Source organism: Pseudanabaena sp. FACHB-2040, from assembly GCF_014696715.1.
Taxonomy (GTDB): domain Bacteria; phylum Cyanobacteriota; class Cyanobacteriia; order Phormidesmidales; family Phormidesmidaceae; genus JACVSF01.
Window position 1 is genome coordinate 1 of record NZ_JACJQO010000011.1, and the last position, 57,000, is coordinate 57,000.

Genomic DNA, 57,000 nt, shown 5'->3' on the forward strand with positions numbered 1-57,000 from the left:
AATGGCGCTGTGGACCCACACCGACTCCATCTCGAACTCGGAACGTGAAACGCAGCAGCGGCGAAAATAGTGAGGGGGTTGCCCCTTGTCAAAATAGCTCGATGCCTGGTCTACATTCCAAAAGCCCTCTTCCTTCAATGGATGAGGGCTTTTGCTTTGAACAGCTTCTGTAGATGAGTGTTGTGTATACCGAATACAAGTTGCCAGGCGAGTTAGAGTAGCTGTAAGCAACCTATCGATCTTGGTGTCTGGCTTGTGATCCTGTCTTCCCAACCGGCTATCCGACGCAGTAAATCTCTTTATGAGCAGGTCTACAAGGCTCTGCGAACCAGTATCTTGAGTGGTGAGTTGTCCCCTGGGGGTCGTTTAGTAGAGACCCAACTGGCAGACTGGCTGCAGGTGAGCCGAACGCCTTTAAGAGAAGCTTTGCGGCAGCTACAGCAGGATGGGTTAGTGAAGGCAGATACTAATGGTGGGCTGCGGGTAACCACAATATCTGCGGAGGATGCAGCCGAGTTATACGATTGTCGTCTCGCACTGGAGCAGGTTGCTGTTGTAGGGGCCTGTCAACATGCGACGCTTTCTCAGATTAAGCAGTTGGAGTCTTTTGTGACTCAAGCTGAGGACATTGGGCAGAAGCGCTCTGTGGAGCTAGATTTTCTGCAGCTACTGGATTTAGACTACCAATTTCATCACTTGATTGCTGAGAGTTCTAGTAACCGGCGGCTGGTTTCTTTATTAGATCAGCTGTTTGATGCAATGGCACTGCTGCGAATTCAAACACTGCGTCTTAATCCAGGGGTGCTTGATATTCGTTTAGAGCATCGACAGATTTTCGAGGCTATTGCAAGCCGCAATTCCACAGGAGTTATTACAGCAATCAAGAGTCATCTTGTTGCTAGTAAGGAAAGAGTTACTCGGGAAATTGAAGCCTCTCAGCGCGAGATTTGAGATGTGAAGTAGCTTTTTTCCCAACCGTGCTCTCTAAAACAATCTTGGCTTATTCACCTTTATAGACTGCATACGAAATACATAGTGTTTAGTAGGAACTGTAAAACTATGGCGGCAACCCTGACAAAGTTAGCCATCAATGGGGATCGCTTGAATGAACGCATTGCTCGCCTTGCAAAAATTGGGCGAACTGCCTCTGGAAGTATTCGACGGTTGGCGTTTACCCCTGAGGATTTGCAGGCGCGCTATCAGGTGCAGCAGTGGATGGTAGCAGCTGGCATGACTGTGCGGGCAGACGCTGCAGGTAACTTGATTGGTCGCTATGAAGGGACGCTAGGCCAAGTACCTGCATTGGCGACGGGTTCTCATATTGATACTGTTCCCTCTGGCGGCTGTTTTGACGGGGTACTAGGAGTGTTAGCTGGCATTGAAGTGGTAGAAACGCTGCAGCAGAATCAGGTGCGGCTGCAGCATCCTATTGAGGTGATTGTGTTCACGGATGAGGAGAACACGATGATCGGCTGTCAGGCGATCGCTGGAACCCTTGATTTGAGCGACCCAAAACAGTTTAAAACGACGGTAGATGTGCCTATTGAAGACTGTTTGGAGCGGATTGGAGGAAATTGGGATGAGCTGAAGACGGCTCGCCGCTCCCGGATGGATATGGCTGCTTTTGTTGAACTGCACGTGGAGCAGGGGGCTGTGCTGGAGCGTCAACGGAGCAATGTTGGGGTGGTACAGGGGGTGGTAGGGATTCGCCGCCTGGCAATTACGCTTTTGGGTGAAGCTAACCACGCGGGTACGACGCCGATGGATATGCGTCAGGATGCTTTGGTGGCGGCGGCAGAGATTGTGTTGGCGGTTCGGGCGCTGGCAGAGCGAATGCCGGGTGAACCGGTGGCGACTGTGGGTCGCCTGGAGGTACTGCCTAATGCGGTTAATATCGTGCCGGGGCGGGTAACTCTATCAGTAGATATGCGGGACTTGTCGAAGGACTGTTTGGACCAGATGGTTGCTCAGTTGGATCAGGAGGTAAGGGCGATCGCATCTGCTCATCGTGTTCAGGCTGAAACGGCTTCTTTGCTGTGGGTTGAGCCTTCCCCGTCGGCCTCCAGTATTCAGTCGACGATCGAGGAGGTTTGTCGAGATTTAGGCCTGAGCTGCTGCTGTTTGCCGAGCAGAGCCGGACATGATGCTTTGGAGATGGGGCGCATTACTGACATGGGCATGATTTTTGTGCCTAGCCAGGCTGGTATCAGTCATTCTGAGGCGGAGTATACTTCGCCGGAGCAGTGTGCTCAAGGTGCTAATGTTTTGCTGCATACCTTGCTTAAGCTAGACAGTGTCTATCCGGTTTAGGTTAACAGCAGAACTCAGAGAGTGCTATGAGCCATCAGTGGTTAAAGTGGGCACAGCAGCTTCAAGCTATCTCCCAAAACGGGCTGACTTACCAAAATCATCCTTATGACGTGGAGCGCTATGAGCAGCTACAGCAGATTGCTGCAGAAATTATGGCAACCTACACTGACTTAGATATGGCCGCCATTTTGGACCTGTTTCAAAGGGAGAAATGGCATGCTACGCCTAAGGTCGATGTTCGTGGGGCAGTCTTTAGGGATGGGCAAATTTTGCTGGTGCAGCAGCGAACAGATGGGTTTTGGACGCTGCCAGGGGGGTGGGCAGATGTGGGCGAATCTCCAAGTCAGGCGGTGGTGCGGGAAATTTTAGAAGAGTCAGGTTTTGAAACAAAAGCGGTGAAGGTTGCTGCTGTTTACGACCGGGACCACCCTCGTCACGGCCACTTACCGGAGCCGTATCACGTCTATAAGCTGATCTTTCTTTGTGAGCTCCTCAGCGGTGCTCCTACAGAGAGCTACGAGATTCAGCAGATTGGATTTTTTAGGGAAGATGAAATTCCTGATCTTTCTTTGTACCGGGTTGTGCCTAGTCAGATTTCACGGTTATTTGACTATTACCGGGATCCCAATTTACCGACAGATTTTGATTAGTCTTTGGAAGTTGCTATGACTCAGAATCAGCAGCGGACAGTTGGGATGGAGACTCACTCAGAAAAGCCGTTGCTTTCTTCTGCATGGCTTTAAAGATGTTGTAGAAGCCGTTGGCGCGTGAGGGGGTGAGGCTGACGTCTAGCTGAGTATCTTTAATGAAATCGGGGGAGAGGCTGATAATTTCGCTTGGGGTGAGCCCGCTTAGCCCCTGAATGAGCAGGGCAACTAAACCCTTGGTAATCTGAGCGTCGGAGTCGCCTTGATAGTGAATTTTGCCATCTTCTAGACTGGCAATTACATAGACTTGGGACACACAACCTGGCACTTTGTTTTCAGGCGTTTTTTCGGCTTCAGGAAATCTTTCTAACTTTTTGGCAAACCAGAGGAGCTGTTCGTATCGACGTTTAGGGTCGGAGACCCGCTGAAAGCGATCGACTAGCTTATCAATAGATGCAGGACGGGGCGCAGGCATTGCGATCGCAACCTTCCAAGTTCAACAGCGGAGCTACATTTATTGTAGACGGTGGATTAGCGCTGATTTAAACCAGCAGGCTTTAGACTTTGGCATCGACTTCTTTATTAGAAACGAATCGGTGGGCGACCGTTTCAGGCTGAATGGCAGACAAAATGACGTGGCCAGAGTCAGTAATAATGACGGCACGGGTGCGGCGACCATAGGTTGCGTCTACCAGCTGTCCTCGTTCGCGAGCATCGGAGATGATGCGTTTAATAGGAGCAGATTCCGGGCTGACGATGGCAATCACCCGGTTCGCTGAAACGATGTTGCCAAAGCCAATGTTGATTAGCTTAATGTCCATAATGAAAAGAGAGAATGTTGAACCGAGTTGACGCTTATGCACATACGCGTAGAACAATGGTAACGAAAAAAAAAATACCTGATCTCTGTTTTCGGGCATAAATCATCTTAGTAAGCTTTTAAATCGCCTCGGCTAAAGGTTAGCGGGCATTAATGCAAACAGTCTTTGATTTAGACGCTGTAGCGCCCGATTAAACCGGAAATAACTCTTATGGGGGATGACCTGTGCAACCAGTCGACTTCACTACTCTGGCCGCAGTCTGTTGTGACTTGCGCAAACATTGGATACCGGCTCGGTGTGAGCAGGTATACCAACGAGATCGCAACACCCTCTGCCTAGCGCTAAGAACTTTGGACAAACGGGGTTGGCTAACCCTTTCTTGGCACCCCCAGGCCGCTCGAATTCACATGGGAGAAGCGCCGCCGCGCACGCCCGATACTTTCACGCTCAGCCAACAGTTGAAGCATCAAATTAATGGCTTGGCTTTAGTGTCGATTGAGACAATTGCACCGTGGGAGCGAGCTCTGGATTTTCAGTTTGCCCGCCGCCCTGGGGATGAGCCGGAGTGGCATTTGTACATGGAGGTGATGGGCAAGTACAGCAATTTGTTTCTCACCAACGCGCGTAACCAGATTGTGACAGTGGCTCACCAAGTGAGCGAACAGCAGTCGAGCGTGCGCCCTGTCGCGACAGGAGATGCTTACGAGCGGCCTCCCGCCATCGCTGGCCCGTTGCCTAGCCTAAAGGAATCTCAGGAACGCTGGCAGGAGCGGGTTAGCCTGATTCCTGGGCCGCTGCAGAAAATGCTGCTGAAGTCGTATGGCGGATTGAGCACTGCCCTAGTGCGATCGCTCCTGGTAGCAGCTCACCTAGATCCAGATGCGTCCACCACATCGCTGTCTCAAGCTGAGTGGAACCGGCTCTTTGCCCTTTGGCAGACGTGGTTGACCCGGCTAGAGGCAGATCAGTTTGAGCCCGGCTGGACGGAGACTGGCTATACGGTGATGGGCTGGGGCGCGACGGCAGCAGCGGATGATGTACAGACCCTGCTGAACGACTACTACACGCATGAACTGAACCTGCAGGTTTTTGGTCAGGTCTCGAATCAGCTCAACCAAAGACTGCGTAACCTGCTGAAAAAGCTGCGACAAAAAGAGGCTACCTTTCAGACACGTCTAGACCAGTCCGATCAGGCAGACCACTACCGGCAACAAGCAGATTTGCTGATGGCCTACTCTTATCAGTGGCAGCCAGGCATGCAGGCAATGGCGCTGGAGGATTTTGATACTGGCGAACCCGTCAGTATTCCCTTGGACCCAGAAAAGAATGCGGTGCAAAACGCCCAGGCGCTCTACAAAAAACACCAGAAGCTCAAGCGAGCGCGAGATGCAGTAGAACCCTTGATTGCCGAAGTTCGCTCTGAGATTGCTTACTTAGAGCAGGTGGAGGCGGCCCTAACCCAAATTCCGCAATACGAGAAAGCGGTAGATTTGGATGCGATCGCAGATATTCGTGAAGAACTGATTCAACAGGGCTATCTCGAAGCCCCTGACTACCGGCCCGCAGCGCGTCAAACCGACGACAGCAGTTTCTATCGCGTGCGTACGCCCAGTGATTTGGAGGTGCTGGTGGGCCGCAACAACCGCCAAAACGACCTGCTAATCTCTCGGGTGGCAGGCGACTATGACCTCTGGTTTCACACTCAGGAAATTCCAGGGAGCCATGTGCTGCTGCGGCTGGATGCAGGCCAAGCCGTGAGCGACGAGGACTTGCAGTATGTGGCCGATTTGGCCGCCTTTTACAGCCGGGCTCGACAGGCCGATCAGGTCTCCGTCATCTATACTCAACCCCGGCATGTCTATAAGCCCAAAGGAGCCCGACCTGGCATGGTGATTTACAAGCATGAGACTGTGCTTTGGGGCCAGCCGCAGCGAATTCAGGTTCAGCAAGATCTGCAAAGCAGTCGTGAACCCGCTTCCGTGTAAAATAGCTTAAGGCAGAGTGATTAAGTACATTTGCTCATCAGCTTGAATTATCAAATTCAAGTGACAATTCTGCGAACTTATATCACAGAATTTCTGTACTAGAAGATACAATGAGAGCTGGAGAAAAGATGGGCCTGAGAAACCCGTCACCGTATCAGAATTTGGTGCGGTTTCCTCCAGCTTGAGAGAACAACGTGAATATTTAATTTATCGAAATCGGCTTCTGTAGAGGCCGATTTTTTTTAATTCTTTACTTGCTGTACGTCCCTGTTCTGTAGCGTCTTAGGGAGAATGCGCCCCAATCGTTAATTTCATTTTGACTGGGCTATTTGGGGTTGGCATCTCTCTAATGGATTCTTTTTACGGTGAAGCGCAGAAGACGGAGGGTAGGAACGGAGGGCAAAGGGCATCCCTTCTGCCCTCTACCTTCTGCCTTCCTAATGCCATTTACAATGTTCTAAGCGGCAAAATTTTGGATGAACTACCGTGGCAGCGAAGGTTTCTGAAGCAGACAAACCCACTCTGATGCTTGTGGATGGTCATTCTCTGGCCTTTCGGTCGCACTTTGCCTTTGCCAAGGGACCTGATGGTGGGCTACGGACTTCTACCGGCATTCCGACCAGTGTTAGCTACGGCTTTCTTAAGTCGCTGTTGGACATGATGGAGGTGGAAAAGCCTCAGTACGCTGCGGTGGCTTTTGACCTGGATGTGCCTACATTTCGGCATCAGGCTGATGTGACCTACAAAGAGGGCCGACCGGATGCGCCAGAGGGCTTTGTAGAGGATATTCGTAATCTGAAGCAGCTGCTGCGGGACTTTGGCCTCAAAATTTTCACAGCTGAGGGGTTTGAAGCCGATGATGTGATTGGTACCTTAGCAACCCAGGCTCGGGCTCAAGGGATGCGGGTGAAGATCCTCAGCGGTGATCAGGATCTGTTTCAGCTAGTTGACCCAGCTGGAGAGGTAACGATCCTGCATTTGGGCAGCGCCTTTGCTAAAGGGCCAACTAACACCTTGACTAAGGAATTTAATTCCCAGGCGGTTCAGGACAAGTTGGGCATTGCTCCAGAGCAGGTGGTGGACTACAAGGCTCTGTGCGGCGACTCCTCGGACAATATTCCTGGAGTGAAGGGCATTGGGGCAAAGACGGCTTGCAAGCTGCTGCACGACTACGGTTCTCTTGACGGGATCTACGCTGCCCTCGAGGAGATTAAGGGCGCAGTGAAGAAAAAGCTGGAGGAAGGTAAGGAGATTGCTTACCATTCCCAGTTCATGGCCCGGATTGTGACGGATGTGCCGCTGTCAGTACCGCTAGAAGACTGCAGGCTCAAGGGCTTTGATCCGGAGGTGGTCATTCCGGCCCTGAAGCGGTTGGAATTTCAAAGGTTTGTCAGTCGCTTGAACAAGCTGCAGCTAGCCTTTGGGGGGGAAGTATCGGAAGAGCTCAATCGGCAGGTCACAGCGGTAGCGGCTGAAAATCCCAGAGCCCCAAGCCTAACCACTTTTGCGGGGGATGATCTGGATTTCTTTTCGGCGGAGGACACTGATCAGGCTCAGGCGGTGCAGTCGGTTGCGATCGCACCCAAAATCATCACGACAGAACCCCAACTCTACGAACTGCTAGACATTCTCTCGGCCCAAACTGACCTAGATCGACCTGTTTCTTGGGATACCGAAACTACTGCCTTAGACCCTCTAGACGCCAAGCTGGTCGGTATCGGCTGCTGTTGGGGCATGGGGCCTGAGGACCTAGCCTACATTCCAGTCGGTCATGCTTCGGGCACCATGCTGCCGCTAGACACTGTTTTAGAAGCTCTGCGTCCCATCTTAGAGAGCGCAGATTATCCCAAAGCGCTGCAAAATGCCAAGTACGATCGGCTGGTGCTGAGGGTTCATGGCATTCATCTCAAAGGCGTGGTCTTTGATACGATGCTGGCTAGCTACGTGCTCAACCCTGACGGCAGCCACAACCTGACCGATTTGACTTTGCGCTACCTCAATATGGCGGCCCAGTCCTACGAAGACCTGGTGCCCAAAGGCAAAAACATTGCCGATATTGCGATTGAAAAGGTTGCTCACTACTGCGGTGGCGATGTTCACGTTACCTATCATCTGGTGCCCAAGCTCAAAGCAGACTTGGTCGAAATTGAAGGGTTGGAGCCACTTTTTCGGGAGATTGAGCTGCCGCTAGAGCCGGTGCTGGCAGAGATGGAGTACCACGGAGTCCGGATTGATCCGGCTTATCTGGCGAATTTTTCCCAGCAGTTAGAAAAAGATCTGGCTAGCCTTGAGACTCAGGCCTACGCTGCCGCAGGCGAGAAATTTAACCTAGGCTCACCCAAGCAGCTCAGTGAACTGCTGTTTGACAAGCTCAAGCTAGACCGGCGCAAGTCTCGCAAGACCAAGACCGGCTACTCCACAGATGCCGCAGTGCTAGAGAAGCTCCAGGGCGATCACCCAGTCGTAGATCTGGTCGTGGAGCACCGCACCTTATCCAAGCTCAAATCGACCTATGTTGATGCCCTGCCCGCTCTAATACGAGATGACTCCCAGCGCATTCACACCGACTTTAACCAGGCGGTTACGGCGACCGGGCGGCTGTCTTCCTCCAATCCCAACCTGCAGAATATTCCTATTCGCACAGCCTTTAGCCGCAAGATCCGGGCCGGTTTTGTACCCGAACCAGGCTGGCTGCTGGTTTCTGCTGACTATTCTCAGATTGAGCTGCGGATTTTGGCCCACCTGACGGGGGAGCCGGTGCTGGTTGAAACTTACAACAACAACGAAGATGTCCACGCCCTAACGGCTCGCCTCTTGTTCGAGAAGGAGAATATTTCATCAGAAGAACGCCGTATGGGTAAGGTAATCAACTTCGGCGTGATCTATGGCATGGGCGCGTCTCGGTTCGCCCGAGAAGCTGGGGTCAGCCGCACCGATGCCAAGACCTTTATCGATCGCTACTACGAGCGCTATCCCAAAGTATTTGAGTATTTGCAGCAGATGCAGCGAGAAGCGATCGCAAATGGCTTCGTCAAAACTATCAAAGGCCGCCGCCGCTACTTCAACTTCACCAGTAATTCCCTGCGCGATCTGAAGGGCCAAAATCCCAAAGAGATTGACCTCGAGCGAATCAGTCCCAACGGTTTCGATGCGGGATCTTTACGAGCAGCGGCGAATGCTCCCATTCAAGGATCTAGTGCCGACATTATCAAGATTGCCATGATTCGGCTGCATGATTTGTTGCAGGGCTACCAAACCCGTCTGCTGCTGCAGGTGCACGACGAACTGGTATTTGAAGTGCCCCCCGAGGAATGGGACGATCTGCGAACCCAGATTGCCTCGACGATGGAGTCAGCAGTTGACCTAAAGGTGCCACTGAAGGTGGAAGCCCACGCTGGGCCAAACTGGATGGAAGCGAAATAGCTGCCCTTTGAGGAGCGACATAGAAGTATATTAAGTGCCTAAATGGGGCAATGTTGCAAACGCCTAAAGAAGTGGCTAAGACTGAACAGCAGCGGACAGAGCGTTTAGCCGCAGTGCGGAACCTGGAAATTAATCCTGAGGACGTCTAGGCTACTGTCTCTCCTTGGGAAAAGTGAGGTGGCTGAAGTGTTACCTGAGACAGTGACAAGTTGCACGAGCGGTTAGTAAGGTTGAAGGGCTCAAGGCCCAGCTATCAGGCGTAGGTGGGCTTGGAATAGTGATCAAGAGGCTTGAAATGCGCTTTTTGCTAATGCTCGTGGTGGTGATTTGCATGTTCCTGTCGGGCTGTGAGGTGCTAACGCCGCATACTAGCAACGCCATCTCTGAGAGCGGCCAGCTAGAGGAACTGCATCAGCAGACCCAACAGATCGAGAGACAGACGCAAGCGATCGAGCGGCTGACCAATGCGGTTGAACAACTTGCCAAGCCTCAAGTGAACCCTCAAAATTAATTCCTGCTTAGTTTTCTGACGCTGATTTGTGAAGTGAATTTCAAGAGCTAAAATTTTTCTTTGCTGCATTTGGGCAGGAACTCTCCCAGCGTTAGAAGGGCCAGATGGGTGGCGCTTTATTACCTGTTCGCGGCTGTTCACTGATGAGGAGTGGGCGGTGCTGGAGCGGGAATTAGGGCTTTGATAGGTGAAGGTTGTAGGGTATACGGTTTTTGGGTGTTTATAGGCGCTCTAGGCTCAGGATTAGCCCTTGGCAGACGCGGGTGAGGAAGTCTAGGTCGAGGGTTTCGATGCGATCGCTACTCTGGTGGTAGTGCGGGCTTCTCAGATCTGCTGTGTCGGTCACCATTACTGCTGGGTAGCCCAAATCCCAAAAGGGGGCATGGTCGCTGCGGCGAGTATCGGGCAAAATTTTGCCTTGGCGAATCATCGGCAGCCATTGACACGGTGCTCCTGCTTTGCGAAAAGAGCGCTGTAGCCGCATTAGGTCGGGCACTATCTGCCAAGGGCCAATTAAGGCAATAAAGTCGCCCCGGTTGGGGTAGATAGCTTCTAGAAACTTTGCTGGGTACTTTTGGCTGCCGGGAAGAGGGTTGCAGTAGCCCAGCATTTCCAGCGAGAGCATCAGCCGCAGGCGAGTGCCCTGCTGCTTTAGGCTGGCAGCATAGGCCCGGCTTCCGACCAGTCCATACTCTTCCAGATCAAAGGCGACTAGATGTAGGGGAGACCGGGGTGCATGGGCTGAGAAGTGGCGAGCCAGTTCTAATAAAACGGCTAGCCCGCTGGCATTGTCGTCGGCACCAGGGGAACCGGGCACCGTGTCGTAGTGGGCACCAACGACGATTGGGGGACGGCTGTTGTGGCGGCCAGGAATATTGAGTACCCAATTGTTGTGGGACTGATTTCGCACAGTGAAGACCTGAGCCTCAACCGGGCCAAACTCAGACAGGACTTCGCGGATGTACTGCTGGGCATAGAAGTGGCCCTCGCTAGCGAAATAGGGGTTGCGATCGCGCACTAGCTGCTGCAGGTGCTCAGTCAGTCGGGCTTGGAGGGCGTCAAACATCCCTTGTAGAGCTACAGATCACAAAGCTCGTGAATAAGTTCTGCAAACAGTCCCGTATTGCCTAGGAATTCCATCTGAGGGAAAACAATGCAGTGAAGAGCCTCTAATAAATCTGAGGATCGGTTAAAAACCCCTTTTCCTGTGGGCTTTTGACCAAATTTGAAGCAGGGAGCTTAAGCGGCAAGAAGATGGATGCAGCTAAAAATATCCACAAAAGCTCCTCTTTGTCAACTAACGCGCTGCTGATCACAAATCTGTAACGAAGCCGTATATTAGAAATTCTGCTTTTGTCTGCTAACAAAGATACAAAGCTATGGCTTATGCATTCTACCTGATTGAGCTATTTGCAAAACATCGGGCTTACCGAATTTCTGCAAATAGTTTCGAAGACAGGCATTTTCCGAAAATGGGTCGATTCTTTCTAAACTCTTTCAATCACCTGCTGGCATGAGGATCTACTTGCGGCCAATCTTTTAGGGTTCGTTTTGGCCACAGTTCCTGTATGCGTTGCTTTCAACATAAGGTCTATGGATTTTCTTGGGCTTTTTTGGGTTGCATCCTTTCTAAATAACGACTTCGCTGCACTTTCTACTGCTGCACTTTCTACCATCGTTTGGCCAGAGGCTCGGTTAGATTACCCGGCTAATACACTTTCTTCAACTGGTTCGGTTGCCTACATCGCTACAGCTCAGGCAATGACTAGCGGCTCTCTTCTAGAAATTCAGCGCTCACGGTTTCAACCGGGCGCACAAGCTTTTATCCCACCCGAATCACTAGGGTTTTTAGCAGCTCCTAACTACGCACCCTTTTTTCTGTCACTGCCGCTGCAGCAGTCTGGGGCGTTGCCGTTTGGGCAAGGGATTTTCACAGCCCTACCCCGACTACTAGAAGACATTGCAAGTTGGCTGAGTCCTGAGTTTTCAGATGAGCTGTGGGCACCCTCTTTGCTTGAGCAGAGAGAACTGGCGATGGGCCTATTGCCCAGTTCCGACACCTCCGATCCGCGAGAAATTGCGCTGAACTCTCAGCTGCCTCTGCTTTCGGAAGATGTGCTCGACTGGAGTATTTGGAACTCAGTGGCCAACGTCTCAGTCATCAAAGTTAGCTCTAAAGCAGAGGCTGAATCTGAAATTGCCTTTCTCAAAACAGGCAATCAGTGTTTAGCCCTCTCTTCAACGCTGGAGCGTGAAATTGGTGAAGCTACCGCGACCGCTCAAAAACCGCGCTATCAGATTTGGATCCACGACACCCCAGTAGGGGAAGTAAAGTCGGCTGAAACGGCGTACCAGATAGCCACTAAGCTCAGACGGCTGCTGCAGGTAGAAAGCCTGCAACCTTCCCGTCTCAAGCCTCTTTTAGGGAACTCTTTTGCGGCGGGTGGGCACGACAGCGAAATTTTGTTCGTGGTGGATCAGTCAATGCTGCTAGATACTGCAGCAAACCCGGCCTTAGTTGCCTCTCAGTGGATCAACAATCTGCGGGTTGCCTTTGGGGAAGCCCCATTAGAGCTTGTAGATGTGCAGATGATTGCCTATGGTCTGCGAGAAACCAACCGCCGCATTCAAGGTACGGCGTCCTGGTATGGCCCTTACTTTCATGGTCGCCAAACCGCCACAGGTGAGATCTTCAACCAGCATGAGCTGACCGCAGCACATCCGTCTCTGCCGTTTGGGACGTACCTGAAGGTGCACAACCGGGCGAACGGCAGAAGTATTGTGGTGCGGGTTAATGACCGAGGCCCTTACGTGGGAGAGCGGTCTCTGGATCTGTCCTATGCTGCTGCCCAGTGTTTGGGTAGTGAACGAGTTGGTGTTATTCCCTACGAGGCAACCATCTTGAAACCTGGGATACCCGCTCGGTGGGACAGCGCTTTAATCGCTGGGCTCAACCCGTAGGGGGGGCTGGAGGCAACGAATGGCCTCCAGCATTCCCTTGGCTTTGTTGAGGGTTTCCTGGTACTCCTTTTCGGGAACAGAGTCGGCCACAAGTCCGGCTCCGGCCTGAACGCTGACCTGATAGCTGCCATCGGCCTGCTGCCGAACGACCATGGTGCGAATTGCGATCGCAGTATTCAGCTGCCCTTCAAAGTCGTAGTAGCCGTAGACGCCAGAGTAAGGCCCCCGGCGACAGGGCTCTAGATCGTGAATAATCTGCATGGCCCGAATTTTGGGGGCACCGCTGACGGTTCCTGCTGGGAAACAGGCTTTGAGCAGCTCCCAGGCAGTTTTTTCGGGGTCCAGTTCGCCAACCACGTTACTGACAATGTGCATAACGTGGGAGTAGCGCTCAATCACCATCAGCTCATTAACCTTAACCGAACCGCTGAGGCAAACCCGGCCCAAGTCATTGCGGCCCAAGTCTACCAGCATGACGTGTTCGGCGATTTCCTTGGGGTCTTGCAGCAAGTCTTGTTCATAGGCCCGATCTTCCTGGGAAGTTTTGCCCCGAGGTCGGGTGCCTGCGATCGGGCGCACCGTTGCTAGCTTAGGTGAATCGGGCATTGCCCCGTGGGTAGCCTTGACCATGACCTCTGGACTGGAGCCAATAATCTGCCAGTCTTGGAAGTGGAAGTAGGCCATGTAGGGCGAAGGGTTGATCAGCCGCAGGGAGCGGTACAGATCAAAAGGATCGCCGCTATAGGAAGTAGACAGGCGCTGGGAAATGACGACCTGAAAAATGTCTCCTGCCCGAATGTGGTCTTTAGCTTTTTCTACGCTGGCACAAAACTCTTCTGGGCTGCGGTTGCTAGTGTACTGCAGCGGAGCCGTTTGAGTATTGCCTGGCGATGCCCAGGATAGCAGCGCATTTTTCTCTGGCAGAGGTGAACCCAGCTTGGCAACCAGTTGACGAACGCGATCGCACGCCTCCTCGTAAGCTGCCCTCAGGTCTAGCCCTGGCTGTCGTAGGTCGGCGTAAGCAACCGCCCAGACCTTTCGCTGCACCTGGTCAAAAATTAGCAGACTGTCCACCTGCATCCAGATGCCGTCCGGCAAATCTCCAGCAACCGGTGGGTGAACTGTTACTGTGGGCTCAATCCAGCGGATTAGCTCATACCCCCAAAAGCCAAACAATCCACCAATGCCTGCTGGCAGTTCTGGCAGCTTGACCGGGCGGTAAGGAGCCAGGCACTGGCACAGAATATCAAACGGATTGCCGCAAAACAGCTCAACCGACCCATCCCGGTGAGTTTGGGTAGTTTTATCACCGCAGCTTTCCAACACCCAAAGCGGGTCACAGCCCAGCAGGCTATAGCGCCCTAGCGTTTCTCCCCCCTCGATTGACTCCAGCAAAAAGCTGTAGGGCTGCCCAGCACAGACCTTATACCAGGCAGAAACGGGCGTATCGAGATCGGCTACCCACTCCTGATAAACCGGCACAAAGTTTCCCTGCTGGGCACAGGCTTGAAATTGGTCAAAGGCTGGAAAAATCATGATTCCTATTTTAAGGGGAGAGATGACAGAAGGGGCGCGGCATGGCCGTGCCCCTTCTAGTCAAGGGAATGAATCTATGAGTCTATCAAGCCGCCAGCATTAGACCTCGTAAGGGGTCTTGCCGCTGAACTTGACAATCGCGGGGTCGGGATTGGAGCCGATGTTGCGACCGATGCTGTTGACAGCGCTCCGGCCCTCGTTCACCTTTTCGGGGAAAACGCCGTCAGCCGGGTGCAGATACTGGATCTCGCCGCTAGGGAAAATGCGGTAGATCTTATAGTTCTCCATTCTGGGCTTGTACTTGGTGCGCAGCTGCCGGGTCAGGGCAATGCACTGCTCTTTACGAGCCAAGTACAGCAGGTTATCGCCTTCATGCATGATGGCGGAACCACCGGTAGGCATTTCAAACACTTGCTCTTTGGGGCTAGTCCAGGTGATGGCGTATTTTTCTTCGACGGCAGCTTTGGTAAGCAGACCGCCAGTATTACCACCAAAAAAAGGAGTTTGTCCAGTTAGAGTTTCAGGCATGGATTTGCTATCTCTCAACCTTTTGTTCGGCATCCTATCATCGCGAGATAGCGTGTTTATCGGGATTGTGAGGAAGTGTAACAGTTCTTCAGACTCGCTAGCTGGGAAAGGGGTGGATGGGTAGGCGAGTGGATAAGTAAGGGAGATAAGGCGGATAGGGGAGATGGGGAAGCTTCTGCTCTTTATACAGGCTGGGAACGTTCAGTTTTTTGTGCAGGCCACGACTGGAACCCCTGATTCTTCGTTAAAACAACCCAAGCAACCAGGAGGAAATTTACACCTCCGGTATGGATCCGGCTAGCTCCTCACCCATCCACTCATCTACCCATCCACCCACTCACTCATCTACCTCCCTTCTCAATCGCCCAGCAAAACCGACTTCTGCCCCTTTGCAGAGCGCCGCGATCCGCTTCGAGGGCTGGCAGTTCTGGCTGGGCGGCTGGGTGGCTCCAGCCCTCCCTGGGCTATCGGTAGCGTGAAGTGAAACTGGCTGCCCTGATCCTTTCCAGCTGAGGTGGCCCAGATTTGCCCACCAATACCTTCAACGATTTGACGGCACATGGCCAGACCCAGCCCTGTGCCGCCTGTGGTTCGGCGCAGGGCTCCCTCCTCCTGGTAGAAGCGATCAAAGACAATCTCTAGCCGATCGGGCTCGATGCCTCGCCCAGTGTCGGTGACGATGACCTCCATCATTTGGTCGTTGTAACGCCGGGCCTCAATGGTAATGGTGTCGTCGGGGCCGGTAAATTTGCAGGCATTGTCCAAGAGTTTGACTAGCACTTCTACCAGCCATTCTCCGTCGGCTCGCACTAGAGGCGCTTTGCTGGGGATCTTGACTTTGAGGGAGGCGCAGGGCGTATTGCCTTGGCGGGCCTGAACGCTACTCAAAGACAGGTCTACGCATTCCTGCAGCGCCAAGGATTCTAGGTTCCACTCAATGCGACCGCTCTCAAGGCGGGACAGGGTGAGGAAATCCTGCACCAGCTTTCGCATGCGTTCGGCATCTTCTAAGGCTGCTTGCAGCATGACTTGGCGCAGCTCCAGCGGCATATCGGGCTCACTAGCTAAGCTTTCCAAGCAGACCTGAATGGTCGAGAGGGGGGTTCTAAGTTCATGGCCAGTGATGGCAATGAGATTGCTGCGGGTGCGATCTAGCGCTTCGAGCTGGCGGTTGAGATCCTGCAGGTTGGCATACGCATCGGCCTGGATCAGGGCGACGCTGAGCTGGGCTGCGATCGCATCTACCAGCGCTTTATCATCCTCAGTCCACTGGTAGGGGGTGGACTGACAGTGGTGCAGCTCAATCATCCCCAGCAGCCGCTTCTGGTAGATCAGCGGCACCAGCATCCAAGACTGAATGCCCCACCGCTCTACCAGCGGCATGACGGCATCGATCTCCTGCCGATAGGGAGAATCTTGGGCTTGGGTATCTTCAATCGACACTGTCTCCTGAGCGTCTTGAACATACTCAAACAGGGGGTTGTTTGTCAGGGGCCAAGTCTGATCCATCAGCGAGGGTACTGAGGGCTTGAGGTGCTGATTACGAATTACCACTTCCCCAGCTCCAGGGCTGTAGGGGTAGATCAGGCAGCGGCAAACCTCTAATGCCTGCCCCAACTCCCGCACCGTAATTTGAAAAATCTCCTCTGGGTCTAGGGACTGCCGAATCGCAGAGGTAATCGAGTTGACCAGCCGTTCCCGCTGCTCTTGGGCCGAAATCGCCTTGTAAGCCTTAAGCAGCTTATACTGACCGGCTTGCAGGTAAGTAATTAGCCGTTGCACAAAGGGATCTGAGCTACCGCCGTCGAGCAGTAGCGCTGGAGCCAGGTCTTCACCCAGAAACTTCTGGCGGGCTGCCTCAATCTTGTCGGCCAGTTCAGGGCGATAGACCTCAATTCGGCTGAGCAGCTTCAAGGCTGCCTGCTGACTCACAAAGCGATCTTGAGTCCAGATGCCCTCAAATCGACGGTTTTGCTCTAGAGCAGTGCCAGTAGAGCGATTGACCAGGGAAATGGGCGATCGCTCACGACAAATTAGGCAGGCGCTGTAGGTCAGCCCCATCACTAGCAGGTGCCACTCCTGGGCCAGCGCGTCCCCTTCCTCAAAGGCAATAGTTTCGTAGATATCTGAGCGATTGGTAAAGCTAGTGCCACTGGCCGAAAGCACGTAAACCTGGTCGGTGACATCGGCGATGCGGGCGTAGCGACTAGACTCCTGCCGATAAAACCGCTCCTGCTGAAAGCTGGCGATCACCAGGGGCGGCTCTGTACCCGCAAGGACTTGGTCCTCCATCGCGTGGGACAAAGCCGTCAGGGAGGTCTTGAAGTAAAGCTGAGGTCTGAGCTGGGGAATCGCCTGTAGCAATTCTTCCACAACGGAAGTAGGGTTGCTCATGAAACGGTCAGGGACCAGCGAGGACTAAATTAACGGCCCAAGGGGCTAAGCACGAGAAGCACAGAAGCACCTTAGCAGTGCTGCTGAAAAGCTTTCAACACCCTATCAGGTGATGGCTACTTCAATAGCAGCTTTGTAACCAATATCTATCATCGGCTAAAACGACCCCGGAGTGAGTAGTTTGGGCATGGAGATATCTGAGTTTAGATCTAAATCCATGTCATGCCCTCCCCTAAGCTGCTGGGACAAAAAAGAGGGGCGCAGGTTGTGCGCCCCTAGTTCATTTCTTAAGCTGATTTCTCGACGATAGAGCCGCAGTGCATCGCGTTTCTACGTCAAAACACTTGCTACATCACGCCGCCCATGTCGCTGGTGTCTTTGAGGAAGCCGCTGTAGGCTTCCATGCCGTGCTCACCAATATCTAGCCCCTTGAGCTCCTCTTCAGGAGCAACTCGCAGGCCCAGCACTGCCTTCAGCACCAGCCAGAAAATGGTGGATGCTACTACGGTAAACAGACCCACGGTGAGAACACCGATAAGCTGGATTCCAAGCTGACCGAACCCGCCACCGTAGAGCAGTCCGGCAATGCCTTCGCCGCCCTGGGTGAAGTTGTTGGGGTTGGCAAATAGACCAACAGCCAGAGTACCCCAGATGCCGCAGACCAGGTGAACCGAGAGTGCACCTACGGGGTCGTCAATTTTGATGCTGTCGAAGAAGCCGACAGCGAAGACAACCAGAATGCCTGCAATCAGACCGATCCAGAAAGCACCACCATAGCCAACGACAAAGCAACCAGCAGTAACCCCTACCAGTCCGGCCAGGATGCCGTTGATGATCATGGACAGGTCGGGCTTGCCATTGAGAGCCCAGGAGGTGACAGTCGCGGCAACGCCACCCGCTGCAGCTGCAATGTTGGTAGTTACAGCGATGTAGGGAACGGCAGTATCAGCCGCTAGCTGAGAGCCGGGGTTAAAGCCAAACCAGCCGAGCCATAGGATCAAGCAGCCGAGAGTGGCAATGCTGAGGTTGTGGCCGGGCAGTGCGTTGATTTGACCGTCTTGATACTTGCCAATCCGAGGACCGAGGAAAGCAGCACCCATCAGAGCTGCCCAACCGCCCACGGAGTGAACAATGGTAGAACCGGCGAAGTCATGGAAGCCGAGGTCAAGAAGCCAACCGCCACCCCAGAGCCAGTGACCGGTGATGGGATAGGCAATGCCCACCAGCAACAGGCTGAAAACGATGAAGTCAACGAACTTAATCCGTTCAGCAACTGCGCCTGAAACGATGGTGGCAGCAGTACCGGCAAAAGCTACCTGGAACAGGAAGAACGTATCTTTGGTCAGATTAAGACCATCGGGACCAAGGCCGTATGTCTCAGGAGCTCCGCCCAGGAAGAAGTTTGACCAGCCGACAAAGCTATTGCCGTTGGCTCCGAACATCAGGGAGAACCCAATGAACCAGTAGGCTAGGGTTGCCAGGGCAAAAACTACAAGGTTCTTAGAAAGAACGTTGACAGCATTCTTCTGGCGGCAGAAACCCGTCTCTAGCATGCCGAAACCGGCATTCATGAAGATCACCAGGAAGGCGGCGATCGTGATCCAGATATTGTTCAGGGCGAACTGAACATCCTCGGCAGTCAGGGGAGCATCTTGAGCGTGGGCAGCCACTCCCCAGGTAGCAACAATAACCAGAGCCAGGGGAATGCAGGCTAGCCAGCCCCAGGAGGTCTTGCGGCCAAACAGGTTCTTGATGGCCTCATCAAAGGGAGGCACGTTGGAGTTCCAGAAGGACGGGGTGGGCCGCCTCCGAAATTGCGATCGCTTGCGTAGCACTAATCTAGACATCTCGACAGACGTTCCTTCAACACATCAGACAGCAAATACAGCCTTGCTCAGACAGCTTTCGCCTCCGAACACTCACCAGCAGATGCGTAAACACCAAAAGTGAAGACAGAATGATTCCACCAATTCTGCGAGTGGCAATCTGTATCAGGGAACACAATATCCGTGTAAACCCTCAACAGATGAGCCAGTTTAGGCTGCAAACATTGAAAAAACTTTGAGAACTTGGATGTAAGAACTTGCAGAAGTTGCCGCTGTCGCGATTAGGTCCAGTTACATTAAGTTCTTTAGGTACTGTCGATACCCTACAGTTTCTAGCTGAGCCTGCTTGGCTCTGACTGAGGCTTCTAGATCCGCTCGATATTGAGAAACGGCTGCTAGCAAGTCTGGTCGATGGCTGGCCAAGATCTGCACAGCTAGAAGCCCAGCATTCTTAGCATTGCCAATTGCAACCGTAGCCACCGGAATTCCTGCAGGCATTTGCACAATCGAATAGAGCGAGTCTATGCCCTGTAGTGTGCGGCTCTGCACCGGCACCCCGATCACCGGCAGCGGCGTGAGTGAAGCTACCATGCCCGGCAAGTGCGCTGCTCCTCCGGCCCCGGCAATGATTACCTTCAGCCCTCGAAGATGGGCCTGCTTGGCGTAGTCCACCATGTGCTCCGGAGTCCGGTGAGCTGAGACGATGGCGACCTCATGGGCAATATGAAACTGCTCGCATACTTCAATGGCCGCTTGCATGGTGGGCAAGTCTGAGTCGCTGCCCATAATGATGCCAATCTCCGGGGACTGCATGGTTTTCTCCCTTTCTTTTCGTGTCAGCAATTCATTGACGGTAGCAAAACGTAATAGGATTTAATCTTGCCAACTACAAAACCTTGGGCAAATTCCAGCAGAGTGAGATTAGGCGAAGGCATGAACTCAGTTGATGATAAAACCGTTGTTCGCGAGTACTTCAATGCCAAGGGGTTCGACCGCTGGCGGCGAATTTATGGCGATGGCGAGGTTAACAAGGTTCAGCTTGATATTCGCACTGGACACCAAAAAACCGTTGACACCCTGATGTCTTGGTTGAGGGCAGACGGCAACTTAAACGGCTTGACTCTCTGCGATGCTGGCTGTGGTGTGGGTAGCCTCTCTATTCCCCTGGCGGCTGAGGGTGCAAAGGTCTACGCTAGCGATATCTCTGAAAAAATGGTGGGCGAGGCCCGAGAGCGGGCTGAAGCCGAGCTAAGTGCAGACCAAGTGCCGGCCTTTGAGGTGAAGGATTTGGAAGACCTCAGCGGGCGCTATCACACGGTAGTTTGCCTGGATGTGCTGATTCACTATCCTCAAGATAAGGCGGCGGCAATGGTGGCTCACCTCAGTTCTCTGGCTGAGTCGCGCCTGATTCTCAGCTTTGCGCCGAAGACTCTCTACTACAGCGCGTTGAAAAAGGTGGGCGATTTTTTCCCCGGCCCTAGTAAAGCAACCCGCGCTTACCTGCACCGTGAGGCGGATGTGGTAAAGGCGCTAGAGGCCAACGGCTGGCGAATTGAGCGCCGGGCGATGAACAAAACTCAGTTCTATTTCTCCCGATTGCTAGAAGCCGTTCGTTGATGGTTCATCCTTTGCAAAGTTAGCCTTGATTGAGTCTGCGATCGGTTAATTTTGGAAGGTGAAGGAACGTCTGAAGGGGTCTTATGAAATGGTTCCTATGGGCGACATCTGTGGGATTGGCCTCTTTGGGCGGGCTGCTCTTGCTGCTGTCTCTAACGCTGGTATCCAATCCTCAGGCCAATCAAAGCGATAGAGATGGGTCGCTGGCGCTGTTTGTTTTTGCGGTGCCGCCGTTGGTCGGCGGTACTGGGCTGGCTTGGGGTCTTTACTTTCACCAGCGCAATGCTGAGCGGCTACGCCAACAGGCAGAGGCAGAGCAATTGCAGAAGCTGTTTTATGACCTAGTGCAGCGGCAGCAGGGGCGCTTGACCGTGCTGCAGTTCGCAGCGGCGGCTAGCCTCTCTGGAACCGCTGCTAAGCAATACTTGGATGAGCGGGCCAAGGAGTTTGGGGCCGACTTTACTTCAGAGGCCGCTGGTGAAATCACCTATCACTTCCCGGGTTAAGGCGCTCTGCTTCAGGCTGCCCTAGGTTATCCTGGCACTTAAGCTGTAAGCCGAGAGGGGCATAGCTATGGCTTTGTTTCGAGTATTTCTTGCGATCGCATCTCTCCTAGGCGGCCTAGGCGTTGCCGCTGGAGCCTTTGCCTCCCATGCCTTACGCGATCAGCTTACAGAGAGAATGCTGGCCGTTTTTGAGACTGGGGTGCGCTATCAGATGTACCACGCGCTGGCCCTGGGTGGTGTGGCGCTGCTGTTGGCGCGATCTGAGGTGGGCAGCGGCTGGCTCACGGCAGCGGGATGGGCGTTTATTGCCGGGGTGATGATTTTCTCGGGCAGCCTGTATGCACTGAGCCTATCGAGCGTGAAATGGCTGGGCGCAGTTACGCCGCTGGGTGGGGTAGCGCTGATAGCGGGGTGGGGTTGCCTTGCGATCGCAGCGCTGGTTGGTAAATAGCAGCCCTGCAGACAGCTTGCCGCTTGAGAACGCGATACAACCCAATAAAGCTTAAAGACAAGCCGCCCCAAGGATTGCCCATGTGTCGTTTACTGGCCTATCTCGGTCCCCCTATTCAGCTAGATAAAATCTTGTTCGAGCCATCCCATTCGCTGATCGCCCAGAGCTATCAGCCGCGTGAGATGGAGGTTGCCCTGCTCAATGCCGACGGCTTTGGCCTGAGCTGGTACCACGCCACCCAACAGACCGAGCCTTTTATCTACCGCAACACTCAGCCCATTTGGAATGACATCAACCTGCCCCAAATCTGCCGCTATGTTGAGTCTGGCTGTGTTTTGGCCCACGTTCGCAGCGCTACGCCTGGGCTGGCTGTGGACCTGCACAACTGCCAGCCCTTTCGAGACGGGGCGTTGACCTTCATTCACAACGGCTTTATCGAAAATTTCCGCTACACCCTGTATCGGTCTATTCGAGAACGGCTTTGCGATCGCGCCTACCACGTCATTCACGGCCTGACAGATTCAGAACACATCTTTGCCCTGCTGCTCCACGAACTCGAAACTCACCCCGATCTCTCCCTGGCCCAGGGGCTAGCAAAAACGCTGCAGATTCTGGCAGCGCTAGCCCAACGGCAGCGGGTACGAGTCGCCGCCAATATCATTTTGAGTGACGGCCAACAGCTGATTGCGGCTCGTTTTGACACGGCTGGGGCCGATCCCTCTTTGTACTGGTTGCAAGACCACCCCTCGTTTCCTGGTGCCGTGTTAATTGCCTCAGAACCGCTGTTTGAAGCCAATTGGGTGACCTGTCCGCCAGCCTCGCTTGTCCTCGTTGAGCCTACCTGTGAGATTCAAACCTATCCCCTCCCCTTTAGCGACCCAGACAGCTCCCTGGCAGTGCCGCTCGCTTCCTGAGCTGCGCCAGAGTCTGCAAACCCAGTACCAGACCTGTCGGGCCAGCACGTTGGCCCTGTCGGCAACGCTCACCGACGATGAGTACTACCGCCAGGCCCACCCAGACTTTAGCCCCATAGGCTGGCACCTGGGCCACATTGCCTTCACCGAGTCGCTGTGGATTTTAGAGCACCTGGCAGGCCAGACCGCTCCCTGCCCTCAGTACCGCCGCCTGTTTGCGGCCGATGGCCTGCCCAAGGCCGAGCGTGAGCACCTGCCGAGCCTGCCGGTGGTGCAAGAGTACCTCGCCGCTGTCCGGCAGCGGGTAGAAACCTATCTCAACAGCGCCCCTCTAGAGCAGCAGCAGCGGCTTTGGTGCTGGCTGCTGCAACATGAGAGCCAGCACGCAGAAACCATCAGCATGGTGCTGGCCCTGCATCGATTGGGAAAAAACCGCCTGCCTGCGACAGACGGCGCACTCCAGCCCAGATCAGCAGGGGAAAGCCCCGAAAGAGCTAGCTCTTTCAGTCTTGCCGCTAGTCCGATTGCTCCTGGCCCCAGTGTCTTTTTCCCAGCAACAAACTTCGCTATGGGGTATGACGGGTGCGATGCCATTGACAACGAACAGCCGATCCAGCAGGTTCAAGTCGATGCCTTCTGGCTCGACGCCTATCTCGTGACTGTGGCTGAGTACCGCCAGTTTATGCAGGCTGGTGGCTACGAAAATTCGACATGGTGGAGCCCTGAGGGCTGGGCCTGGCTGCAGGCCAATCCGGTGCGCCAGCCGCTCTACTGGTCTGAAGACTCTGCCTGTGAGGCTCACCCTGTTTGCGGCGTCAGCGGGTTTGAGGCCGATGCCTATGCCCGGTTTGTGGGCAAGCGGCTACCGACCGAAGCTGAGTGGGAACTGGCTGCTAGGAGCAAGCCCCAGAGCCTCGATCAATCTCTTTACCCTTGGGGCGAAGCCTGGCCCACTGCCCACCACTGCAACCACCATCTGCAAATAGGCGGCACCAGCCCCGTCGGCGCTTACCCTGCAGGCAGCAGTGCCGCAGGCTGCTACGACCTTTTGGGCAACGTATGGGAGTGGACCAGCTCCTGGTTTGAGGGCTACAGCGGCTTCTCCGCCTTTCCCTACCGGGGTTATTCTGAGGCGTATTTTGATCGGCAGCATCGGGTGTTGCGGGGCGGCAGTTGGGCGACTTTTCCCTGGGCGCTGCGAGGCTCTTTTCGCAACTGGTATCAGCCTGAGGTACGGCAAGTCTTTGCCGGGTTTCGCTGTGCTCAGTCAGAAGTTACGAGTTAGGCATATATGGGTAACGAAATCTGTTTTTCTACTACTAAAAGCAAATTCTCGGCAGAACTCAGAATCTAGTGGCAGAATACCAACGAACGGTGTCCTAAGTTGATCTGCGGCTAAAACTCATGACTTCGATGAATCTTTCTCCCAATGGCGAGCCTACGCTAATGCAGTCTTTGGCTCCGGCGCTGCGGCGCGATCGCATGATCATCGAGTATCTGACTGTGGCCCAGGCGGCTGAGGCGGGTCAAGACGTCATCTCAGGGCTGAGCCAAACTCCTAAATCTTTACCCCCTAAGTATTTCTATGACGATCGAGGCTCGTTGCTGTTTGAGCAAATCACGCAGCTGCCAGAGTACTACCTAACGCGAACCGAAACCGCAATTCTAGAGCGGTCGGCAGATGCGATCGCAACCCTAACCGGCCCCTGCGAACTGGTGGAACTGGGCAGCGGCAGCGCCACTAAAACCCGGCTCTTACTCAATGCCTACCGGCACCAAGGCTGCCCTCTGCGCTACCTGCCAGTAGACGTCAGCGGCGGCATCTTAGAAGAAAGTGCCCGCCAACTCCTGGCTGCCTATCCCGGTCTCTCCGTGCATGGCCTAGTGGGCACCTATGAACCTGCTTTGGCTCAGCTTCCCTCTTCAATTTTGCCTGCTCGCATGATTGCCTTTATCGGCAGTACCTTAGGCAACTTGACCCCCGCCGAGTGCGATCAGTTTTTGCAGCAAATCAGCCAGGCCATGACCGGGGGAGACTACTTTTTACTAGGGGTTGACCTGCAAAAAGACCCCGCCATTTTAGAAGCGGCTTACAACGACAGCCAGGGCATTACTGCTGACTTCAACCTCAACATGCTGCACCACTTGAACTGGCGCTTTCAGGGTGATTTTCAGCCCGACCAATTTAAGCACCAGGCCTTTTACAACCCCACCCATCACCAGATTGAAATCTACATCGAGAGCTTAGTCCCTCAGACAGTTAGGCTGCAGGCCCTCGACCTAACAGTGCAGTTTGCCGCTGGAGAGGCCCTCTTGAGCGAGATCTCCCGTAAGTTTGATCTAAACCAGATGACTGAAACTCTAAAAGCCTACGAGTTCGATGTGGTCAGAACCTTTACAGACCCACAGGCTTGGTTTGGTCTGTTGCTCTGCGTCAAGCGATAAATTCCCTGCTGAGTGATTCCATCTCCCTTGGAAATACTAGAACCAGACTTCTCATAAAGGGTCCTGCAAAAGTTGGGAAAGCAACTTAAAAGTTCACCGAAATCCGTCTAAATAGGGAGGCTAAATTCTAATCTAGTCTTTCTGTTAAACAGCAATCCCAAGCCTCAGCTTCTTTTGCAAAGGAATGTTGCTAAAGAGGGGTCAAAGTTCAAGTATTTCTAAGCTTAATAGGCACTATGGGGGAATTAAATCTAAGATGGAATCAAAGAGCCCTGATACGGGAAGGACACTTATGGATAGGACTCTGTTACCCCTATTGCTTCTGAGCCTAGTGCTGATTGGTATGGTTGCTCCTTATGCAGTCTTGACCTTTCTGGGCATTGTTGGCCTGTCTGTGGCCACAATTTGGGTGTTTTGGGCCTTCCTTCAGGGTTTTGGACGCAGTCAGCCAGAAGCTCAGCCCCAGCGCATTTGGGACTAGGTTTAGCCGAGCTATCCGTATTTGCTTTGACAGCTGCGCCTGGCAGTTCTAATTTATTTTTCACCTATTTTTGAATCGAACAGAAAAGCCAGAACGCTACTAATAGGGTTTCGGCTTTTCTTATTGATGTCAAACTTAATTAGCTGCTAAGTAAGTGGCCTTAAGTTTCCGTAGAATGCCTTGGCATAACGCGTAAAAGTCTTGCGAGTGATGCGTTACAGCTGCGCCTAAGACACCCTACAGCATTGTTTATTGGTGCTGCCTACTTAAGCAACGCCATTTTGCTCGAACCAGCTGAGGAGTTGCTGCCAGGCTTCCTGAGCGGTTTCTTCGCGGTAGCTGGGCCGGTAGTCGGCATAGAAACCATGGGGCGCGTCTGGGTAGACGATGATTTCAGAAGCGCTGTCTTCGCCTAGAGCCTCATGCATACGCTCTACGGTACTGAGTGGAATACCATCATCTGCGCCGCCGTAGAGACCCAGCACTGGGGTCTCTATCAGGCTCGCGACCTCTATCGGGTACTGGGGCTGAAGCGGCGTGGTGTCGCCTACTAGGCGACCGTACCAGGCAACTCCGGCCTTGAGCTGTGGGCTGTGGGCCGCATAGAGCCAAACAACTCGCCCGCCCCAGCAAAACCCGGTGATGCCCAAGCGCTCGGTATCGCCCCCTTGACCGCTAGCCCAGAGCACGGTCGCGTCTAGGTCAGAGAGCACCTGGGTATCGGGCACCTTGGAAACAACTTCTTGAATGATGGTTTGGATGTCTTCAATTTGAGACACGTCTCCTTGGCGGGCAAACATTTCAGGGGCAATTGCCATGTAGCCCTGGCGCGCAAATCGGCGGCAGATATCCTGAATGTGCTCATGAACGCCGAAGATTTCTTGAACCACCAGAACGACTGGAAAAGGCCCGGTGCCTGCTGGCATGGCCCGATAGGCTGGAATCAGCCCGTCTGCCACCGGAATTTCTACAGGACCTGCAACTAGCCCGTCACTGCTGGTGGAGATGGTGGCGGCGGCAATGGGCAGCGTCGCCGCTGCAAATCCGGCTCCAAGGGTAGCGATTAAAAAGCTTCGCCGCTTCAATCGGCTTAAGGGCTGGAAAAAACCTTCAGACATGGAGTGTAGACAGTGAGTAACGACAGGCAGCCAAACAGAGCCATAGTCTCATTTTGTGAGGATATGGGCTTCATCCTTGCGAAGGATTTGAAGGAGGCTGGGTGCTCGGACTTCTGTTTGAAAGCCTAGAAAGGAAAGGGTTTGTAGGGAATCCACTGAGCCCACAGCTTGGCTAACACGCCTTCTACGATGAGCGTGTTAAGGGTGTGATTGAGGGCTTCTAGCAGTTCTCGATTGCCGGGCAGCACACCAATACCAAAGGGATGGTGGGTGGAAATTTGAAAGGCCACGCGCAGGGTGGGGTCGTCGGCTTCGGCTGCTAACAGCACTAGAGCATCGTCTACTAGGGCATCGATTTTGCCTTCTCGTAGCGCATGCAGCATTTCTGGCAGCACCTGGTCACTGCCTGGAAAGGGAATCAGCTCCAGTTCTGGAAACTGATCGGCTAGGGCGACATTGGTGCTGTCTGCTAATCCGCCTAGGCGCTTGCCTTTGAGATCGCTGGCCTCTTGAATGGGGCTATCTTCTCGCACCAAGACCGCTTCATCGAAGCGCCCGTAGGGCCGGGTGAAGTCGGCCCAGGCCCGACGTTCTTGGGTGATGGCCTGGTTAAACCAAACGACGTCATACTCCCCGCTGCTGAGGGCTGAGTAGAAATCTTGCATGGGCAGGTTAAACCACAGCGGTTCTAGGCCCAGCATTTCACAAACGGCTCTCGCGACAGCGGGCTCGTACCCTAGCCGCTGCCCTTCCTGGAGGTAGCTCATGGGCCGGGCATCGAAATCGCTGGCGATAATTGAGAGCTGACCGGGGCGAACAGTCGTGAAGTCCATAGTCAGTTGACCCATCCTGAGAGGCTCTGAAGAAAGACGCGAGGGGGCTGGGAACCGGGTTTAAGGCCGTGATGCCGTAGCAGGGACAATTACCCTAATAAAACAGCATTGTTGGCCTGGTTACCCGTCAATTTTACAGAGATGTCACCAAACCTTCGTTTTTGCTTGAAGGTGAGTTTCGCTAGAGGCATAAGGAGAGTAAAGGCTAGCACTCTCTGATGGGCAACAGAAGTGATCGCATACTACCGCAAGCCGTAGTGAAACACACAATTTCCGGTCTCTAGGCTTGTTATAACAGGCTGGCGGGATTGTTGAGGGAGCCATGTATGGGACGGCAGCTTAAGATTACCGCTGAGCAGATTGCTCAGTTCCAGCAAGACGGTTATTTGGTAATCGATCATCTGGTTAGGCCTGATCTGGTCGAACGGCTGCGCGATCGCATTGAACCTCTGTTTTACGGCCAGTTTGAAACCGGCATTTACCCCGATGAGTGGTACTGGCGACCTGGTCTCAGCCTGCCCGATGTAACCCGCGAGATCTGTAATGGCTGGAAGTGCGATCGCACCCTCGCCAGCGTGGCCCTATCCTCCACCATTGGTTACATTACCGCTACCCTCTCTGGCTGGCCCGGGGCTCGCATTGGCCAAGACAGTGTCTGGTGGAAGCCCCCTGGCGGCAAAGCTGTAGCCCTGCATCAAGATGGCACCTACATCAACTACATCGAGCCGCCGGAGATGGCCACCTGCTGGATCGCCCTGGAAGACGTAACGGCTGATATCGGGACGATTGAGTATGCAGTTGGTTCTCATACTTGGCCGCTGTTTACTCATGAAATCGGTGAGTTTCATGCGCCCGAGCGCGACTACCAGGCGGCCATGAAATCGGCAGCGGCGGCGGCAGGCGTTGCTCAGCCCAAAGTGGTCAAGATTGAAATGCCTGCGGGCAGCTGCGTAGTCCACCACGGCAACACCTGGCACGGCTCTGGCCCCAACCTGACCTCCGATCGGCCCCGCCGCAGCCTAGGCGTCCACACCCTCAGTTCAGCAGCAAGCTTCCGGCCTGATGTCCCGGCAGGCTACATCTATGGCCGCTACAAACGGGTTGGAGACACCACGATGGATGAGTCTTTCTTTCCCATTCTGTGGACCCAGAACGGCTACCGCACCCCGTTTTTACAGGAATACTGCGGTGACGCCTTAGCTCTAGAAGCTCTGCCGCAGACGGTCGCAGTTTAATTAACGACTTGCGCTCCGTGACTGCGCGGGTCACTGCTGCCTCCGGTGCGGGCCACAGGCTCTTTCATCGTAGAACTGCGGCTAAAGGTCTGCTGATGGGGCAGTGGGGCGTGAGCCATCAGGGCATCGAGGTTTTCGGCCATGATGAGCCGGGGCTGCTCGCCAATGGCGGTTGAGAGGGGTTCTCCAGCCTCATCTAGGTAGACAAAATGGGGAATGCCGTCTACCCGGTAGCGCAGCATTTCGGGCAGCCACTTGTTGTTGTCTACGTTGAGCATGACAAAATTGACCCGATCGCCATACTCGCTCTTAAGACTAGCCATGTCCCCGGCCATTGCCTGACAGGTGGTGCACCAATTGGCGTAGAACTCTAAAAACGTAGGCCTGCCATTGGTAAGCGCCGTTTCCAGCGGTACTGCTTCCTCAGCCATTGCCGAGAGAGAAGCAGTCGGAGTCTGCGTTTGTATCCCCAGGAAAATGGCGACGGTCAGTGCGATCGCAGCCAGGGCAACGACCAGATTTCGTACCTGTTGGCCTGTCGATCTGGCGGCGGTTGGGGGAACAGCAGATGAGGTTGGTAGCGGATTCTCAGGCATAGCGTGACAATGGAAGTCAGATGAGGACTGAAGCGGTCAACAGAAGAGGTTTTGTCGGTTGTCTGCTTCTAGTCTAACGGAACCTATTTCCGGATGCGGCCATGAAAAAACGGGTCAAGCTGACCTTTCCCAAGCGCTCAGTTCACATGCCGATCACCTATCGGCTGGCTAAGGACTTCAACGTAGCTGCCAATATCATTCGTGCTCAGGTAGCTCCCAACCAGGTCGGCAAGCTAGTGGTGGAACTGTCGGGAGATATCGACCAGCTCAATGATGCGATTGACTGGCTAGAGATTCAGGGCATTAAAGTCTCTCTGGCTAGCCGAGAGATTTTGATCGATGAAGATGTCTGTGTTCACTGCGGCCTGTGCACTGGAGTGTGCCCGACAACAGCGCTCAGTCTTGACCCGCAAACGTTTCAGCTCACCTTTAATCGCTCCCGCTGCATTTTGTGTGAGCAGTGCATTCCCACCTGTCCGGTGCAGGCGATCTCGACTAATCTGTAGGGAGTCAAGCAGGGAAGTCTAATCAGGTGAACCCACGGCCGGAGCCACAGGTAATGCGTAGTCCCTGGATATCCTGGATTCTCTTGATGCTGGTCTACCTCACCTTTGGCCGGTTTCTCCAGTCTGCCGCACTGCTCCACGCGCTCTATCCCTGGATCATGAGTGGGGCATTTGCGATCGCACAGGCCGCCATCCTCACCCTGCTCTGGAAACCTGCACAAAAAATTCTGCTGCTGGGCTTTCAGTCCGATCTGGGGCACATCATCATGGTGCTGCTGCTAGCCTCGCTAGCGGTCGCGGCGGTCGTCCAGTTCCAGGTGTTTTCCTACCTAGCTGTGCTGGTAGCAGCTTCTCTACTGGCCCGGGTTGAAACGCTGCTAACCGGCATGGGCAACACACCAGCCTTTCTCGTTCTGTCCTTTTTTCCGCTGCTGGGGTTGGCTTTGAGTTGGATGGTGATCTACCTGTCTGGTATGGTTGCTCCCGCAGCAGGGCTGTAAACCCAAGACAATCCGAAAACCGGCACAGCTTCAGACCCGGCTTTGTAAATCTACGGGATGCTAAGGATACAAGCGTTTAACTGTTTTTTTTCCTGCGCCCCTGCGGTGCAGGAATTTTTTTTGTAGCTAGGAAATTTGCTCAATTCCTCACTGCAGGGCGGCAGACTTAGCATCACAATGGCGAGCTACCCAGTCTTGCAAGATTGGGTTGACCAGTTCGGGAGCCTCATCTTGGGGGCAGTGACCGATGCCCTCCAGCACGATAAAATCTTCAACGGCTGGAAACTCCGCCAGAGCTCGACCCAGCTCAACCGGCTCCCAAGGATCGTCTGCCCCCCAAAGAATCAGCACTGGGCAGGTGATGGCGGGCAGCAGATCTTCGGCCAAAGGCCCCTGAGAGTAGCGAACAAAGGCCAAAAACACGTCTGCTGCCCCAGTCTGTAGAGCAGGCTCTAGCAGGTGATTGACTAGTTCTTCGGTAACCGCTTCGGCCCGCCGATAAGCCTGTCCCAGCAGCTTACGAATCACTTGGGGACGGGCAATGCGAGAGAAGAAAAAGCGACCAAAGGGCCGATAGCCCAGCAATTGCTGCAGCAGCGGCGCGGTGGAACGGCGATACCAGGGCAGCGCCATCCGCTTGCGGTCGTGGAGCAGCCGCAGCGAACAGTCGAGCATGGCAATTCCCTGCACCCACTCCGGAGCCATAACCGTCGCCTGCAGCGCCACAATACAGCCGATGGAGTTACCCACTAAAAAGACGGGCTCTCCCACCACTTCTCGGCAAAAGGCAATAATTTGCTCACCCCAAGTTTCAAAGGTGTAGGCAATAGGGTCATTGGGGGCTGGCTTGGCAGAGAGGCCAAAGCCAATGAGATCAAGGGCGTAGACCCGGTTGGTCTGGGCCAGTACCGGCAGATTTCTGAGCCAGTGATTGCTAGAAGCGCCAAAGCCGTGGATGCAGAGGATCGGCGCTCCCGTTTGGCCTGCCTGCTGGTAGCGAATGGGAAAACCCTGCCAGCTCCAGGTCTGTAGGGGAAGAATCGGTGAGGTGGCCGATGTTGTACCAGTCATTGAGGTGAAAGGGGTGATATGGGTAGCTGATACCTGTAAGCATAAAGTAACCCAGCTATCCTCGCAGGCAAGGAGATGTAGCCTGCCTGTAGCGTGGCTTAAACCGAGCACAACCTGGAAGTTCATGAGTTGAGGAGACCGAGCGCGCCTGAACGACCTCTCTAATTACGGCCAAATTCGAGGCGGCGCAAGCCCCTAGCAAATTTAGATTTGGCCCTGGACTCGCCTAGCCTGAGGCTCAAGTGCAGGGCTCAGATCCGCTCTTTGCTAGAGCAGGCTCAATAACAGCCGGGCTGTCCTGTCAAAAGCAGCCTGCGGATCCTACAATTTAAGGAGGCTCGGCAGGTTCTAGGCGTAAGGTTTTACTTTTTTAGCGAATGGTTGATTCAGCAGTTACAGTTTCGTCCGAAGACATTAGCAAAGCGGTGGAGCAGCGGCGCAACTTCGCCATCATCTCCCACCCAGACGCTGGTAAGACGACCTTGACCGAGAAGCTGCTGCTGTACGGTGGGGCCATTCACGAAGCGGGCGCGGTCAAAGCTCGCCGAGCTCAGCGCCACGCCACTTCCGACTGGATGGAGCTAGAGCAGCAGCGGGGTATCTCTATTACCTCAACGGTGCTGCAGTTTGAGTACGACGGCTATACCATTAACCTGCTCGATACCCCCGGCCACCAAGACTTTAGTGAAGATACCTACCGCACCTTGGCCGCCGCAGACAATGCGGTCATGCTAGAAGATGCGGCCAAAGGCCTAGAACCGCAAACGCGCAAGCTGTTTGAAGTTTGCCGCATGCGATCGATGCCCATCTTCACCTTCTTCAACAAGATGGATCGTCCGGCTCGCGAGCCTTTGGAGCTGCTAGACGAGATTGAAAAAGAGCTGGGGCTGCAGACCTACGCTGTAAACTGGCCGATTGGCATGGGCGATCGCTTCAAAGGCGTTTTTGATCGCCGCACCCGCAAGATTCACCTGTTTGAGCGGATGGCCCACGGCAGCCGTGAAGCCAAAACGACCATCGTAGACCTAGGCGACCCTCGGATTGAGGAGTTGCTAGAGCAAGACCTTTACTACCAGTTCAAAGAAGAAATCGAAGTCATCGAAGAAATTGGGCCTGAGCTCGATCTAGAACTGGTGCATGCGGGGATGATGACGCCGGTTTTCTTCGGCAGCGCCATGACCAACTTTGGCGTAGAGCTTTTTCTAGAAGCCTTCCTTGACTACGCTCTCAAGCCTGCGGGTCACACTAGCAGCATCGGAGAAATACCTCCCACCAAAGAAGACTTCACTGGCTTTGTGTTTAAGCTTCAGGCCAATATGGACCCCAAGCACCGCGACCGGATTGCGTTCGTGCGGGTCTGCTCGGGCAAGTTTGAAAAAGACATGGTGGTGAACCATGCGCGCCTCGGTAAGGCTGTGCGCCTGTCACATCCGCAAAAGCTTTTTGGTCAGGGCCGTGAGTCTCTCAGCGAAGCCTATCCCGGCGACGTGATCGGCCTTAATAACCCCGGTGTCTTTGCCATTGGGGATACGGTCTACCAGGGCCAGCGGCTGGAGTATGAAGGCATTCCCTGCTTCTCGCCAGAGCTGTTTGCCTATCTCAGAAATCCCAACCCCTCCAAGTACAAGCAGTTTCAGAAAGGCGTTTTAGAACTGCGTGAGGAAGGCGCTGTCCAGATCATGTTCTCAACTGATGAGTCGAAGCGAGACCCCATTGTGGCGGCGGTCGGCCAGCTTCAGTTTGAAGTGGTGCAGTTTCGCCTGCAAAATGAGTACAACGTGGAGACGCGGTTAGAGGCACTGCCCTTCTCGGTAGCCCGCTGGGTAGATGGCGGCTGGGAAGCCTTAGGGAAAGTCGATCGGCTGTTTAATACTGCCACGGTAAAGGATAGCTGGGGCCGCCCCGTGCTGCTGTTTCGCAATGAGTGGAACTGTCAGCAGATCGGGATGGACCACCCCGAACTCAAGCTCAGCAAAACAGCTCCGGTGGTATCTGGCAAACAACCAGAAGACCTCTAGCTCTCAAGCCGCTTAACCGTAGCGGATGTGACTGAACGCCTTGTATAAGCTGTAATATGCTGGCACAAAAGCATTCCTTGTCAAGAAATGCAAGCTCAACCTAGGAAAAGGTTGCTCTTTGTGGTTGACTCCTACCCTAATTAGGAGATACCCTTGTCAAATACATTAATGCTTCGATAAATCAACAAGTTGAATCAAAAATTTAAATCCGCTGATAAACCCTCCGAACCTGGCTAGCCACGCCGGGTTTTTTTTGGCCGTTTGAGTCTGTCTAATCCTGGTACGGGCTGCGATATGGTGAGAGGGTGTCTATGGAGAAACCGCTATGGTGCAGCCTCGTCTTGTGAAACGAGTCGGGGTCGTAGGAGGAGGGCAGTTGGCCTGGATGATGGGGCCAGCAGCGCAAGCGTTAGGTCTGGATCTGGTGGTGCAAACGCCGCAGCAGAGTGATCCGGCGGTTGCGATCGCAACCCAGGCCATCCTCGCGCCCGTCACCGACCCTCAAGGAACAGCGGCCTTAGCACAGCAGTGCGACATCATTACCTTTGAAAACGAGTTTGTTGATTTGCCTGCTCTGCAGGCCCTAGCGGCTAAGGGCACAGTGTTTTACCCCCAGTTAAACGTGCTGGCACTGGTGCTAGACAAGTTTGATCAGCGCAGCTACTTCGATCGCATCGGCCTGCCCAATCCTCGCTTCGTCTCCCTTAACTCCGAGGCCGATCTACCTGATCTAGCGACTTTTGCCGCTGCCGTTGGCTTCCCCCTGGTGCTAAAAACCCGGCGATTGGGCTACGACGGCTACGGCACTTTCATTCTCAAGACCTTAGACGATCTCCAAGCCACCTGGCAGCGCCTCGACTACCCCCCCGTCCTAATCGAGGAATTTGTGCCCTTTACCCATGAATTGGCCGTTATGGTGGCCCGTTCTGAAGCCGGTGAAGTTGCCATTTATCCCACAGTCGAAACCCAACAGGTCAACCAGGTCTGTCGCCGCGTCTTTGCTCCCGCTGCAGTTTCTCCTGACGTAGAAGCTCAGGTGCAGCGCATTGCCCGCACCCTAGTTGACCAACTCCAGGCGGTAGGCATTATCGGCATTGAGTTTTTTTTGACCCCAGAGGGCAAAGTGTTAATCAACGAAATTGCCCCCCGCACCCACAATTCCGGCCACTACACCCTAGATGCCTGCGCTACCTCTCAGTTTGAGCAGCAGCTACGAGCTGTTAGCGGGCTGCCCTTGGGGCCAGTTTCCCTCACCTGTCCTCGGGCAGTCATGGTCAATCTTCTCGGATTTGAGTCTGCCAGCAGCGATTACGCCGATCAGCGAAAAGCTCTCAGCCATCTACCCCATAGTCACGTCTACTGGTACGGTAAAACCCAATCCCGTTCGGGGCGCAAGCTGGGCCATGTCACCGTCTGCTTAGAGCTAGGAGAAGACCCAGCAGCCGTCGTTCAATCAGTTGAAGCGCTCTGGTACCCCAATCCCGCTATAAAGTGTTAGATTCCACCCTGATGACCTACTCTCTCGCGGCCCTGAATCAAATGGATCAGGCGACCTTCACGGCAACTCTGGCCGCAGTGTTTGAAGATACCCCTGCGATCGCAGCTCAAACCTGGCATCACCGCCCATTCTCCAGCCTAAAGTCGCTGCATCAGGCCATGTCCGAGATCGTTCAGGCCCAATCTCTAGCCGATCAGCTCGCTTTGCTGCGGGCCCATCCCGATTTGGGCGGCCGGGTGCAAATGGCAGATGCCTCAGTTCAAGAGCAGGCTAGCGTTGGGCTTAATCAGCTCACTGCCGAGGAGTATGAGCAGTTTCTCAGCCTCAACCAGCGCTACCGGGAGAAGTTTAAGTTCCCATTTATCATGGCAGTTGCGGGTCAGACTCAAGCGAGCATTCTCAAAGCCTTTGCTCAAAGACTTGAAAATTCTGAAACTGAAGAAATTCAGCAGGCTCTACAGGAGGTCAGTAAAATTGCCTGGTTTCGCTTAAACGCCTGGATCAAAGAATCTTAGAGGGCCATTAAACTCAGCAATTACTCGGCTTTTGTGTGAGAAGTTTCAGTAATTTCTGGGAACGCTATCAGTGGATGTAGCATCTATCTTCTGCCTTTGAAAGAAACCTCCAAATCAAGAACCATCAATAATTACAGACGCATGAGCGTAAAGTATTGTCATTGATGAATTCCTGGTTAAACGATTTGCTAGAGTTTTAGCAGCCGTCGTAGGAAAGTTAACAGGATGGGGTGGTCATTTAGGTCCTGCACACAAAACCCTTTTTAAGACCCTCAGGTTCAGGACGGATCAATTGCTGACATTTATAGACCAAAAACAGTGTCGAAGCATGAAGGATTCCAGTACAGGCGAGCAGAAGCAGCTCCTACTGATTGATGATGATCCCAACTTAATTCTCCTGGTCAAAGATTACCTGGAGTTTCGGGGCTATAGAGTAGTAACTGCAGGCAATGGCCGTGAAGCCTTAGACGTGCTAGAAGCGTTGCTCCCGGACATGATCATCTGTGACGTGATGATGCCGGAAATGGATGGCTATACCTTCGTTCAGCAGGTGCGTGAAAAACCTGAAACCGAATGGATTCCCATCCTGTTTCTCTCAGCCAAGGGACAGAGCCAAGACCGGGTCAAAGGACTCAATACTGGGGCTGATGTCTACATGGTCAAACCCTTTGAGCCCGAAGAACTCGTAGCCCAAGTAGAGTCTTCCCTCAAGCAGGCGTCTCGGCTGATCAAGCAGCAGACCAAGTCAGGCAGCAGCACCTCCGCGATCCAAGTTGCCTTTGATGTCGAGCTAACCCCGACTGAACTGAGAGTGGTGCAGTTTGTAGCTCGCGGGATGGCCAACCGAGAGATTGCCGATGAACTTCAGGTCAGCCAGCGCACAATCGAAAGCCACGTTAGCAATATGCTCGGCAAAACCGGACTGCACAACCGCACCGAACTTGCTCGCTGGGCCCTTGAAAATAACAAAGCCTAGCGCTAACCTGGCATAAAAAGCCCGAAATCTGCCCTACCCAACAAGATGTGTTTCCTGCATCCCCATGAGAGGAGCCACACTTCTTCTGCTTCTACCCCGCGCCCTCGGCTCCTAACCCCCTTGAGGTTAGATTTTCCCACGAGTGCCTCAACAACCCTGATATACTGAGCAAAGTATGCTGGTGTAGCTCAGCTGGTAGAGCAGCTGATTTGTAATCAGCCGGTCGCAGGTTCGAATCCTGTCACCAGCTTCGTCAAAAACCGCCTCTGGCAAGAACTTCCGGTATATTGCATATGCCGGAATGTTTTGTAATATGGCAGAACAAGACTCTAAATCTAGGGAAGTTTTGCGGAAATAGGGAAGTGCGAGGGCAAAGCTTACTCTTGAAGCGTTCGTTGAACGCTTCAAGAGTGAAAAAGTTGGTGCAGCTATCTGGCAGAAGGGCAATCTAGGGCCTTCAGGATAAAGCTGGCAGACCTGGCTCCTGAGAAGAGTACAGCGTAGTATTCGGAAAGCCTGCTCATGGGCTCTAGAATGCCCTGCTATCAGCTGCATGGCGGGCTTTTGAGGCTGTGCAAAGTCTTTTCTGCTATCAGTGATAGACTAGCCTCGCATAAACGCTCTAGGTCTAGTGATGAAAAATTTGATTACTCAGACTCAGATTATCTGTTTGGGAATAGGGGTTGTGCTGGCTGTTGGCTGCACGCCTCCACAGTCTTCAACCCAACCGGATGCAGGCACCCCGCCCCCAATTTCTGGTGAAAGTACCCCGGCTCCCCCGATGTCTGGTGAAGGTGCAGCTGGTCTTGAGCTTGTCGAGGAGTCTAGCCCAGCGGGCGGAACAATGGCCAAAGTCTATCTGCCTGGACCAGAGACGGCAGTTATCGTGGAATGCGAACAGGAAGGTTTTACGCCCTTCTTTTTCATTGATGTGGGAGAGTACTGGGTGGGCTGTCAGAGCGAGGTAAATGCCTCGGTTGGCCCAGAAGTTGACCAGCCCATTGGTTTGCAGGAAGTGTCCAGCCCAGCAGGAGGAATGGTGCAAAAGCTCTCTATTCCTGGCCCCCAACTATCAGCAGCAGTGGGCTGTGAGCAGGATGGTTTTGTACCTTTTCTCTATGACGATGAAGGGGCGACTTGGGTAGGCTGCCAAGCTCAGTAATTCCTAGCGGGTTAAGCTACTGGGGCTGCGATGGCTCTTGGAGTTGGTCTTTGACTGTCGCACCCTCTCCACCCATCGGTGGTTGGATGGCGGTGCGATCGCAACCCAACCCCTAACCCTATGAACCTACTCTTCAGCGGCCAAGAAGGGTTCTGTCTCATCTACGACGGGATCATTCTCTCGGTTGAGCAAGGGCTGCTGATCGGTGGCTGCGCTAGCGACAAGCTCCCTTTGGGCTTCGATTGCAGCTTCTTCTGGAGTTTGCAATGGAGAGTTTGTCTCTGTTGGTTGTGGATTCGCTTCAGGCATTGGTTCCCCCGGAGTTACTATCGGTAGCTTAGACAGCTATGCCCTGGCGTTCCACTGTCGATCGATTGAGATGCGAGGAGAGAGACTGACAGGGTTGCAGTACGAGTGTGCTCCTACAGCCTGATTAAAGCAGCTCTGAATAGTGAGGTTTGAGCGGCAGCTCAACCTGAAAGGTTGATCCTTTACTGACGGTGCTGGCTACCCGAATCTGGCCGCCGTGGGCCTTCACCATTTGCTGCGCGATGGCTAGACCCAAGCCAAACCCGCCGCTTTCAAGGGTTCGTTGGGTATCGACCCGGTAAAAACGATCAAAAATGTGGGGTAAATCTGCCTCCGGAATGCCGATGCCTGTGTCTACTACCTGGATGATGGCCCAGTTGATGTGCCCCACCAAGCGCAAGTGAATCACGCCGTGGGCAGGGGTATATTTGCAGGCATTGGCGAGCAAATTTTCCAGGGCCTGCAGCAGCAGATCGGGGTCTGCCTGCACTTCAATCGGAAGTTTAGAGAGTTCGTAGGTGAGAGTGAGATTTTGCTCGGCGGCGAGTTTGGTAAACTGGGCTGCCAAGTCTTTTAGCAGCACATTGAGGTTGACCAGCTTGAGAGATTCTGGGGCCAAGCGACCCTGATGACGAGCTAGCAGCAGTAAGTTGTTGACCAGAGCGCTCATAGACTTGGCGCTGTCTACAATATTTCGCAGCGACTCGTGGGATGGCTCGTCTTCTGGGGTGGAGAGCAGGCCAACCTGGGCATTGGTGAGAATCGCGGAAAGGGGCGATCGCAACTCGTGGGAGGCATCTGCCGTGAACCGCTGCAGCTGTTGATAGGCTTGCCGGATCGGCTGCATAGCGGCACCGCCCAGCAACCATCCAGTTAGGCCAATAAACCCCAATGCCACCGGCACCGCAAACGTCAGAACCAGGCGAAACTGAAAAAATCCGTCCTGCACCTCCGTTAAGGGAGCAGCAATCTGAAGATAGCCCAGAATCTCACTTCTACCCTTGATGGGTAGTGTTGCCTGACGTAGCCAGATCTCTTCTGCCGTCAGAGGATCAGCTAATTGAACCGTTAGAAAACCCGGCCCTACCGCCAGCCGCTCCGGCGGTGGAGCCCCAAAAAACCGCGTCACCTGCCCCTGAGCGGTGTACCAGCGAGCGTAGGCTAGCTCTTTGTCGAGGGGATGAGAGCCGCTACCCAGTAGCGGCACATGGTTGAGATCTACGTTACTCGGGGATTGCCGCAGGTCGTACTGCACACTGGCCGCCATGACACTGGCTTTGTCATACAGCAGCCGGTCAAGGCCCTTAAGCTTGTCCTGCACCTCAACGTAGTAGACAATTCCGGCGAAAACGACCAGAATGCTGCCCATTGAGAGGGTAAACCAACGGGCCAGGTTGCGACGACTGTGGTTAAACACGGGCCAACTTAAGCCTTAGGAGATCTCTGGGGGGCTGAGCCGATATCCCATACTGTAAATGGTTTCGATCCAGTCGGCGGCTCCCACGACCTGCAGTCGGCGGCGCAGCTTGCGCACAAGCACCGTCATGGCGTTGCTTTCTGGCTCTGCGCCCCACTCCCAAACGGCCTGCTCAATCTGGTTACGCGTTAGCACCTGCCGGGGGTGGCGCATGAAATACTCCAACAGCTGAAACTCTCGACCCGAGAGCGAAACCGCTGCGCCCTGGCGTTCTGCAATCAGCGTATCGAGGTGCAGCTGTAGGTCTTCTAAGCAAAGCATATCGCCTTGCCACAGCGGGGATCGCCGCCGCAGTGCCCTCACCCGCGCCATAAATTCTGGAATATCGATGGGCTTAACTAGATAATCGTCGGCCCCTGCATCGAGCCCCGATACTTTGTCGGCAGAGGTGTCTTTGGCTGTAATCATCAGGATGGGCGCTGATTTTCCAGCGGCCCGGTACTGGCTGCACAGGTTCAGCCCGCTCAAGCGAGGCAGCATCCAATCTACAATCAGCAGGTCATAATCTTTGTCTATCAGCAGCTTCTGAGCGGTTTCCCCGTCTTTCACACCGTCTACACCATGCCCTGCTTGGGTCAACACTGTTTTTAGGGGCATCAGCTGTTTAGGATCGTCTTCGACAAGCAAGATTCTCATACCACACGATTAATCCGAAACGCTATTCTCTAAAGCTGTTGATGGGTACTGCTATTGATGAGCACGTGCTATCTACGGGTGTGCGAGCCCTGCCATTTAAAGCTTAAGATTTGTCTTGGTAGCGGCATCTCCTCGGAGTATGATTTTTCAGAGGAAAGCCCTGTATTACAGTGGCGATGAAAGTTAAGGGGCGCTTCCCTCAGTAGGGGCTTCTAGGGCTGACCCTACTTCTACTTAGTTGAGCCCTACTGTGCAAAGACGGCATAGCCTGTGTGGCATAGGACTGTATTGTGTGGCGGGTGACTCGACGTTGGCTGCAGGCATCGGGGGCAGAGTTTTGGCTGCCGCTGCCGCTAGTTGCGATCGCATTTTGGTTTAGCAGCAGCTTTTTAGCAGCTCAAGAATTAAACCGGCCTCAGCCCACAGAAAATAAGCTAAAAGCTGATACCCAGCTAGAAATCATAGTATCAGTCAATATTCTGCTGATTAATGCAGTAGTTAATCGCAGCCAGGGCATAACGCATGTCAAAGTTGAAACTGCAGAACCCGTCCTCAAGCGCCTAGAGCTAGAGCTGCCGCTAACAGACATTGACCAAATCGAGGCAACCCTAGCCGAAGAACTGGGCATCGATCGCAGAGAAGTGCGGCAGTGGGTGCGTTATCAAATTTTGGACTAATGCTGCGCCCGCTGCAGTAGACGGTTAGCTCTGAGCCCCCGACTAGGATTTAGAGCTGAGCAGAGGCTCTACCCACGCCCCTCAAGTCAGTACCTTTCGAAACCAAACTGCAGCCAACCAGGATTTAGAGCTGAGCAAAGGCTCTATCCACCGATCACAAATTGCAAATAGGCTATGTTTACACCTACCCCAAAAGAGGGTTAGAGGAACCGATCTGGGCTCTCAAAATGGGTACAACCACTTTTGCTGGAGTTCAGAAACATGCGTATTGGTAGTTCTCACGTATATCGGCCCTCTGAAATAGTTCCCCTCAGCGGGAAATATGACGTTCTCACCACCTCTGGCAGCCGCACCGGAGAAACGGTTTACTGCGTCAAAGATGGTAGGTTTCCTGTTGTAGATCCACCCGCTTACGGTTTTCTGCTAACTCAACAAGATCCCCCTCGGTAGCTGGCGTGAGCTAACGACCAGCTGACTAATGACAAGGCAGCCTCACCACTGGGGAAGTTTCAGTCGGGCTTTTCCGGCACCTGGGGCTGTCTAACTTTGCACCCTCTATAGGTCATTTCACTGGCTGCATCTGGTTTACTAGAGGGAGCTGAGGTCGGCCGCTGCCAGCGCTGCCCTCGGTATTTGCCCTCAATCAGCTCTGCTTCACTAGCAGCATTTTGATCGGAGCAAGATGGGCTGTAGCGAATCCCCCGATACATTAGGGCTTCGCCATCGGGCTCAGGGGCATCTCCTTTGGAAGTTTTTTCTACGCTGAGTTGTGCAGTCTGCTCGATTATGGATAGGGTGCCTATAGCCTGGCTTTGCTGCGACAGCCGCTGCAGACTATACAGTGCCAAGAGCAGCCCTGTGAGCAAAATAGGCCAAGGCGTTTCCAATAACCCGACCAGCATTAGGCAAAGGGCTGCAAAAGCACCGACCGCAATCGCTAATAGGGTTAAGAGCACCATATACGTCAGCCTTCATCTTAGGAAGCAGCAATCATGGTTTTACGGTAGCGAACCTCGGAGCTATTTTCACGGGGCCTGTATGACGGCGTCTTGACATAGGGGGAGGCGGAGACGCAGGAAGGCGTGCGGGAAATCTTCAGTGAGAAAGCTGAAATTCTAAGCTGATCGGGGTCAATGCTTTTATCCTTGACAGGAAAAGCCGCTGCCAGCGTGTATTACGAAACGGCAACGCATCCTGCCTCGTACTGTAAGGAACTTCATGCCATGACGGGGACGTTAACCCAAGTGACCCCTACTGCAGCAGAACTGGACCAAGTCCAGCAGGCAATCGCTGCTCATGTTCGGACGATCGACGCCCATCCAAATCGCCGCGAGGGGGCCTATCCGTACTGTTTGTTTCATCCTCCTGGGCAGCCCATTCGCGGCACCGTGATGATTTTTCATGGCTTTAGCGCCAAACCTCATCAGATGTCGCGCTTGGCCAGCTATTTGTTTGACAACGGCTTCAACATTTACCAGTGCAACCTTGCCGGTCATGCCCTGGTCAATCCGGCTAAGAACTGGCCGCAGATTGACCTGAAGCCAGAATATGCTGAGCCGCTAAAGCAAAAAGTACGGCAAGATCCTGTACTCAGCCGCTCTATCAACAATTTCAAGACAAGCGCCGGCAGCGCTGAAAAACTCAACCGAATTCAGCAGCTGGCTCTGACTGCTCGCCTACTGGCGGTAGAGCCCCGGCTGTTAGATATCAAGCAGGCAATTGAGCGGCCCAACGATCCGGCCTTTGATCGCTACTTCACCTCATCTCACATGAACTATTTGGTCGAAGCGCGCGATCGCATGGCCGAACTCGCAGCCATGCCCGGCCCCATCTACACCATTGGGCTATCCACAGGCGGATCGGTTGCTCTCGGGCTAGCGGCCTCCGCGCCAGATCGAGTAAAGCGAGTTGTTGCCTATGCGCCCCTGCTCGAAGTCTATGGCGAGGAACGGCGACAGTACGTAGAACTCACAGGCCCCCTAGACATCGCCGAAATGGGATGGGACCCGGCCCTACAGTTTCCGGTTGGTTGCCTTACGGCAGCCGATCGATTTGGCGGCAGCTACGTCTGTAGCCGAACCTCTATTCAAACGCTCAAATCGATTCCCACGTTTCTGGTGCTCACCGAGAATGAAGATGCTGCCGATATCAAAACTAATCAGCGCTTCTTTCAAGACATCGGCGGCACCAACAACCGGCACCGTTACCACCTATACCGAGCCCAGGATATGGTGCCTCACCCGATGGTTGACCCCACCGAAGTAAGCCAGGGCATGAGTAACCAGTTCTGGAAAAGTCTGTACCAAGAGACCTTCCGATTTTTGACCCAGGGAGAGGTTAGCGCTGCCAATATGGCGAGCCTATCGCTAGCGGCTGATTTGCCAGCAGTGCCTGACGTTATTTAAGAGGGGCGTAGGGAGGATGGAGATGGGGAAGGTGCGGAGGTAGGGAACTCAAGCGCGAAATCCCTGCGTCTCTCCGTCTTCGCGTCTTCCGCCTCCCCACAGCAAACCTGACGCCCCCAAGGAATATTTCAGCGGCTGTTCAGGAAATTCTCATAGGAGATCGCCAAAATAGGAATAAGACAATCAGTACGGCTCATCGGCACTGCCCAACCCATCGGCCACAGAAGCCAGACACCCTAACAACCTTTCTCCTTCTGCCCTCTGTCTTTCCCCTTTTCCCAAAACTGCCGCAGTTCTACTAGAGACATTCAACCAAATGTCAGCCCAATCTCCCAAACAACCCTCACGCCGTAAATTGCTCAAGCGATTGGGCTGGTTTACGGGTGCGATCGCACTGCCTCCGACTTTGCGGGCTTTTGCGGTGCCGTCTCAGCCACCCGCTAATCTGAACCCCGCAATTCCCTCGATGCTGCCGCCAGAGTTAGCGTTGCCAATGCCACTGGCAGCGGCAGGGCTAAATCCGCATCGGGTGGTGCTGGTCAAGGCTACCGATCGGGCTACGGGGATACGCCGCGCGATTGAGCTGCTGCAGCCGCCTAGCTTCAGCGGCAAGCGAGTATTCATCAAGCCCAACTACAATACGGGCGATCCGGCTCCGGCGGCGACGGCTCCGGTGGTTTTGGAAACGCTGGTGCAGGAAATTCAGGGAGCAGGTGCAAGCCAGATTAGCGTGGGCGATCGCTCAGGTATGGCCGAAACTCGCAGCGCTATGCAGCGAATGCAGGTCTTTTCTCTCGCCGAGCGCTATGGCTTTAACAGCATTGTGTTTGATGAGTTGGGGCGCGAGGACTGGCAGTATTTCCCGGCGGAGGGCACTAACTGGTCGCGAGGATTTGCGATCGCACGTCCCGTCCTAGCTGCCGATGCCATTGTCAACGCCTGCTGTCTCAAGACTCACCGCTTTGGCGGCCACTTTACCCTGTCGCTCAAAAACACGATTGGCATGGTGGCTCGGCGCGTACCAGGAGATGGCCACGACTATATGAGAGAGCTACACCGCTCTGCCAACCAGCGGCTGATGATTGCCGAGGTCAACAAGGTCTATCGCCCTGCTCTGATTGTGATTGATGGCGTCGATGCTTTTGTAGGCGGCGGCCCTGAGCAGGGGCAGCGGGTGAGTCCGGGCGTGATTTTAGCCAGCACCGATCGCATTGCCATTGATGCGGTTGGCATCGCTATTTTGAGAATGTTGGGCACCACCCGCGAGGTTTCGAGCGGCTCTATTTGGAGTCAGGCCCAGATTCGTCGGGCGGCTGATTTGGGCTTGGGGGCCGCCAGCGCTGATCGAATTGAGCTAGTCACCGCCGACAGCGCCAGCGCTCAAATGGCTGATCAAGTACGCCCCTTTTTGAGCTGAGCTGGGTTTGCTCTTTTGCGATCGCACGGCAGTAGTTTCATGGAACGACAGGCAGCATAATCAGATCAAGCTAACCCTAAGCTTGGCTGTAGCTTGGAATTGTAGACAGATTCCTTCGCCTTCCCCATCGCTGACCATGACGCAAAAGAACGATATTCCAGCTTTAGTTTTCTCGCTTCTGACTACGCTCGCCCTCCTGGGAGGTGGAATTTGGTGGTTCATCCAGCGGTCTGATCTCGATTTAGGCAGTTTACGGGGAGGCAATCCAGCCTCAACTCCTGCTGGAGCAGGGACGACTTCTCCTACAGCTTCTCCCACAACGCTTGCAGAGAGCTTTTCCCAAGTCGCCAATGTACCTTCCGGTCTGTTTAACTATGGAGGCAGCACGACTTGGGCACCTGTTAGGGGAGAAGTTGATCCTGCTTTGCAGACAGTTTGGCCGCGATTTCAACTGCGCTACACCGAACCGCTCAACAGCGCCCCTGGTTCTGGCAGCGGCATTGCCATGTTGATTAATAATCAGCTTTCTTTTGCTCAATCTTCAAGGCCTTTGGAAACGGAAGAATATCAAGCAGCCCAAAGCCGAGGATTTACGTTAACGGAAATTCCAATTGCAATTGAAGGGATTGCGATCGCAGTCAATCCTGACCTGGCTGTGCAGGGGCTCACGATTGCCCAACTTAAAGAGATCTATACAGGCCGCATTACCAACTGGAATCAGGTTGGCGGCCCTAATCTTCCCCTGGTGCCCTATTCTCGCTCAGCTGAAGGCGGTACAGTTCAGTTCTTTCAGGAAAGTGTTTTAGGAGGAGACTCGTTTGGCTCGAATGTTCGCACTATTAACACCACTACCGAGGCATTACGGGCAGTCGCGGCCAACCCTGGCGGAATTTACTATGCTTCCGCACCTGAAGTGGTTGGGCAATGCACCACAAAACCCTTACCTATTGGTCGCCAGGGAAATGAAATCGTGCCACCCTATCAAGAGCCTTTAGTGTCTGCTTCCGATTGCCCAAACCGGCGCAATCAGCTCAACAGAGAGGCCATCCAGACGGGCAGCTATCCCCTCACTCGGCGGCTATTTGTCATTGTGAGAAATGATGGCTCAGTAGATCAGCAAGCTGGGGAAGCCTACGCTAATCTACTGCTAGCCGATCAGGGCCAAGATTTGATGGTTAAAGCCGGATTTGTCCGAATTCGGTGAATATTATCACAGTGACGGAGTGCAGTTCACGCTTGGCTGCCGCTTCAGCATTCTAAGTATTCAGAGCTCGCATCCCTGCCAGCGCCCCCATCACTAAGCCCAGCGCCACTAGGGGAGCCGATTCGGGAGTAGAGACAGGTTCTTCAGAAACTTTCTCGTACACGTACCCCGGGGTTGAAAACCCTGTAAAGCCGCCTGGGACAGTATCTTGAGGCGCTAGTGTAACGAGCTGGGGTCTTCTTCCTCCAAAGGGGCCTCCAGAAGGCTCCAATGTTGAAAACTCTGAACCACTTAAGGTTGTACCCGAGAGATAAGCGCCATCAAACTCCAGCCCAGTGAGGTCGATTAGCGTGGTCTGAGTAGAGCTAAAAGTGCCGGAAAGAACGCGACCAATAGTCCCCTCAACCTCAAATGTGCCCGATATCTCGTAGAAATCGAACTGAGGTTCGGTGAAACTATATTGGACTGCCGCAGATATGCCTGCATTGACAATAGCGAAAGCAGTCGTAGTGCCAATGCCAAGGGCAACTGCTAACTCGAACCCGCTCCAGGTCGCTTTGCTCATAACTGCCTCAGCTAGTAGTCAACAGGCATCTTCCTCAATAAGTATCGCCTATGCAGACTGTCCACACTACAAAGTCAAAAAAAGTCATAAAAGAGAATCTGAGACTGGTTAAAGCTTGGCCCGCAGGCCATCTCACTTCTCCCTAGTCTTCCACAATCACGCCCAGGTAAAGCCGGACAAATTCCTTTGCTGCCAGAGGGTTCAGAGTTTTAAGCGCTTGGGTAATTTCTACAATTGCTTCAGAAGAGGGTTCTCGCTGGTTATGAACCCACTTGAAAACAGCCGAGCGATCAATCTCCAGTGCAACCGCCAGTTTATTTTGGCTGATGCTGTAGGTATTTAGAACCTGCTTCAATGCTTGGCTTGCCCTTCCCATGCCTTTGATCGTGACAAAGGATGGTAGATGGGTAAATGTTGTCTGATTAGACAACATCGGCTATAGTCTTTTTGTGGTCGGTTTAGACAACATTAAGGCTTTCAAAATGGAAGAATTTATTCCCAACACCGAAACCTATACAGTCCCGCCCAGTGAGTCTGCACCCGTTGAACCGATTCGTGAACCTGTTCGCATCATGGTTACAGGCTCTGCAATCGGCATTGAACTGATCATCAAAGTGCTGCATCGACTGGGGTTTGCAGAACCAAGAGCCTGGAGCAAGCCGCAACTTGACCCCAACAGCGGCAAGCTCGTGAGCATAATGACCAAATGGATTCGATATTGAGTTGGGTGCGAATAAGGCGGCAGGTGCGATCGCACCCCATCTCTGTGTTTAACGCGAAAGAACTTCGTAAGCTACAAGCGTTAGTGGCTGAAAACCAGGAGAAATTGTTGGAGGCTTGGTATGGGTACTTTGGCGATTCGGATTGATGAGCGGATTAAGGATGTTTGCTTTACTGAGGATACAATTAGCGTGGATTTGATGGATGGGCGGAGTATTACGGTTCCGCTAGTGTGGTACCCCGCCTATTAAATGCAACACCGGAACAGCGATCGCAGTGGAAAATTGCTGGTGGTGGCTATGGTATTCATTGGGAAGAAATTGATGAAGACCTCAGCACAGAAGGAATGTTGAGAGGCTCACCTGCGCCAAGGGCAGTATTACCAAGTTGAAATTGAGATGCGATCGCACTTCAAGATGACTGCGATCGCACTAGTTCTACTCTTCAACTCGACCCAAATAATCAAAGTTGGTGACGATTATAGAAATTATCTATAGGTTTTCTCAGGCGAGGATTTTGCTTAGCCCATTGTTAGAGGCTCTATTTATGAGAGTTTTGGTTAAAAATAGTAAGCTCAATGAGAAGCATTAACCTAGCTAAATGTCTCTTTATACTCTGCAATATTCATTGATAGTTGTTGATTGTTGCGTTTGCTTCTTAACTCAAAAAAGAAGATTATTCGACAATTAGCAGAAAAAATGTAAGCATCATTTAAGTATCACACCCAGATGATGGACGAATCTAAAGGAGTTGACTGAAACATTTCACATAGCCACAAGACTTCTTCCTAAATTGTAAGAACTCCGCATTACTTCTTGATGAAGAAATAGTCTACTCGGATACTGAATTTTCTCGAAAAAGCGCCTAAATAAGATGCTTATCAGGTCCTGTCGCCAGAGTTCAGCTGCAGGCACATTCGGGCTTTCTTGTTGACTTTTTCCGAAGAGAGCTTGTGACTCAGAAACGTGATCCTTCAATAACTCCTTCTTTGAGGAATGAGACGCAGCATATGTCCAGCTACTCTTTGAAGCAACCTTCTGTATCTACAGCTGATGCAGAGAATCAGACCCCTGCATCTACAGCGAAATCAGTTCAGCAAAAAGCAGTCGAGGTTCGTCGAGGGCCTTTCCCTGCCAGCCCTACGGTAGAGAACTTAAAGCAGGCTTTTTCCCAGAACCTATACTGCATTCAAGGCAAAGACGAGCAGTTTGCAACAGCCCACGACTACTACATGGCCTTGGCCCATAGCGTGCGCGATCGCCTTTTGCAGCGGCGGATTCAGACTGCCAAAACCTACGCTCAGCAAAACGCTAAAGCCGTTTACTACCTGTCCGCCGAATTTCTCATGGGGCGGCAGCTAGTCAATGGCCTGATCAACTTGGGCCTGTACGACGGCGTGCAGCAGGCAATGGGCGAGTACAACCTAGACCTAAACGACCTGCTAGAGCGGGAAGAAGAACCGGGTCTAGGCAATGGCGGGCTGGGTCGCTTAGCTGCCTGCTTCATGGACTCCCTCACCACCCTTAACATTCCTGCCATAGGCTACGGGATTCGCTACGAGTTTGGCATTTTCACCCAGGCCATCTCCGACGGCTACCAGGTCGAGATCCCCGACAAGTGGCTGAGCTACGGCAACCCCTGGGAAATTGCCCGCCCCGACTACCGAGTCGAGATCAAGCTGGGCGGGCGCACCGAAGCTTATCAGGATGCCGACGGCAACTACCGCGTGCGCTGGCAGCCTTGGCAGACGGTATTGGGCATTCCCCACGATGTGCCCGTTCCCGGCTACGGCACCGACAACGTCAACATTCTGCGGCTGTGGAAAGCAGAAGCTAGTGAAGCCTTTAACCTAGATGCATTTAACGCGGGCGACTACTTTGGGGCAGTGGCCAATAAGATGGTCTCTGAAAACATCTCTAAAGTGCTCTACCCCAATGACGACACGCCCCAGGGCAAAGAGCTGCGCCTGCAGCAGCAGTATTTCTTTGTTGCCTGCTCTCTGCACGACATTGTGCGACTGCACATTCGAGATCACGGCAGCCTAGAAACCCTGCACGAGTTTGCCGCCATTCAGCTAAACGACACCCATCCAGCCATCGGCATCGCAGAACTCATGCGAATTCTGGTCGATGAACACCAGTTTGGTTGGGATCGGGCTTGGTCTATCACGCAGCAGGTCTTTGGCTATACCAATCACACGCTGTTGCCTGAGGCCCTAGAGCGCTGGTCAGTGGCTCTGTTTGCCAAGCTGCTGCCGCGTCACTTAGAAATCATTTACGAAATCAACCACCACTTTTTAGAGCAGGTGCAGCAGCGCTACCCTCACGATGAGGGGCGGCTAGAGCGGCTTTCTTTAATTCAGGAAGGGCCGGTTAGACAGGTGCGGATGGCAAATCTTGCCTGTGTGGGCAGCCACGCGATTAATGGAGTGGCGGCGCTACACACCGAGCTGCTCAAGCAGGATGTGCTGCGCGACTTTTATGAGCTTTACCCAGAGCGCTTTAGCAATAAGACCAACGGCATTACGCCTCGCCGCTGGCTGCTGGTCAGCAATCCTCTCCTGTCTCAGCTGGTGACTAACACCATTGGCGATAGCTGGGTTACTCATCTAGAAGACCTGCAGCAGCTAGAGTCCTACGTTGAAGACGCTGAATTCTGTCAGGCGTGGCGTGAAATCAAACAGGCCAACAAGGTCAGCCTAGCCGAATACATTCTCAAAACCACGGGGATCACGATTGATCCGACCTCTCTGTTTGATGTGCAGATCAAGCGCATCCACGAGTACAAGCGCCAGCTGATGAACGTGCTGCACGTCATCACGCTCTACAAGCGCATTCTGCAGAACCCCAATGCGCCAGTGGTGCCCCGAACCGTCATCTTCGGAGGCAAAGCTGCTCCTGGCTACGCGATGGCGAAGCTGGTGGTGAAGCTGATCAACGCGGTGGCGGCTGTGGTCAATGACGACCCGGTTGTGAATGGGCGGCTGAAGGTGGTCTTCTTGCCCAACTACAACGTGTCAATGGCGCAGCGGATCTTTCCGGCCTCTGACCTGTCAGAGCAGATCTCGACTGCCGGCATGGAAGCGTCAGGAACTGGCAACATGAAGTTTGCCCTCAACGGTGCGCTTACGATTGGCACACTAGATGGCGCAAATGTCGAAATTCTGGAGGAAGTGGGGGCAGATAACTTCTTCCTGTTCGGTATGACTGTTGAGGAAGTAACCAGCTGCAAAGCCTCTGGTCACACGCCTTGGCGCTACTACGACACCAACCCAGAACTACGACAGGTGCTAGATCTTGTTGCCTCTGGGGTCTTTTCTCCAGAAGCGCCCAACCTGTTTATGCCGCTGCTCGACTCGCTGCTAGTAGAAGATACCTACATGCTGTTGGCCGACTATGCTGACTACGTTGAGTGCCAGGAGAAGGTTAGCCAAGCCTACCTAGATCAAGACCACTGGACGCGCATGGCAATTCTTAACTGTGCTCGTGTCGGCAAGTTTTCGAGCGATCGCACCATCTGGGAATACGCCCGCGAAATCTGGAACGTCAAACCCGTTAAGGTTGCGTCGGCCTAGCTGTTGGGGCGGGGAAGAGTCACTTTTCCCCGCCTGCGCCTCTTCAAGAGAACTTAGTATTCGCCGCCGGACTTCCGGTGGCGAATTGCTGTAACACCGGTTGGTTCGAGGACATCGCCGCTGTTGATGGTGGCATAGATCAGGCGGTGATCGCCGCAGTCCATCATATTTTGCACAGTCCCTTCAACGTAGGCTAGGGCCTCGGTCAAAATGGCGCAGCCATTCGTGGCAGGGATAGTCGGTACAGCTGGAAAGGGCTGATCTGCCGCTGGGGGGATCGGCGTGAAGTGACGGCGCAGATTGCGTCCCTCCTTAAGCATGTTGAGAACCAGCGGATCGCCCACCTGCAGCGGTAATTCTGCAGAAACGGCAATCATCAGCCCCGGTGGGTTGAAGGTGGCTTGGGATACCCAGGCGGTCAGAATTCCCTGGGGCTTGCTCTCTGGCTGGTAGGTGAGGATGCCGAGGGAGCCAATCACGCGGCCCACAGCTTGTTCGGTGCGGTCGGCTTGGGTTTCAGTCACGTTCTGGCGTTGCGATCGCAAGTTCTTGACTTTTTTTAGGCTCTGAACAAAATCAACCCCTGCCTGCTCGCACCGCTGCAGGTCTGCCTCGGTTGGGGTAAAGCGTACCCGCAGCGCCTCAAAACCAAAGCGGTAGGTAGCATCCCGCAGCTTTGACTCGATTAAATCCACGGCCTCGCCGCTCCAGCCAAAGGAGCCAAATACCCCCGCTAGCTTAGTCTTAGCCGCTGTTGCCAGCACCATCCCCAGCGCCGTCTGAATTTGCACCGGAGCATGCCCCCCCAGCGTAGGCGAGCCGATGATAAAGCCATCACAGGCGGCAATGATCTGGGTAATTTCCTCGGGTTCAGCCAGTTCGCAGTTGATGGCATCGACCGCCACCCCCGATCTGAGCAGCCCCCTTGCGATCGCGTGGGCCATTTCTGACGTGTTGCCGTAGGCTGAGGCATAAATCAGGGCTATCCGCTGAGTTCGGTTCAGCGTTTCTTGGCACCACTGGCGGTAGTCGTGGTGCAGTCGGCTGAGGCTGTAGCGCACTAGCGGCCCATGACCCGGTGCCCAATAGCGAGTAGGCAGCGTCTCAATCCGGTCAAGTAAGTCGCTCACCTGCTTGGCCTGGGTCGCATGCAGACAGTCAAAGTAGTAGCGGCGATCCCCATCGAGTTCCTTCCAATCCTCATCCCAGAGGCCGTCGCTGCACAGATGCACGCCAAACAGCTTGTCGCTAAAAAGAGTGCGGGTTGCTGGATCAAAGGTGACCATGCCATCGGGCCAGCGGGGAGTGGGCAGCGGCAAAAACTCTAGGCGGTGACCCTGGCCCAAGTCCAGCGTATTGCCCGCCCGCACCGCATACAGCGGATGCTGCCAGTCTGGGAAGGCGGCTCTTAACGCTTTAGTCGCGGGACGAGTGCAGACAAGGGTGGCCTGGGGAGCCAGCCCCATCAGTTGCTGTAGCGTCACCATGCGGTTGGGGTTGACGTGGTTCAGCACAACGTAATCGATTTGGCTGGGATCAACCTGTTGGCGGAGCTGCTCTAGAAAAAGCGCAGTGAAAGAGGCTCCCGGCGGGTCAATCAGAGCTGTGTAGTCGGCCTGAATGAGATAGCTATTGGCTGTTGTGCCCTGCTGGCGAGCATATTCGGCCTCAAACTTGAGCTGCTCCCAAGTGCGCGATCGCAACACGGTCGTCTGCGCTGCTAGCGGGGCAATCTGCACATCGCGGGGGCGAGTTTCGGGTGGAGGGGAGGTCAGGGTTGGGGTGAGGGTCATTGCGGCCTCCTTAAAGATTAGGGTGGTGGAATGGTGGGTGAGCGAGAGTGCGCTTAGTCGATGTAGTGAGCGGGCACGACATCGGGGATTTCATCAGCAGATTCTGTAGATTCTGTGTGGCGCTGGCGGTAGCGACGCGAGACTTGCTGCTCTGGGTCAATGCCCTCAAAGGTGGGTGGAATCCACACACGAATAATCAGCAATGCTCCCAGCACCAGCAGAAAGGCGCAGCAGGACAACACTTGGCTCCAAGGCGTTTCGAGCACGCCGCGCACGATAATTTCCCGCAACACCGAGACGATGGACACTTCGACGGCAACCCCAATTGAAACGCGGTGTTCTTGCAGGTAGATCACCAGCAGCCGAAATAGCTCCACCAGGATTAGCAGAAAGAGAATGTCAGAGGTGACGGTTTGAAAGTCCAGCGGCGGCAGCAGGGACAGCACCATTTCCCGAATCTGCATCACCATGAAGCTGAAGAGGCCAACGCAGAGGCAAATCACAATCAGGTCTTGAACCATTTCCAGCAAGCGAATGACGCGGCCACTGTTGAGCCAGGAGGTACCCGGTGGCGTTGAGGAAGATGAAACATATTGCATGGCGATGTTCTGTGGTAGAGGGATAATTTGGTGTTGCTGAAGAGGCAGGCGGGGCAGCCCGATAGGGTGGGCATCGCTCCCCATTAGCAGCAGTCAATAATGCGTGCCCACCTTGCGGTGGTGGACGGCGGTAAAGCCTTCAACCTTCGATACGCGCCCAGTCTGCACGGTGGCGTAAATAATCCAGTGGTCGCTGCACTCCATTCGCTGGGTCACGGTGCACTCCAGATAGGCCAGTGCCTCAGCCAAGATCGGGCAGCCATTATCGGCAGGATAGGTCTTGATCCCAGCAAAGCGATCGGCTCCGGGTGCAAAGCGCTTTAGGAAGTGCTTCATCAGAGGCTGGTAGCGGTCTTCCTCCAGGATGTTGAGGACAAAAGTGTCGTCTATCTGCAGAAACGAGGTGATCGCCCGGTCTTTGGCTACAGCGATCGCAACCCCCAGCGGCGCTAAGCTCGCCTGTGTCACCCAGGAAGCCAGCATGGCGCTAGCAACATTGCCCCGCTGTACGGTGAGCAGGTACAGGCCGCTGCTGATGCGGCCTAGCGCTCGCTCTAGCTGGCCGTCGATGGCCTTGATCTGGCGCACAGTGCGATCGCGGGTCAGCCACTGCCCCAGATCGGTGCCCGCTTCCTGGCACAGCTGATCGAGAGCGGCTTCGGGGGCTGTCTTGACCAGGATCGGGGTAAAGGCCTCCATTAGCCCAATTTCTTGAAAGCGGTTGCGCAGCGGGAAGATGGGCTCATCTTCGCCCCCTCCAGTTTCGAACAGGCCTATGCTCTGTTTGGCATGGGCAGCGGCCAGCGCCGTTTGCAGTAGGGTTTGGCTGGTGGTGTCAGACTGGGGCGGCATGCCGATCACTAGCCCCGCAGCGTTGCCAACCAGTTCCCGCAGGCCGTGCAGGTCGATCTCTCGCAGGTCGGCCAGTTCGACATCGACCCCGGTTTTGAAGATGCCATTTGCGATCGCATTGGCTAGATAAGTACTGTAGCCATAGCTGCCCACGTAGATCACGGCCACCAGCGGCGTTTCGATTGCTTTTGCCTGACTCCACTGGCGGTAGTTCCCCGTCCAGTGGTCGATGTGATGGTGTAGCAGCGGGCCGTGCCCAGTGGCAATGGTGCCGATCTCCAGGCCCTCCATCCGTTTCAGGGCTCCCAGCACCGAGCGGGCGTTTGGCCCCATTAGACAGTCGTAGTAGTACTTAAAATCTCGCTCCAACAGATCCGGCTCTTCGTCCAGCAAGTGATCGTCACAGTAGTGCATGCCAAAAGCATCACAGGTGTAGAGAATGCGGGTCTGCAGATCGTAGGTGAAGATCGTGTCCGGCCAGTGCAGATTAGGCGCTGAGAAAAACTGGAGGATGTGCCCCTGGCCCAGATCTAGCGTGTCGCCACTCTTCACAATGCGCGACTGAAAGGGCTGATGCACCATATTCTCTAAAAACTGAATCGCCACCTTTGACCCCACAACAGTGACCTGGGGGGCCAGCTGCAAAATGTCGGCGACCAAGCCGCTGTGATCAGGCTCCGTGTGACTAACAATCAGGTAGTCCAGCCGGGCCAGCGTTAGCTCGTCCTGCAGCAGATTCAGGTAGAGATCGCGGAATTTACTGTGGGAGGTATCGACCAGCGCCGTCTGCTGGCCCTCAATCAAAAAAGAGTTGTACGTCGTGCCGTTATTCAGCGCAAACTCAATATCAAATCGGGACCGATCCCAGTCAAGACAGCGGATGGCGGTCGTATCTTGGCCAATCTGCGCAACCTGCAGAGTCAGGTGAGACTGCGGCTGTGAGCTTTGGGTTTGATGGGTAAGCGCAACCATTAGATGTCCTCAAAGCGAGTTGGTAATCGAGCTGCTAGACCAAACGGCTTCCCCAACACCAAAACTGAGTTCTGGCGTTTGCAGCGGAGTGAGGTGACTTAAAGCAGGTAACGTCCATCGCAACTGAGAAAATCACCTGTCCTGAAAACGTGCAGCCTCCAGAACAGGGTGATTAGTTGCGAGAAGGAGGAAGGGAGAAAACCAGAAACACAAACAGCACTACCCATAGAAAGGAGTAAATGCGCCTTGCGTTTCTGCATGACTACACTCTATTCATAAAATCGCAAAATGAATAGGGGTAAACAATATAAGCTTGTTTTATGTTTGATTGGAAATGCTTAAGTCAGGCAGGCTTATGCGGGGTACCAATAAGGATGGGCAAAGGGCGATCGCCCTTTGCCCATCCTCCAAAATTCCCACTATTTAAGCGTAGACGTGCCAATAGGGTGAGTACCGCCCACAGCCTTAATTCAGTGCCATTCAGGATGGGGGTACTTACGCTTGGATAAACGGATTTTGTACACGCTGAACCAGGTCATAAAACGGTTGCCAGTTATCTTCAACCGTAATCGGTTCCCAAACAGCTTCGATTTCTGGCCGCAGCAGCACAGTTTCTGGGTTGGTCTGCTGTAAGCATCGGGCTACCTCCGGCATTGCTTCCTGAGGTAGCTCATTAAGGCAGCGGTGGTAGATCTGCCGCCATTGTTCCAGCAGCTCTGCAGCTGCAGGGTCAGAGGCTTGCAGCGTGGTGCTAAAAATCTGGCTGAGATCTTGCCGCCACTGGGGTGAGAACTGATGCGTAAGGCCCGAGAAGAAGTCGTGGTAACCAATGTCCACGCCGTTAAACAGCTTTAGGGTTTGGGCCACTAGAGCCTCTGCCAGCACCCGGGAGAGCTGCTGGAAGCCCAGCTTCCTCAGCATGCGCTGCAGGTAGGCCGCAGCATAGCGATCGCGAAAATGACCTAGGGCTGTCTCCAGCTCCGCCTGCGGCATGACCAAGGCTAACGGCTTTTGCAGGGCCTGCAGGTTCCACTGGCAGATGCCGGGCTGGTTGGCGTAGCTGTAGCGCCCGCTGTAGTCAAAATAGGCCGCGGTAAACCGAGGATCGTACTTGTCCATGAAGGCGTAGGGGCCGTAGTCAAAGCTCTCCCCAGTAACCGACATATTGTCGGTATTGAGCACCGCATGGCAAAACCCAACCGACATCCACTGGGCCACTAGCTCAGCCACCCGCTGCACCAGTTCATCATAGAAGCGGATAAACCGCTCCTGCGGGTCAGTAAAGAGCCGCACTGCCGGGTAATACACATCAATTACGTGCTCCAGCAGCTTGCTAATCAGGTCGGGCCGCTGGTGGTACTCCAGCCGCTCAAAGGCGCCAAAGCGGATATGGGAGCGGCTGAAGCGCACCATCACCGACGCACGGGTAGGAGAGGGTTCATCCCCTCGCCAAAGCGCATCTCCGGTTTCAATCAGGCTAAAGGTGCGCGAGGTTCGAACTCCTAACGCGTGCAGCGCTTCTGCCGCCAGCACCTCCCGCACGCCGCCTTTAAGCGTGAGCCGTCCGTCGCCGCCCCGCGAATAGGGGGTAGTCCCCGACCCTTTGGTGCCAAAGTCGTAGAGTTCTCCGTCTACCCCACGCACCTGCCCATACAAAAATCCCCGGCCATCGCCTAAAAAGGGGTTGTACTCGCCAAACTGATAACCGTGATAGCGCAGAGCTAGCAGCGGTTCGCGCCCCTCAAATTTGCCAAAGGCTTCAATGAAATGCTCATCGCTGACGGCCTCTGGGTCTAGCCCTAGCTGCTTGAGAATGTCGTCGTTGCGAAAGCGCAGGGTGTGTCGAGGAAAATCGGCAGCGCCGACAATATCGTAATAGTCATCACCCAACGATTCCAAGGCTGGGGCATACTCTAGGGCCAGCAGCGGATTGAAGGTCTGGGGGGCAGAGGCAGTCATGACACAGACTTTAGCAACATAATACTTACTAAAGTATTTTAGTTCGGAAAGCCCACTGCGGGGACGCGGCAAAGACAGATCATCCCCATGAAAATGGCATGGCCTAATAGCCATGCCAGTAACTAACCCCCTTAGGTTTTGAAGTACTGATCCAGTTTTAAGATCAGCCGCGCTAAGCCTGGTTTCACGGGCTAAAGCTGAAAGGGAGAGGGAGTACCACTTTGCCTCCGAAGCCAATGACTTCCCAACATCCCCCTTGCCCGATTTTATGGAGCCCTAGCCTCGCTCAACAGAGCGGCGACTAGCCGCAGCACCCGCTGCGACGACAAGGATACCTAGCGCAGTCGCGGGTTCTGGAATGTCTTTGGGTGCTTCTGGGGTTGGTGACTTGGGCGCAACGCCACTGAGCTTAGTGCTGCCTCCCCGACTATTGCCAGTGCCAACGCTGGTGGCGCGA

52 protein-coding genes, 1 tRNA gene and 1 pseudogene (1 of these 54 only partly in view) are annotated in these 57,000 nt (G+C 54.0%); 31 read left to right on the forward strand and 23 right to left on the reverse strand.

The features are described from left to right. Positions 1-255 precede the first annotated feature (255 nt). From H6G13_RS14040 to H6G13_RS14050, 3 genes are all read left to right on the forward strand, one after another. Positions 256-951: an FCD domain-containing protein gene (locus H6G13_RS14040; RefSeq protein ID WP_190483857.1), complete on the forward strand. Its 696-nt coding sequence runs from the start codon at positions 256-258 to the stop codon at positions 949-951. A 108-nt stretch (positions 952-1,059) separates the two neighbouring features. Next, positions 1,060-2,310, forward strand: coding sequence for a Zn-dependent hydrolase (locus tag H6G13_RS14045; RefSeq protein ID WP_190483858.1), 1,251 nt, complete (start codon positions 1,060-1,062; stop codon positions 2,308-2,310). Between the two features lie 26 nt (positions 2,311-2,336). Then, positions 2,337-2,960, forward strand: a complete 624-nt coding sequence (locus H6G13_RS14050; RefSeq protein ID WP_190483859.1) for an NUDIX hydrolase — start codon at positions 2,337-2,339, stop codon at positions 2,958-2,960. 13 nt (positions 2,961-2,973) lie between these two features. Here H6G13_RS14050 and H6G13_RS14055 read toward each other — a convergent pair whose 3' ends face one another. After that, entirely contained in the window at positions 2,974-3,432 is a 459-nt protein-coding gene (locus tag H6G13_RS14055) for a SufE family protein (protein WP_190483860.1), read from the reverse strand. 82 nt (positions 3,433-3,514) lie between these two features. Then, positions 3,515-3,778, reverse strand: coding sequence for a DUF370 domain-containing protein (locus H6G13_RS14060; protein ID WP_190483861.1), 264 nt, complete (start codon positions 3,776-3,778; stop codon positions 3,515-3,517). Between the two features lie 224 nt (positions 3,779-4,002). Here H6G13_RS14060 and H6G13_RS14065 point away from each other — a divergent pair, with 224 nt between their 5' ends. From H6G13_RS14065 to H6G13_RS14075, 3 genes are all read left to right on the forward strand, one after another. Continuing rightward, a complete protein-coding gene (locus tag H6G13_RS14065) occupies positions 4,003-5,763 on the forward strand; it encodes an NFACT RNA binding domain-containing protein (protein ID WP_190483862.1) in 1,761 nt (586 codons plus the stop codon). 525 nt (positions 5,764-6,288) lie between these two features. Then, a complete protein-coding gene (gene polA / locus H6G13_RS14070; RefSeq protein WP_190483969.1) occupies positions 6,289-9,186 on the forward strand; it encodes a DNA polymerase I in 2,898 nt (965 codons plus the stop codon). Positions 9,187-9,481: 295 nt separating this feature from the next. After that, positions 9,482-9,697 (forward strand): hypothetical protein, encoded by a 216-nt coding sequence (locus tag H6G13_RS14075; protein WP_190483863.1) that lies wholly within the window; start codon positions 9,482-9,484, stop codon positions 9,695-9,697. 220 nt (positions 9,698-9,917) lie between these two features. On the opposite strand, the gene H6G13_RS14080 is transcribed toward H6G13_RS14075, so the two are convergent. Then, positions 9,918-10,763, reverse strand: a complete 846-nt coding sequence (locus H6G13_RS14080; RefSeq protein ID WP_190483864.1) for a M28 family peptidase — start codon at positions 10,761-10,763, stop codon at positions 9,918-9,920. 695 nt (positions 10,764-11,458) lie between these two features. Between H6G13_RS14080 and H6G13_RS14085 the strand changes: the two genes are divergently transcribed. Beyond that, entirely contained in the window at positions 11,459-12,658 is a 1,200-nt protein-coding gene (locus tag H6G13_RS14085) for a septal ring lytic transglycosylase RlpA family protein (RefSeq protein ID WP_242028317.1), read from the forward strand. Here the strand turns inward: H6G13_RS14085 and H6G13_RS14090 are convergent. The 5 genes from H6G13_RS14090 to purE form a co-directional block, all read right to left on the reverse strand. Then, on the reverse strand, positions 12,635-14,194 hold the full coding sequence (locus H6G13_RS14090) for an anthranilate synthase component I family protein (protein ID WP_190483865.1): 1,560 nt from the start codon (positions 14,192-14,194) through the stop codon (positions 12,635-12,637). The two genes, H6G13_RS14085 and H6G13_RS14090, sit on opposite strands and share 24 nt — an antisense overlap. Positions 14,195-14,293: 99 nt before the next feature. Then, on the reverse strand, positions 14,294-14,722 hold the full coding sequence (locus H6G13_RS14095; protein ID WP_190483866.1) for a photosystem I reaction center subunit II PsaD: 429 nt from the start codon (positions 14,720-14,722) through the stop codon (positions 14,294-14,296). A gap of 357 nt (positions 14,723-15,079) precedes the next feature. Beyond that, on the reverse strand, positions 15,080-17,116 hold the full coding sequence (locus H6G13_RS14100; RefSeq protein WP_190483867.1) for a DICT sensory domain-containing protein: 2,037 nt from the start codon (positions 17,114-17,116) through the stop codon (positions 15,080-15,082). Between the two features lie 347 nt (positions 17,117-17,463). Continuing rightward, complete coding sequence (locus H6G13_RS14105) at positions 17,464-18,963, reverse strand: ammonium transporter (RefSeq protein ID WP_190483868.1); 1,500 nt, start codon at positions 18,961-18,963, stop codon at positions 17,464-17,466. Positions 18,964-19,233: 270 nt separating this feature from the next. Then, on the reverse strand, positions 19,234-19,755 hold the full coding sequence (gene purE / locus H6G13_RS14110; protein WP_190483869.1) for a 5-(carboxyamino)imidazole ribonucleotide mutase: 522 nt from the start codon (positions 19,753-19,755) through the stop codon (positions 19,234-19,236). A gap of 120 nt (positions 19,756-19,875) precedes the next feature. Here purE and bchM point away from each other — a divergent pair, with 120 nt between their 5' ends. The 7 genes from bchM to H6G13_RS14145 all read left to right on the forward strand — a co-directional run bounded on the left by bchM (position 19,876) and on the right by H6G13_RS14145 (position 25,356). After that, positions 19,876-20,559 carry a magnesium protoporphyrin IX methyltransferase gene (bchM, locus tag H6G13_RS14115; protein WP_190483870.1) on the forward strand — a complete coding sequence of 228 codons (684 nt, stop codon included), beginning with the start codon at positions 19,876-19,878 and terminating at the stop codon, positions 20,557-20,559. An 83-nt stretch (positions 20,560-20,642) separates the two neighbouring features. Further along, complete coding sequence (locus H6G13_RS14120; RefSeq protein ID WP_190483871.1) at positions 20,643-21,065, forward strand: hypothetical protein; 423 nt, start codon at positions 20,643-20,645, stop codon at positions 21,063-21,065. Positions 21,066-21,138: 73 nt separating this feature from the next. Next, on the forward strand, positions 21,139-21,516 hold the full coding sequence (locus tag H6G13_RS14125) for a DUF423 domain-containing protein (protein ID WP_199305914.1): 378 nt from the start codon (positions 21,139-21,141) through the stop codon (positions 21,514-21,516). 80 nt (positions 21,517-21,596) lie between these two features. Next, positions 21,597-22,430 (forward strand): ergothioneine biosynthesis protein EgtC, encoded by an 834-nt coding sequence (gene egtC / locus H6G13_RS14130; RefSeq protein ID WP_190483873.1) that lies wholly within the window; start codon positions 21,597-21,599, stop codon positions 22,428-22,430. Then, on the forward strand, positions 22,360-23,715 hold the full coding sequence (locus H6G13_RS14135) for an SUMF1/EgtB/PvdO family nonheme iron enzyme (RefSeq protein ID WP_199305906.1): 1,356 nt from the start codon (positions 22,360-22,362) through the stop codon (positions 23,713-23,715). Before egtC ends, H6G13_RS14135 begins: the two co-directional genes overlap by 71 nt. Positions 23,716-23,912: 197 nt before the next feature. Then, complete coding sequence (gene egtD, locus H6G13_RS14140; RefSeq protein WP_347277485.1) at positions 23,913-24,875, forward strand: L-histidine N(alpha)-methyltransferase; 963 nt, start codon at positions 23,913-23,915, stop codon at positions 24,873-24,875. A gap of 292 nt (positions 24,876-25,167) precedes the next feature. Further along, positions 25,168-25,356, forward strand: a complete 189-nt coding sequence (locus H6G13_RS14145; RefSeq protein WP_190483875.1) for a hypothetical protein — start codon at positions 25,168-25,170, stop codon at positions 25,354-25,356. A gap of 266 nt (positions 25,357-25,622) precedes the next feature. Here H6G13_RS14145 and H6G13_RS14150 read toward each other — a convergent pair whose 3' ends face one another. Further along, complete coding sequence (locus H6G13_RS14150) at positions 25,623-26,474, reverse strand: dienelactone hydrolase family protein (RefSeq protein ID WP_190483876.1); 852 nt, start codon at positions 26,472-26,474, stop codon at positions 25,623-25,625. A gap of 125 nt (positions 26,475-26,599) precedes the next feature. Then, positions 26,600-27,322, reverse strand: a complete 723-nt coding sequence (locus tag H6G13_RS14155; RefSeq protein WP_242028319.1) for a transporter substrate-binding domain-containing protein — start codon at positions 27,320-27,322, stop codon at positions 26,600-26,602. 311 nt (positions 27,323-27,633) lie between these two features. On the opposite strand from H6G13_RS14155, the gene H6G13_RS14160 reads away from it, so the two are divergent. Further along, on the forward strand, positions 27,634-28,542 hold the full coding sequence (locus H6G13_RS14160; RefSeq protein WP_190483877.1) for a phytanoyl-CoA dioxygenase family protein: 909 nt from the start codon (positions 27,634-27,636) through the stop codon (positions 28,540-28,542). On the opposite strand, the gene H6G13_RS14165 is transcribed toward H6G13_RS14160, so the two are convergent. Then, positions 28,539-29,138 carry a thioredoxin family protein gene (locus tag H6G13_RS14165; RefSeq protein WP_190483878.1) on the reverse strand — a complete coding sequence of 200 codons (600 nt, stop codon included), beginning with the start codon at positions 29,136-29,138 and terminating at the stop codon, positions 28,539-28,541. The two genes, H6G13_RS14160 and H6G13_RS14165, sit on opposite strands and share 4 nt — an antisense overlap. Before the next feature lie 101 nt (positions 29,139-29,239). On the opposite strand from H6G13_RS14165, the gene H6G13_RS14170 reads away from it, so the two are divergent. Next, positions 29,240-29,644: an NIL domain-containing protein gene (locus H6G13_RS14170; protein WP_190483879.1), complete on the forward strand. Its 405-nt coding sequence runs from the start codon at positions 29,240-29,242 to the stop codon at positions 29,642-29,644. A gap of 53 nt (positions 29,645-29,697) precedes the next feature. After that, the gene (locus H6G13_RS14175) at positions 29,698-30,144 is read left to right on the forward strand and encodes a hypothetical protein (protein ID WP_190483880.1); all 447 of its coding nucleotides are present in this window, start codon (positions 29,698-29,700) and stop codon (positions 30,142-30,144) included. Positions 30,145-30,291: 147 nt separating this feature from the next. Here the strand turns inward: H6G13_RS14175 and H6G13_RS14180 are convergent, their stop codons facing one another. Beyond that, positions 30,292-31,215 (reverse strand): alpha/beta fold hydrolase, encoded by a 924-nt coding sequence (locus H6G13_RS14180; RefSeq protein WP_190483881.1) that lies wholly within the window; start codon positions 31,213-31,215, stop codon positions 30,292-30,294. Positions 31,216-31,592: 377 nt separating this feature from the next. Between H6G13_RS14180 and prfC the strand changes: the two genes are divergently transcribed. The 6 genes from prfC to H6G13_RS14210 all read left to right on the forward strand — a co-directional run bounded on the left by prfC (position 31,593) and on the right by H6G13_RS14210 (position 37,384). Beyond that, the gene (prfC, locus tag H6G13_RS14185) at positions 31,593-33,233 is read left to right on the forward strand and encodes a peptide chain release factor 3 (protein WP_190483882.1); all 1,641 of its coding nucleotides are present in this window, start codon (positions 31,593-31,595) and stop codon (positions 33,231-33,233) included. A gap of 325 nt (positions 33,234-33,558) precedes the next feature. Continuing rightward, positions 33,559-34,731 (forward strand): 5-(carboxyamino)imidazole ribonucleotide synthase, encoded by a 1,173-nt coding sequence (locus H6G13_RS14190; protein WP_190483883.1) that lies wholly within the window; start codon positions 33,559-33,561, stop codon positions 34,729-34,731. Between the two features lie 11 nt (positions 34,732-34,742). Next, positions 34,743-35,246 carry a 2-oxo-4-hydroxy-4-carboxy-5-ureidoimidazoline decarboxylase gene (gene uraD, locus H6G13_RS14195; RefSeq protein WP_190483884.1) on the forward strand — a complete coding sequence of 168 codons (504 nt, stop codon included), beginning with the start codon at positions 34,743-34,745 and terminating at the stop codon, positions 35,244-35,246. A 328-nt stretch (positions 35,247-35,574) separates the two neighbouring features. Further along, positions 35,575-36,222: a response regulator transcription factor gene (locus H6G13_RS14200; RefSeq protein WP_190483885.1), complete on the forward strand. Its 648-nt coding sequence runs from the start codon at positions 35,575-35,577 to the stop codon at positions 36,220-36,222. Between the two features lie 177 nt (positions 36,223-36,399). Further along, positions 36,400-36,472: transfer RNA gene (locus tag H6G13_RS14205), tRNA-Thr, on the forward strand. A gap of 384 nt (positions 36,473-36,856) precedes the next feature. Then, on the forward strand, positions 36,857-37,384 hold the full coding sequence (locus tag H6G13_RS14210) for a hypothetical protein (protein ID WP_190483886.1): 528 nt from the start codon (positions 36,857-36,859) through the stop codon (positions 37,382-37,384). Between the two features lie 126 nt (positions 37,385-37,510). On the opposite strand, the gene H6G13_RS14215 is transcribed toward H6G13_RS14210, so the two are convergent. From H6G13_RS14215 to rppA, 3 genes are all read right to left on the reverse strand, one after another. Then, a complete protein-coding gene (locus H6G13_RS14215) occupies positions 37,511-37,693 on the reverse strand; it encodes a hypothetical protein (protein WP_190483887.1) in 183 nt (60 codons plus the stop codon). 124 nt (positions 37,694-37,817) lie between these two features. Continuing rightward, positions 37,818-39,110, reverse strand: coding sequence for an ATP-binding protein (locus H6G13_RS29480; RefSeq protein WP_190483888.1), 1,293 nt, complete (start codon positions 39,108-39,110; stop codon positions 37,818-37,820). Between the two features lie 15 nt (positions 39,111-39,125). Then, the gene (gene rppA, locus H6G13_RS14225) at positions 39,126-39,806 is read right to left on the reverse strand and encodes a two-component system response regulator RppA (RefSeq protein ID WP_190483889.1); all 681 of its coding nucleotides are present in this window, start codon (positions 39,804-39,806) and stop codon (positions 39,126-39,128) included. A gap of 299 nt (positions 39,807-40,105) precedes the next feature. On the opposite strand from rppA, the gene H6G13_RS14230 reads away from it, so the two are divergent. After that, on the forward strand, positions 40,106-40,483 hold the full coding sequence (locus H6G13_RS14230) for a hypothetical protein (protein WP_199305907.1): 378 nt from the start codon (positions 40,106-40,108) through the stop codon (positions 40,481-40,483). Positions 40,484-40,744: 261 nt separating this feature from the next. Beyond that, positions 40,745-40,933 carry a hypothetical protein gene (locus H6G13_RS14235; RefSeq protein ID WP_190483891.1) on the forward strand — a complete coding sequence of 63 codons (189 nt, stop codon included), beginning with the start codon at positions 40,745-40,747 and terminating at the stop codon, positions 40,931-40,933. Between the two features lie 59 nt (positions 40,934-40,992). On the opposite strand, the gene H6G13_RS14240 is transcribed toward H6G13_RS14235, so the two are convergent. After that, complete coding sequence (locus H6G13_RS14240) at positions 40,993-41,442, reverse strand: DUF4278 domain-containing protein (RefSeq protein WP_190483892.1); 450 nt, start codon at positions 41,440-41,442, stop codon at positions 40,993-40,995. 174 nt (positions 41,443-41,616) lie between these two features. On the opposite strand from H6G13_RS14240, the gene H6G13_RS14245 reads away from it, so the two are divergent. The 3 genes from H6G13_RS14245 to H6G13_RS14255 all read left to right on the forward strand — a co-directional run bounded on the left by H6G13_RS14245 (position 41,617) and on the right by H6G13_RS14255 (position 45,509). Next, positions 41,617-42,888 (forward strand): alpha/beta fold hydrolase, encoded by a 1,272-nt coding sequence (locus H6G13_RS14245; protein ID WP_242028320.1) that lies wholly within the window; start codon positions 41,617-41,619, stop codon positions 42,886-42,888. 316 nt (positions 42,889-43,204) lie between these two features. Next, entirely contained in the window at positions 43,205-44,305 is a 1,101-nt protein-coding gene (locus H6G13_RS14250; RefSeq protein ID WP_190483893.1) for a DUF362 domain-containing protein, read from the forward strand. 136 nt (positions 44,306-44,441) lie between these two features. Then, positions 44,442-45,509 carry a substrate-binding domain-containing protein gene (locus tag H6G13_RS14255; protein ID WP_190483894.1) on the forward strand — a complete coding sequence of 356 codons (1,068 nt, stop codon included), beginning with the start codon at positions 44,442-44,444 and terminating at the stop codon, positions 45,507-45,509. A 52-nt stretch (positions 45,510-45,561) separates the two neighbouring features. Here H6G13_RS14255 and H6G13_RS14260 read toward each other — a convergent pair whose 3' ends face one another. Next, a complete protein-coding gene (locus H6G13_RS14260) occupies positions 45,562-46,074 on the reverse strand; it encodes a hypothetical protein (RefSeq protein ID WP_190483895.1) in 513 nt (170 codons plus the stop codon). A 142-nt stretch (positions 46,075-46,216) separates the two neighbouring features. Beyond that, positions 46,217-46,507: a helix-turn-helix transcriptional regulator gene (locus tag H6G13_RS14265; protein ID WP_347277483.1), complete on the reverse strand. Its 291-nt coding sequence runs from the start codon at positions 46,505-46,507 to the stop codon at positions 46,217-46,219. A gap of 49 nt (positions 46,508-46,556) precedes the next feature. Between H6G13_RS14265 and H6G13_RS14270 the strand changes: the two genes are divergently transcribed. From H6G13_RS14270 to H6G13_RS14280, 3 genes and pseudogenes are all read left to right on the forward strand, one after another. After that, the gene (locus tag H6G13_RS14270; RefSeq protein ID WP_190483897.1) at positions 46,557-46,796 is read left to right on the forward strand and encodes a hypothetical protein; all 240 of its coding nucleotides are present in this window, start codon (positions 46,557-46,559) and stop codon (positions 46,794-46,796) included. A gap of 120 nt (positions 46,797-46,916) precedes the next feature. Further along, a pseudogene (locus H6G13_RS29485) lies at positions 46,917-47,185 on the forward strand (DUF2442 domain-containing protein). Positions 47,186-47,803: 618 nt separating this feature from the next. Continuing rightward, positions 47,804-50,368, forward strand: a complete 2,565-nt coding sequence (locus H6G13_RS14280; RefSeq protein ID WP_190483898.1) for a glycogen/starch/alpha-glucan phosphorylase — start codon at positions 47,804-47,806, stop codon at positions 50,366-50,368. 53 nt (positions 50,369-50,421) lie between these two features. On the opposite strand, the gene H6G13_RS14285 is transcribed toward H6G13_RS14280, so the two are convergent. The 5 genes from H6G13_RS14285 to H6G13_RS14305 all read right to left on the reverse strand — a co-directional run. Then, positions 50,422-52,161: a diflavin flavoprotein gene (locus H6G13_RS14285; protein ID WP_190483899.1), complete on the reverse strand. Its 1,740-nt coding sequence runs from the start codon at positions 52,159-52,161 to the stop codon at positions 50,422-50,424. A gap of 53 nt (positions 52,162-52,214) precedes the next feature. Continuing rightward, entirely contained in the window at positions 52,215-52,760 is a 546-nt protein-coding gene (locus H6G13_RS14290; protein WP_190483900.1) for a phosphate-starvation-inducible PsiE family protein, read from the reverse strand. Between the two features lie 93 nt (positions 52,761-52,853). Further along, positions 52,854-54,584, reverse strand: a complete 1,731-nt coding sequence (locus H6G13_RS14295; RefSeq protein WP_190483901.1) for a diflavin flavoprotein — start codon at positions 54,582-54,584, stop codon at positions 52,854-52,856. Between the two features lie 495 nt (positions 54,585-55,079). Further along, positions 55,080-56,543, reverse strand: a complete 1,464-nt coding sequence (locus H6G13_RS14300) for a YdiU family protein (RefSeq protein WP_190483902.1) — start codon at positions 56,541-56,543, stop codon at positions 55,080-55,082. Positions 56,544-56,819: 276 nt separating this feature from the next. Then, positions 56,820-57,000, reverse strand: partial view of a PEP-CTERM sorting domain-containing protein gene (locus H6G13_RS14305; RefSeq protein WP_206756525.1) — the final stretch only. It continues 536 nt past the right edge of the window; only the last 181 of its 717 coding nucleotides appear in the window; its start codon lies beyond the right edge, outside the window; its stop codon occupies positions 56,820-56,822.

What these genes read in the sequence shown, in the direction of transcription:
- H6G13_RS14045 (WP_190483858.1), top strand. Translation starts at nt 1,060, where the DNA reads ATGGCGGCAACCCTGACAAAGTTAGCCATCAATGGGGATCGCTTGAAT.
- H6G13_RS14050 (WP_190483859.1), top strand. Translation starts at nt 2,337, where the DNA reads ATGAGCCATCAGTGGTTAAAGTGGGCACAGCAGCTTCAAGCTATCTCC.
- H6G13_RS14055 (WP_190483860.1), bottom strand. Translation starts at nt 3,432, where the DNA reads ATGCCTGCGCCCCGTCCTGCATCTATTGATAAGCTAGTCGATCGCTTT.
- H6G13_RS14060 (WP_190483861.1), bottom strand. Translation starts at nt 3,778, where the DNA reads ATGGACATTAAGCTAATCAACATTGGCTTTGGCAACATCGTTTCAGCG.
- polA (WP_190483969.1), top strand. Translation starts at nt 6,289, where the DNA reads ATGCTTGTGGATGGTCATTCTCTGGCCTTTCGGTCGCACTTTGCCTTT.
- H6G13_RS14075 (WP_190483863.1), top strand. Translation starts at nt 9,482, where the DNA reads ATGCGCTTTTTGCTAATGCTCGTGGTGGTGATTTGCATGTTCCTGTCG.
- H6G13_RS14080 (WP_190483864.1), bottom strand. Translation starts at nt 10,763, where the DNA reads ATGTTTGACGCCCTCCAAGCCCGACTGACTGAGCACCTGCAGCAGCTA.
- H6G13_RS14085 (WP_242028317.1), top strand. Translation starts at nt 11,459, where the DNA reads ATGACTAGCGGCTCTCTTCTAGAAATTCAGCGCTCACGGTTTCAACCG.
- H6G13_RS14090 (WP_190483865.1), bottom strand. Translation starts at nt 14,194, where the DNA reads ATGATTTTTCCAGCCTTTGACCAATTTCAAGCCTGTGCCCAGCAGGGA.
- H6G13_RS14095 (WP_190483866.1), bottom strand. Translation starts at nt 14,722, where the DNA reads ATGCCTGAAACTCTAACTGGACAAACTCCTTTTTTTGGTGGTAATACT.
- H6G13_RS14100 (WP_190483867.1), bottom strand. Translation starts at nt 17,116, where the DNA reads ATGAGCAACCCTACTTCCGTTGTGGAAGAATTGCTACAGGCGATTCCC.
- H6G13_RS14105 (WP_190483868.1), bottom strand. Translation starts at nt 18,963, where the DNA reads ATGTCTAGATTAGTGCTACGCAAGCGATCGCAATTTCGGAGGCGGCCC.
- purE (WP_190483869.1), bottom strand. Translation starts at nt 19,755, where the DNA reads ATGCAGTCCCCGGAGATTGGCATCATTATGGGCAGCGACTCAGACTTG.
- bchM (WP_190483870.1), top strand. Translation starts at nt 19,876, where the DNA reads ATGAACTCAGTTGATGATAAAACCGTTGTTCGCGAGTACTTCAATGCC.
- H6G13_RS14120 (WP_190483871.1), top strand. Translation starts at nt 20,643, where the DNA reads ATGAAATGGTTCCTATGGGCGACATCTGTGGGATTGGCCTCTTTGGGC.
- egtC (WP_190483873.1), top strand. Translation starts at nt 21,597, where the DNA reads ATGTGTCGTTTACTGGCCTATCTCGGTCCCCCTATTCAGCTAGATAAA.
- egtD (WP_347277485.1), top strand. Translation starts at nt 23,913, where the DNA reads ATGATCATCGAGTATCTGACTGTGGCCCAGGCGGCTGAGGCGGGTCAA.
- H6G13_RS14145 (WP_190483875.1), top strand. Translation starts at nt 25,168, where the DNA reads ATGGATAGGACTCTGTTACCCCTATTGCTTCTGAGCCTAGTGCTGATT.
- H6G13_RS14150 (WP_190483876.1), bottom strand. Translation starts at nt 26,474, where the DNA reads ATGTCTGAAGGTTTTTTCCAGCCCTTAAGCCGATTGAAGCGGCGAAGC.
- H6G13_RS14155 (WP_242028319.1), bottom strand. Translation starts at nt 27,322, where the DNA reads ATGGGTCAACTGACTATGGACTTCACGACTGTTCGCCCCGGTCAGCTC.
- H6G13_RS14160 (WP_190483877.1), top strand. Translation starts at nt 27,634, where the DNA reads ATGGGACGGCAGCTTAAGATTACCGCTGAGCAGATTGCTCAGTTCCAG.
- H6G13_RS14165 (WP_190483878.1), bottom strand. Translation starts at nt 29,138, where the DNA reads ATGCCTGAGAATCCGCTACCAACCTCATCTGCTGTTCCCCCAACCGCC.
- H6G13_RS14170 (WP_190483879.1), top strand. Translation starts at nt 29,240, where the DNA reads ATGAAAAAACGGGTCAAGCTGACCTTTCCCAAGCGCTCAGTTCACATG.
- H6G13_RS14175 (WP_190483880.1), top strand. Translation starts at nt 29,698, where the DNA reads ATGCGTAGTCCCTGGATATCCTGGATTCTCTTGATGCTGGTCTACCTC.
- H6G13_RS14180 (WP_190483881.1), bottom strand. Translation starts at nt 31,215, where the DNA reads ATGACTGGTACAACATCGGCCACCTCACCGATTCTTCCCCTACAGACC.
- prfC (WP_190483882.1), top strand. Translation starts at nt 31,593, where the DNA reads ATGGTTGATTCAGCAGTTACAGTTTCGTCCGAAGACATTAGCAAAGCG.
- H6G13_RS14190 (WP_190483883.1), top strand. Translation starts at nt 33,559, where the DNA reads ATGGTGCAGCCTCGTCTTGTGAAACGAGTCGGGGTCGTAGGAGGAGGG.
- uraD (WP_190483884.1), top strand. Translation starts at nt 34,743, where the DNA reads ATGACCTACTCTCTCGCGGCCCTGAATCAAATGGATCAGGCGACCTTC.
- H6G13_RS14200 (WP_190483885.1), top strand. Translation starts at nt 35,575, where the DNA reads ATGAAGGATTCCAGTACAGGCGAGCAGAAGCAGCTCCTACTGATTGAT.
- H6G13_RS14210 (WP_190483886.1), top strand. Translation starts at nt 36,857, where the DNA reads ATGAAAAATTTGATTACTCAGACTCAGATTATCTGTTTGGGAATAGGG.
- H6G13_RS14215 (WP_190483887.1), bottom strand. Translation starts at nt 37,693, where the DNA reads ATGCCTGAAGCGAATCCACAACCAACAGAGACAAACTCTCCATTGCAA.
- rppA (WP_190483889.1), bottom strand. Translation starts at nt 39,806, where the DNA reads ATGAGAATCTTGCTTGTCGAAGACGATCCTAAACAGCTGATGCCCCTA.
- H6G13_RS14235 (WP_190483891.1), top strand. Translation starts at nt 40,745, where the DNA reads ATGCGTATTGGTAGTTCTCACGTATATCGGCCCTCTGAAATAGTTCCC.
- H6G13_RS14240 (WP_190483892.1), bottom strand. Translation starts at nt 41,442, where the DNA reads ATGGTGCTCTTAACCCTATTAGCGATTGCGGTCGGTGCTTTTGCAGCC.
- H6G13_RS14245 (WP_242028320.1), top strand. Translation starts at nt 41,617, where the DNA reads ATGCTTTTATCCTTGACAGGAAAAGCCGCTGCCAGCGTGTATTACGAA.
- H6G13_RS14250 (WP_190483893.1), top strand. Translation starts at nt 43,205, where the DNA reads ATGTCAGCCCAATCTCCCAAACAACCCTCACGCCGTAAATTGCTCAAG.
- H6G13_RS14255 (WP_190483894.1), top strand. Translation starts at nt 44,442, where the DNA reads ATGACGCAAAAGAACGATATTCCAGCTTTAGTTTTCTCGCTTCTGACT.
- H6G13_RS14260 (WP_190483895.1), bottom strand. Translation starts at nt 46,074, where the DNA reads ATGAGCAAAGCGACCTGGAGCGGGTTCGAGTTAGCAGTTGCCCTTGGC.
- H6G13_RS14265 (WP_347277483.1), bottom strand. Translation starts at nt 46,507, where the DNA reads ATGTTGTCTAATCAGACAACATTTACCCATCTACCATCCTTTGTCACG.
- H6G13_RS14270 (WP_190483897.1), top strand. Translation starts at nt 46,557, where the DNA reads ATGGAAGAATTTATTCCCAACACCGAAACCTATACAGTCCCGCCCAGT.
- H6G13_RS14280 (WP_190483898.1), top strand. Translation starts at nt 47,804, where the DNA reads ATGTCCAGCTACTCTTTGAAGCAACCTTCTGTATCTACAGCTGATGCA.
- H6G13_RS14285 (WP_190483899.1), bottom strand. Translation starts at nt 52,161, where the DNA reads ATGACCCTCACCCCAACCCTGACCTCCCCTCCACCCGAAACTCGCCCC.
- H6G13_RS14290 (WP_190483900.1), bottom strand. Translation starts at nt 52,760, where the DNA reads ATGCAATATGTTTCATCTTCCTCAACGCCACCGGGTACCTCCTGGCTC.
- H6G13_RS14295 (WP_190483901.1), bottom strand. Translation starts at nt 54,584, where the DNA reads ATGGTTGCGCTTACCCATCAAACCCAAAGCTCACAGCCGCAGTCTCAC.
- H6G13_RS14300 (WP_190483902.1), bottom strand. Translation starts at nt 56,543, where the DNA reads ATGACTGCCTCTGCCCCCCAGACCTTCAATCCGCTGCTGGCCCTAGAG.